The organism is Enterobacter sp. RHBSTW-01064, assembly GCF_014103035.1.
Taxonomy (GTDB): Bacteria; Pseudomonadota; Gammaproteobacteria; order Enterobacterales; family Enterobacteriaceae; genus Enterobacter; species Enterobacter mori.
Genome location: NZ_JABXOU010000010.1, coordinates 1 through 57671, shown reverse-complemented (window position 1 = coordinate 57671; position 57671 = coordinate 1). Strand labels below are relative to the sequence as shown.

Here is a 57671-nt window from a genome sequence, read left to right as displayed (position 1 = left end):
AAGAGTGGACGGTCTACCCCCTTTAGCCATAGCCAGTTAGGTGGTGTCAGCCGTAAATCATGCGCGTACAGCCAGACCAGACCACTTCTGACGTAACGGTGCTCACGCAACCACTGTTTCGCGCCTTCGCTCTGGATGACGCGCTTAAAAGCGGTTCTCGCCAGCGCATAGACCGGAACTGAGAATTTCCCCTTATCACGGCGGCTTTTTATCCGACAGGAGCGGTTCAGGGCATCCATTAATTGACGTGCGGCCGGTCGGTCGTCCAGGAAAAACTGAAGGCCGAATATTGCGAATAATGCTTTTTCATGAGGGGCGAGACTTTTCCATCCATTAAGTGGACGCCCCAGCTGGGCCATAAAAACAGCCCGGCAGCGGGCAACATCGAGCTGCATATTACTGATGAGTTCATGCTCTTCAGCGAAACCCTCAGGGCTTTGTGCCGGACGTCTTTCTGGACGACGTTTATCAAGCAACAGGCGACTGGAATCCCCCTCATTAAGAATGGGGGCAATTGCAGGAGAAATGGTTTCCATAGCGAAGGGCAGCGTGCTGATATTGAGTACCCGTCGCGTTTGCCAGTTTCGTGCAGGATGGCATAACCAGCTCCACAGCGAAGCGGTAGACAGGGGAATGAGGAATATCATCAGGATCACCGTCGTTTGCTTCATCACGTTGATCCACTGATCGTAAGAGATGTTTTCGGCATTGTTGGCGGTGACGGCCAGCAGGTTATAACGCGGTGCGGCCCAGGTGTGGAAGGGGCCAAAATCAGCCATGCCCCACAGGGTATGCAAAATGAAACATGACCAGTACACAAACTCAGGCAAGAACAGCCATGCAACAAGCAGAAGCATAATGCCCAGGATGGCGAGGGCTCCAAGAAATTCAAGCGGGTCAGTCGTTCCCGCGCGAGCGGATGTCATGGAAAAGCTCCCTAAATAAAAACGATGAAGACTAACTGAATAAAAGAGGGCAGCAGAGCCCGAGCTTACGAAAAGTTAGCAAGCGTATTTACTGGTAATAGCGGCAGGTGAAATTATATTGATTGGTCAAATATTAGATTGTTGAGGATCTGATACGGATCTCCTTTGTTTTAGTGAGGGGCATTAATAAGATGGGTTGTGGTTTTTATTATCACCATCTGTTTTAAAGTGAATTTTCAGAGCGATGATCTGCGTTAATGAAATTAATGAAAATAGCCGGCAATTAAACCGGCTATTTATTGGAGGGTATTGGATGTGTTTCAGGCAAGAACGGGAACAGGTAGCCCTGTCAGAGATTCGATCTCGGCACGTTTTTTATTCACGACATCGTTGAAGTTGAAGTTATAGGTGTATCCTTTGTTGTTCATTGCATGCAGATGGTTAGCAATACTGGATGCAGCACCGGTATCGATAGGAATCATCGGCAATGATGTGAACCTTGTAAAGAGACGCAACTTTGAATCTTCAACCTCTGTACGTGTCAGGCTGTAAGCATCGAAGCCAATGACATCCATGACATTGCCCGGGTAGATTCGGACGTACAAAAAGGTTCCTTGCTGAAAGTCAAAACCCAGGTAGGTACTTTTCCAGAAGAGCCAGCCCTCAGAAGTGCTTTCCGGGTTGAAATGCCCTGTCTCCTTGATTTTCTCAATAACAGCAAGGATCTTTTTTTTGCGTTTCTTGGTTATGCCGTAATTTATGGCGAATGGGGCGAACAGCATAAACCAAAGACTAAAGAGAAACACATAGTCACTTCCAATAACATAATCCCCATTTGCTACGTATAAAGTAAATAACGGGGCAAGTAAAACTAGTGTAATAACTCCAAAGCGCAAAAATAGAGTTCTGACTACATAATATGGAAGCCACCACTTAGGGAATCTATCTTTCACAGTCAACCCTCCTTAGATATTTCACTCAATATTATAGCACCACTGGATAGATGTCCACTTCTCAGCTTTTAATCCCATCATTATTTGTTTCACCAGGAGCATTCATTCCCTTTGTATTAACGCCAGGAGTATGGCGTATATTCCTCCCACCGGCTACAAACATATCTTTCACTGAACCAGCCATACTGCCAAGGGTGTTGGCTGCATCCCTTCCGCCCAAGAAAGAAATCACATAGTCAGGTAGATATGCCTGTAAGGCAAACATACTTGATACCAGTGCTGTGCACAGACGGGCATAGATCATTAAAAAACCAGCTAGGCTAAATACACCAGTTAAAGAGTTTGCCTGAACGTTGGCAAGAGCTGCACCGAATAGTGCATGCAAAATTGTGCCTACAGCTATAATTGCTACTGATGCAAAGAAGAATCCAAACACCATCAATGTAGGTCTGATCATTGTGTCGATTAAGTAAATGTAGCCGTATGCAGCGCGGCTACCACGATCCTGAGACGTTCCCAGATGTGTTGCTCCCCACAAAGGCCCTGCTGCACAGCCTACCAGCACACTAACTACCCAGTTGCCAATCCCCGTCATCCAGAAAATGAACGGGATAAACGGTAGATAGATTGATAAAGTGAATCCGGCAGTAAACATGAGTAATAGCAGGAAATAAACTGCTGGAGAAATCGCATCCAAACCTTTATTTATACCGCTGACAGTGCCTGTCGATAAGTCTAAAGCTTTACCAAACAGACTTCCTTCTCCCGCAGCTGCAATTATGCGTACGGCAGTATAAGTCGTGAGAGTGCCTTCTGCCGCTCCCAACGTGTAATCCCCTACATTCTTCATCTTAATGAGGGGGTTTACTTGCCCGTTTTCAGTCCCTGTACCACTTAATGATGTAGCAAAATAATTGGTTAGTCTCTGCATTGGCCCCGCAACAGATTTCATGAAAACGCTATTTGGATCGTTTCCATCGACAGCCATTTGCTCGTCACTTGAGACAATAGTGCCTAAAGCGGGGCTGAAGCTGGAATTCTGCAATTGCGTACGGTAGGCGCTCATTACCGCATTGAACAGGTCTCCGCTGCCAATTTCCCCAAGAGATGACATTCCACTGGTTGCAGGCGCGCGACTGGCAACTTCTGTCAGGCGTTGATTGGCCGTTGCAAAAGTCTGGTACCAGGCACCGAGAGCCGCCCAGCCATATGTGTCGAGGTAATTCCTGACAGCATCCTGTATGCCATTTTGTTCACTCTGCGCCGGTAATGCGCGCTGAACAGTTTGTTCGTACGTACTGGCTGCTCTCTGAATGCGGGTTTCAATATCCGGGAGTGTGCCGTTGCCGGTTGTTCGTTTATTCATAAACCCTGCCATAAACTCGCTGGCCGCGCTGTCCATATCCTGGATCATTGCTTCCATAGCTTTGTTTTGCGCATCCACCACTTCACGTGTATCGCGGTTACTGAAGGGGTTAAAGAAGCTTCCGGAACCAGACGAGGAGTCCGATTTCTGTTGTTCCGGTATCGTCGCCGTGCCGCACACACCGCTGCCATTAGTGACCCGGTAGGTATAATTCCCTCCAGAAGAACCGGATACCCCTGCCATTCTGGCTGTGGTCGAGCTTGCTGTGCTGTTGTAATCGTCCAGCGCAGTATTGATGGCATGTTTACAAAGCTGCATCTCAAAAATACCGCGTGCAGAAGTGCGGGTCGAAGCCTGTGTGGGCTGGACAGTCAGGGAGTAGCCGCTGGCAATATCACTGGCAGCTTTGGACACCATCAGGTTGGCAGAACCTATGCCCATAATCGACGCGCCCCAGAGGATGATTAGCTGGGACATGCTCCAGCCATTGGCTGTCGGGATAATCATCAAAAATCCTGACACTGTGCTCAGTGTGCTGGTGATATCGCGATCCCCACTGAATACCTTGCCCTGATGCCCCGTTTTATTAATGTGCTTCAGACCAATAAATACAAACCAGACGACGGCAAGGACGGCGATAATTCCGTTAAACAGAGCAAACAGATTCCCGATCATCGTGGTATTGCCGGCGGCGAGAGGGTCCAGCACCACATCGCCGAAGATAGTGACCAGTGCCTGTCGGGAGAGGTCCTGTGCATTGGTTGCAGCAGAGACTATGTCATCGTAAGTGACACCTGCGCGTGCCGGGGTAACAGAGATAAGCAGCCCTGCACAAAGCGCACGAATGAGATTTTTCACGGTAACTCCGGATAATGCATGAATGCCGGGATGTCGGCAGGAGGCAGAGAAGGGCAGCTATTTCCCGAGAATGGCATCTCGTACGGCATGGGTTTCCGCCATGAAATGCTGAAAGGTGCCTCTTTCAGCAAGACTTACGCGACGGTTGCGTAACTGCCACAGTCGGTAGGTTACGATTAGCGCTTTTGACCATGCCACGCCAGCACCGGAAAACAGCACCACACAGGTGCTGATCTGGTGCGCGGAGATACTCCCGCCAATAATGAATGGTGTCAGTGCTGCAAGCGGAACCGGTATGGCCATAAGCCAGAACAGCACTCGCCAGCGCTTGCGCTGGCTCACATATCCCTTATCCAGCTGTGCGGGGGTACAACCTGATTCCGCAACGGCTTTTTCCCAGTCAGGAGAAGCCGGCGGTTTGTCGTCAGTAATGAGCTCCGGAAAAGCATCACGCATTCGTTCAATATTTCGTGATGTCATGTGCCGGGCAGCCCGCAAATACCACTTCGTTTCCTGCAATGGCAGAAATATGCTCAGCAGTCCCCGGGTAATACGTCCAGGTAGTCCTTTTTTCCGTGCGACTGTTTTTTCCAGTGTCATTTGGCCGCTCCCTGGTTCATGGCTGATTCGAGTTGTTTCAGACGTGGGGCGTAGGACTGGCGGGCAAAGGCGGCGAGCAGCTGGCCGTCGATCACGTTCCCTTTGCGCAGCAACTCTTTAATGTCGTTAAGTTGCCAGTTCATCTGTGCCGTAGTTCGGATGAGTTCGCGCATAAGGTTATCCCCGTCCATTTGCTGCAGGTCGGAGAGATAGGCTGTGTTGGCATATCGACGTCCGGCCTCAAACGATTCAAATTCCCGCTGGCTCATGTAGCCCTTCGCCTTCGCCTCCGGCGAAGCCACATTGTCAAAATACTGCGCTGCGGAAGGTGACTGCAGTGCTTCTTTCAGGGCATCACGGGTAGTTTCACTGGTCTTACTGTCGGCAATCAGCGAGAGCTGAGGTTCAGACGCGGCATCGATGATACCGTTGTATTCGTTGAGCAACCCTACATACGTACGACCGGTAACAGTGTTGACTTCACCTTTGCCAGGCGTGCGGCCTGCTGAAGGGCGAGCCGTGTTTTTCATGTAGGCCATAGCGGCATCAATCTGTTCCTGTGACCAGGAAAGTGCCGGTGCCTGCCCTTCAGGTCCCGCGCCGCCATAGATGGAGCGTACCTGACTGTCTCCTCCGGGCAAATTACTGACGGCAGGGCAGATACCGGTTCCGCCAAAGCGTTCATATTCTGCTGCCGTACAGTACGCGGCATGTACGTTCGCACCGTCATAAGCGTCGCGGGCCTGTTCTTCCGATGCTGTAGAAATCCTCTTCCGCACCGCTGAACTGGAAACACCTTTGCCTGATGAGAGTTTTGACGCGGCGCTGCCTGATGCACTTTTACTTTGTGCTGCCACACCGGATGCGGAATCACTACAGATCGAATCCGGTACCGAAAAACTCTGCCGTGCCTCCTCCAGACGTTGGGTTTCATTATTGAAAATCATTTGCTGACGAGTAGCCTGCCCATCCTGATTAATCAGGGCGCCGAGCTTGTCGGCGTTCTGTGTGATGGCTGTGCCGGTGGCCTGTTGCATCTGTAGTATTTCGACCAGAGTTGCCTGGATGGTGGCCATCTCAGGCAGAACCTGAGTCGTGATCGGAACGCTGGAGTTCACGTTGACCGTTAAAGCACTGGCAACAGTGGGAAGGCTGGACGCGATGGCCAGCGCCAGCGCGGGGAGGTGACGTTGTATCATGAAATTCTCCGTTTATTTGAGCGGGGTAAACACGTCGGGAAGGCGGGGTGACTGTGTGCCGGGGGCGAGGGCGACCAGAGGGAAGGTCTGGAAGCGTCTGCTGATACGTCCTTCCCGGCTGCGGGTGTCTATGATTGTCAGCCCACGACGCGTGATTCTTGCATGAGCTGGAGGGGTGATATCCAGTACCGGCCAGTCTCCCGGGCTGAGTTGTGGGGTATCTGCCCCCTCCGGCCATAACCATATATCATCAGTTAACACCGCCCCTGTATTTTCAGGTAGCAACCACTGGACCACATGACGCGATTCCCGCACCGGTTCGCCTGGCTCATTGACCTGCCAGATGGCTGTTGTGACCAGCTGGCGTGGTCGCGCTTTGAGTGAAAGAAGCACGCCACAGGCCTCTTGCGTTGCCCGGCGATCGGTCGCGTATACCGCCCGGGAGTTCACTGCACTGTCCGTACGGAAGTGCCGGGACGGCAGGACGAACTCCACGCCGTCTGCATCGATCACCAGGCGGGAAAGACTGACCTGGCCCTTTACCGGGCGGCGACAACGTGGCGTCAGGTGGATGGAACACATCAAAGGTCATACCCCAGCTCATTTATCATTTCGTCTGCCATCAATTCGATGACGCCCTTATCACCACGGGCGCCACTGTTACGCTCCCTGTACTCAATGAGTTTTTTCGCGGATCCGCGAGGGAACTTCTCCGCCAGTAACTGACGGGCACGGGCAGTACCGATCGTATCCGAGAGATTTCTGCGTAGCGCGCCGTCTTTTTTGTCTGAGTTAAGCGACCACAGCTCCAGCGGTCCGAGCGTAAACCGGACAATCCGTGCCAGCGTCCCCTGGGTTGTGCGCATCATACATAGCATCGGTACGCCACTACCGTCTGCAGCCGGACCAGCTGGCATACGCAGGAATGCATGAAGATTGTGTTCGGGGATCTTAAAACTGTCCCGTAAAAGTGGAATATCTTCCTGGCGGAAGCGCAGCAGCCAGAGGGTGTTGGCAGAGTCGAGCAGGCTTTTCGGATAGTCGGTAAGGAACTGGGTACTTAGCACCGTGCGGATACCAAACTTACGTTGTTCACGATCCTGCGTATCCAGTGCTTCGAAGATGAAATCAATGCCTTTGACGTTGTGCAGTTCGTCATAGATTTTGGTTTTCATTTCACTATCGAGCTGGTTGATGCGTCGCATAATGCCCGGGAGGTAGGCTTCCGGCAGTATTTGCATTACCTCATCCTGATACTGCGGCAGCAAAAAATCACCCGCAGTGATGTGGCCAGCAAAGAGGAACATGATGCCGGTTTTCAGTCTGCCTGCCGGGGTCTTATCGCCGGCGACGTTGTTTAAGTCTACGGCAATAATGCGTGTGTTCGGGTTCAGCGCAAAACGAGTCCGACTGGCCATCATTGGGTAGTCCTGTCGGGCCTGAATCATGCAGCGCTCAATGTACTCCACCAGGGGCTCCTGTGAGCCGTTACGCTGTATCCGGCCAAAAGTCTCCTGAATGACCTCACTGCGTAGTAGCGCGGGCATATCAGCAAGTTCTGGTACCGCCTGGTAGTGTGCCCGCTGAGCTGCAGATAACTGTCCACGTTCATGCAGGAGGTCACGTACTTCGTACCATGGTGTCGCGGTCCACCACTCCGGATCGTGCTCACCCCACAAACCGGATAACTCCAGTGCCGCATCCACTTCTGGCTCTACGTTTGAACGGAACATGTTTGGCTCAATACCACTACGCATGTCATACGCCAGATCAATCAGGCGGTTCACTATTTGCCGGGTATCTGTAGGGTTAGGCGGGGTCCCTTTATCCGGTTCGATACAGAAGGCCGTCAACATGGACGCGATAAATTGCTTCTCTGGTGTCACTGGCTTACGAGCGCCGTACAGGATGTCGAAGACATTGCGTGACTTAGACGGGTCGTTGCTGAGTATGATGCCGACTGCTTCGTCCTTTCGCTCTTCTGGCAGACTGTCACGTATCAGCTGGATTAACCCCATCGCGCTGAATCCTTTATCAATGTGAGCCACATAAGGAAGCGAAACCTGGGCGGAAGATACCTGTATTTCCGTCAGGGTATTAATCAGTACCGATTTACCCAGACCCGAATCGCCAGGGGCAAGTTCGGTATGCTTGTTCTGGCGAGAAGACCCCAGCCCGACTTCCCAGGCGCATCCGTCTTCCGTGTGCAGCATCAGGTTGCCTTCCCCTCGCCAGACGGTACCTGGTCGGTTGAAGGGCAACATCGATAGCGCATGGGAGAGTGGCGGGTAAAGCGGAACAGGGCCGGAGCCCGCTGACGCGGCCAGCATACTGTTGACCCATCCCCTGCGAGGATCACCGAATGTGGTGGTAGTGTTACAGACTCCCCAGCCCTGCAACGCTGATTCAAGCAGCATCTGATTACGGGAGCATATTTCCCGGGTATGCCCCCAGGTGGACGCCACAATGGTCATCACGCAGACCGGATCGCGTTCATCCGTTGCAGCCAGCTGTGTGAAAGCGTCGTAAAGTGGGCGAATAGAGGGAATAAATTGTCCAAATGATGAAATAGTCTTTTTCCAGCCCAGCGCTTTCATCCCGCCAGGCATGATGTCGATTCGTATGCGCCAGGGAACGGAACGTGGAACCAATTTCACAAGCTCATTGAAGGGGCGGGGATGCTGAGGCGGAAGTGTTATGGCCACCATGCCGTGCCACAGCCCCCCTGCATGCACCAGATTACCTTCTGTTTCTGGCGTACAACCAAATACCTGAAGATTCAGGAAGGGAGCTAGCAGTGCTGTAGCGTCGCCCTCCTGAAGCGCCCCCGCTGGCGCAGCCTTCCCCGGTAATGCCGGGCGCCATGCGGCCGATGTGCTGTTGCGTGCTGTTTCACGTCTGATTTCATTACAGAACTCAGGCACATCAAGCAGGCGGACAAGCAAGCCGTCTCCACCGCGTACGAGTGCTTTTTCAAGAGTGGTGATAAAGCTGTCGTGCCGGATCTTCAGACCAGACATTTGCCAGCGCCAGGGCTCCTGACCAAAGCGCGCGACAGGTGCTTTATCCTGAATGGCCCGAACGGTGGCGTTAAAATCGGTTCGTTCCTGATGACTCACCAGTGTCGGAGAGCTCCAGACGGCAAGCCAGCAGCGCTCACGAACAAGCCACGGAGAAATGACATTGATCTTCTCATTAAGCAGGTCATCCAGCTGGACGCCGATGTGCTGAATTGAACGCATTTGCGGGGCGATCATGGCGCTGACTTCGTCACGCCCTTTTTCCGGGTCACGTTCGAAAATGAAGGCCAGTTTATGGCCGATATTTTTCCAGGTGGTGCTGAGCGTGGACGCGAGGTGCGCGATCATTCCTTCAAACGCATCCGGATGATCGTCTGAGGCTGTTTCCGACATTTCACGCAATGCCCCGGATATTTCGAATACAGAAAGGAAATAGCCATGATGGGTGACACCTATATAAGGCGCTTCCAGCCAGGGTCTGAGCTCCAGATCTTGTTTGTCCAGTCCGATCACCGTACGAATGTCGCAGTAGTCGACAAAGTCAGCAGAGACGGCGAAACGGGAACAGGTATTCATAACGTCTTCAATAGTGAAGACAAGGCGGTTGATATTCATAGCTGCGAAGACTCCACCGGAATGGCGTGTATTGATGGGCGAGGCGCTTCTGTGGGCGCATCTGCGGGATAAGGCTTGCGTTAGGTTTACGTGACAGTGGTACCAGATGACTGTGAGGATAATATTGTTGTCTGCGAGGCTCCTGACAGAACGTCACTGTCCGTCACTGAATCCGGTGTCAGGATCAACGCCACTCCGTTCATTTTTTGTCGCATTTCATCGCGCATGACTGGCGGGAAACGTTTAAGCGCATCTGCATAGTCAGCTGGTCGCCATCCCCCGAAACGTTCTTCCAGAGGAAGACGATGGCGGGTCAGTTCCGACAGTACCCGACGGCCTTCCCGAACCTCGCCTGGTCTGGTGCTGAAGACGGCCTGCAGGGCTTTTCGGTTCAGGGCAACAACATTACGTGGGTGCAGGTCCGGTAGCCAGACCATGACCCCCTGAGCAGCAGCAAATCCGTTGAGGGCATGCCAGGCATGGCAGAGGTAACAGAGGTGAAACGGTGTCGTGAGCCGTTCTAATTCAGCATGTTCGATGTCAGACAGCAGACTGGTGTCGGTCAGCAGTGTTTTGGGGATGTGTCGCAAAGCAATCCGGCGGGCGGCAAGTGATGCGTGCTGCATCCCGGTCCGGGCAGCTTTCAGAGCCCGGGCGTGTTTCTCATATTCAACCGGTACCTGCGGGGTGGGACGTGACTCCAGCTGAGCCAGCGTGTCTTTCGCTCTGACGAGTCGGGTCCTGGCATCCTGCGCGTCTTCCGCAAGTCGGGATAATGGCAGGGATTCCGGTAACACAAACAGATGTTTCATGTCAGCACTACAGCAATAACACCGCCCTCCAGAAACGCTCTCGGGGGGAGGAAGTAAAGGGGCTGTGGAATGGACAACATCAGGAACCGGAAGCGGATGTAGCCATGGACAGTCAGGTGTCTTTTTCTTTTTGCTCATCGTTTTCTCCTGAAAGGGTCGGTAAACACCGACCCTTTCCTGTGGTTAGCTGATATTGACAGAGCTGGTACCGAGCTGTTTCTGGGTTCGTCCCATAATTTCAGGGACTACGGCCAGTAGTGCGCCGATGGCCAGACCTGCACAGCAGCGGCCTACAGTGATCTGCGGATTGGTGCCCACTTTTTTGAAGGACAGCAGTGAACCGATGAAGATGAACACACCGATCGCCTGGGCAATTTCCAGACCGGAAGTTTTACCGCTTTTGGCACCAGAGGCGGCGCTACCAAACATATCGGCGAGATCGCCATCAGCGAAGGCCATGCCGGGTAACAGGAACGTGACCAGAGCACACAGCCCCTGAATCATGCGCTCGCGGCACTGCATCATGGTCAGCTGGCAGAAAATAACGACGGCATAAAGACGCGCGGAAATAGCACGGAAAAGTGACATAGTGTCTCCTTGGGTTATAAAAAAACGAAGTGTGTTAAAAAGAGAGGCCGAGAGTGGCAAGTGCGGCATCGATGAGCTGAGGTGAAAAGACCATACCGGTCCCTGCAAACAGTTTTACTGTCGCAGCGCGAATGCTTTCACTTGAACTGAGTGCGGTGTGCCCCTCAAGCTCTGATCGTCGAAACATATCGAGTGCCGCATAGACAAACCCCACTCCTGCTAGCCGGACCAGAGAAAGTACGGCGTTAGCAGCCCCGGCAGCAACGCCGTAGGTGGCGGGTTGCACATACGCGATTGCATCAAAAGATGTGGCGCCAAAGCCAAGCTGCGCACCACTGGCATTAATGATGGAGGGGAGAGATACCAGCGCGGCGCAGGAAAAAAGGCCAATAGCAAACTTGCCCGGGGACAATGGACTTCGACTGGAACGTTGCCGGGTCAGAAGTGCGATGAGGCCAAAAAAACCAATCATCTCGGACCAGCTGAATAATAAATCCAGCCCAGCGGTGAAGATGCCCGAAGCAAGATTCTCTATTAGCGTGACGGCATCCAGTGCCATTAGCGCAGGGTTCCTCCGGTTGTCACCACAGAGCGCGTGGCAGGATCAATCTGACGAATAGTGACTTTACCCAGCGTATCCCCCTCCCGGACTGACCAGGTACTGCCCTGCCATTTGATCCACGCCATTCCTGCTTCCAGCGACATGATTTTCATGCCTGCAACAGCACTGGTTGTCTGCCGTTTTTGGGGCCGGGAAGCTGTTTTTGAGGCATCAGAGGTGCTTACGCGGGTTTCCAGAACAGCCAGCTTCTGTGTCAGCTCATTAAGCTGTGCACGCGTTTCTACTGCGTAAGCCTCATCCCTTTTGATAGCATCAGACAGGCGCGTAACGCTGTCTTTCAGCGACGTCAGAGAGTCATTTATCTTGCGGTCACGATCGTTCAGCTCGTCACGGATATCCGTCATCATGCTCGCCCTGTCGTCCTGAGCCATTGGCAGGGACGTATGTGCCGCCGGTTGCGCCGCGGCTGGCGAGACAGCCTGCTGCGGAACAGACTCAACCGTACTATGCTGTGCACCGTCGAGTGTATTTTCAACTTCACTGAAGCTGGTTTCAGACGGCGTATTATTCGTCAATGACAGTGATGGACCGAACAGGTACCAGAGGCTGGCCACTGCCAGAAGCGTTATCCCGAGAAGCCACGGCAGAGAATAGCCAAACAGCAGGTCTCGCTTCCAGAAGGGCGGTTTCTCGCGAGGATCTGGCGCGCCAAAATCATCCTCGCTTTCCAGTGTTTCTTCTTCAGGCATATCAATTTTCTGGTTCATCATTGTTCCTCACGGGTACGGTATCGCCATACTGACGACGGATTTCAGCCTGGCGGCGCGCGATGGCTTCCTGCAGGCGGGTTTCGGTTTGCTGCTCTGCGGCAGCGGGTGCTGATAAGGTGCTATTGATTGCGGGGCGGGCCGCTTTATTGCTGCTGACAATGTCGTCAGAAGTAACCGAGTCAACGAAGAGAATGGAGATAACTTCTTTCTGCTTCACGGTGACCTGGCGGAACGGCTCACGGGCCATCTCCTGTTTGATGACTTCCGCCCCGGTCTGGGCTGTGCCGCCAACCATTACGCCAGCCACTGTGCTGCCATCAGGTTTACCCACTCGTCCGGTGACGGTACCGACACTGGACTGCATAACCTGAGTGTCAGCATCCTTGTACAGACCGCCAAGATCACCAAGACCTCCCAGTACAGCGGGCAGAACGATGTGTGTTCCCCATCGATGGTTAACATCGGAGGCCACAGAAGACATCAGGTTTTTCTCACTCTGTGCGCTTGCATTGACGTTCAGCTCCATGCCGTTCCAGCTCATACTGGTAAATCTGATATCCAGTCCATTGCCGGCAAGTTTTACTGACGAACTGTGAAGTCTTGCGCCAGCCAGCGGCCCGGCAGGAATAACCGCAACAACCTCTGAGTTGGGGTTATCTGAATCCACGGCAGTCTCCATATAACCGGCCGCACGCGTAAGTGCGTGGATGAAGACCTGTGCACTCTCTGTTTCAGTTTTTGTCTCTGCCAGGTTTCTTGTGCCAGTCGCTGGCGATGTCTGCGTAACACTTGCCAGGGCAGTTGCCAGCACCGGTGCATCGCCGCCAGTCTGTGCGTCACTGATCCGCTTAAGCAGTTTTTGCAGTTGAGCCTGGCGCTTTTCGTTTGCCTGCTCTTCTCCGGCCGGGTTTTCCGCATGGCGTGATGCTGCTGGCGGCGGAGGTGGCAGGTCCACCGGTTTTGTTTCTGGCACCTTATCCGGAGGGGGTTCCGTGACTTCAAGGCCGACCGGGAGACTGGCGATAAAGGATGAATCGGTCCGTGCGGCTTCCTGCGCACCTAAATCGTTTGAGGCTTTAAGCAGTTCACGGTAACGCGGGCTCTCCGTCGTGGTGGTTACGGCACTTGAGGCCGTACCGTTAAGGTTGACGGCAGAATCTGTTCCTGAAGGGTCATGTGTCAGCCACGACATGGCCAGATAACCCGCGGTCACTAAAACCAGGGCACTAAATCCAATTATTGAAAAAAGTTTTTTGCCGTTCTTACCGGCATCCTGTTCTGCGCTCATTACTGAAGCTCCGGCGTGACGTGAACGGATTTCCCGTTTACTGAGAAGGTCAGTAACGGGGTGACGGGGAGTTTCCAGAGATGCGTACCATCCGCTGAAGAGAGTGTCTGTTCAAACTCGTCGCGCAGCATTGCGCGGGAACGGACCATCAGATCATCACCGCTTTGCCAGATCGCAGTGTCAGGGGCGTTGCCCTGGAATTTAAGGCGACGGGCATCTTCTGGTGGTGTGCCATCCAGAAAAGCCTGCAACGTGGCGCTGTGGAGTGCGATTTTATCGACGGGTACGCCCGGGGCTGCTGAGCCAGGACCCAGACGCGGGACGCGTAAATCCAGCCGACTGTCGATCTCCTGACTGGCAGTACGGGTGTCTGTCTCACCACTTGTCACATTGATCATGATTGGAACATCAAGCCCTTTCAGATATACGGAAATATTCCCTGCAGCCCACGGGCGCAGTGGTGTTATGGCCAGCATGTTGGTTCCAGCATTGAACTTCACATCAAAACTCTTCGGGCTGGCATTAATTGGCGGATCTGACTGTGGCCACGGTGCGCCACTGATGTCCGTCAGGGTGACGACGCTCTGGTTATTCATGGCCGTGCGTACCAGCGGGATACTGGCGCCTGGAGAAAGATTGAGGGTTAATGAACTGATACGCGGAACCACGCTTATCATTGGGGCATTTACAGAACGCTCGTTGTCGGTCAGTCGAAGCCTCAATTCGCGTATCTCATCCGCTGACAGAGGCGAGTCTAAACCTGCTGCCTCATCTACCAGCGGCGAGCTTTGTTCCGGGGGCGGGAGCTCTCCACTAATCCGGGTTGCCGGTACACCTGTTGTTTGCGCTTCTGCCCCCTGAGGAGCGGCGGCAGTTGTTGCACCAGGCGTCCTGGCATCCTGCCAGCCAGTATTGTCAGCGGCGGCCACGAGGGCCGGACCACACAGTAGTAGTGTGGTCATGAGATAACGAAGTTTCATGGCGGGAGCCTCAGAGGTTGCGGGGAGCGTTGCGTGAGATCATCTGGCGGATTTCCATCCCGACGGGTTTCTGTCGTGGATCTACGCGCTGGATGGTAATTTCGAAAACAAACGGTTGTTCAGGCTTGCTGGTCGTCTGCCCAACCAGGCGCAAACGTACCGGATACTGCATTGTCCAGAACCAGGTTCCGTCAGACAGACGCCCACGCCTGATGACGACACCAGCCCCTACGGAGCCGGTAAGATTCATACGCTCGCGTTTCAGGGCATCGTAGATATTGGAGTTGGTTAGCGCCTGGATGTAACTGGCGTGTCCTGCTTCAGAGAACAGCGATGCTGTAGAGGATACCTGTTCACGATAATGAACGAAGTCCAGGTTAAAGGCCCGCATCAGAGCCTTGCTGCCAAAGGCGATGGCATCGTCCTGGCTCCATGCTGGTTCGGAAGTGGGAGCCAGGCGAACCAGGCGCCCACTGTCGGTGGCAAAGTAATCCCGTGGCTGTTGTATCAGAGCCCAGGTCAGGCCAGCATTGAGGATGATGCTGATAAGCAGGCCACTCCCCAGCAGGAGGTTACTCTTCATCAGCTCTGGTGCCATTTTCTGGCGTTTTTCTGCCGTTTTCATCATGTTCACGGCGTTTTTCAGCGGATCCTCCGCAGGGGAGGGGGCCCGCCCCTTTGCAGGGGGGGCTGATTGTGTCTGTTTTGTCATAGGTTTCAGGAGTTGAAGTTTTTCCAGGGATCGATGTTGTCTGGGATCTGTTCGTTGACTTTATCCAGGGCCGCTTCGCAGACCTTATTTTCCAGTTGCGAAATGATTTCATCGAGCCCGGGGAATTGCGGCAGGGTCACCTTGACGTTCTTGATACGGGACAGACAGGACTGCAGGGAGGATGAGACATTGCTTTCGCGCTGTTCCCAGGCTGTTGCGGCCGCCCTGGCTCGCTCATAACCAGCCTGGCTACCCGCTTCAGCAGCACTTCCTGCTCGGCAGGTTGCCGCCGCAGCGGCGGCAGAAAAAAGCATGAAGCCGGACAAAAGTCCGGCTTTAAGCATGTGATATCGCATTCTCTCTCCTTATCGGCTTAGCGGCCGGGGCTGTGGGAGTGTTCCTGATGAAGCGCTTTTTCCTGTCTGCCCTCCGGCTTTCGGGCGTCATCCCATTGTTTCCAGGTCTGTTCAAAACCGAGGCGCTGGAACAAGGTATCTGCCTGTTTTTCCGGTGTGTAGAGCCGGGCGGGAAGCGGTGTATCCTCTTCCCGACCTTTCAGGTGGAACGTCATCAGCTGAGGTGCGGCACGTGTGGTGCCGTCGGGTTCGAAATTCACCGCCTGTCCGTAGCCTACAAAGCGGGGACCGTCATCGGTGATGGCATTAATAACCAGCTGACTGTTGTCTGTGGTTGGCGTGGCCAGTGCCGGATACAGCGTTCCATCCAGACGAACCATCCCCTGCAGGTGTTCCCCCGCAGACTGGACAAGCAGAAGATCTAACTGGTTTGACTGTGTGTCCATAGAGGCCATGACGGGTACCAGCCTGTCTGGTGCTTCCGTGGACGGTGGCGAAATGCTGGCCGCGGCTACCGGTGACTTTACAGGATGCCTGTCTTCGCCCAGATAAAACTGACGCTCTTCCAGGCGAGGTGGCAGCTTCAGGTCTGTGGTGTACTCAGGCCAGGCCTGTCGGATTTGCTGTGTGAGGCGGCCAAACGTATCGACCGGGAAAGCCTGAAGAGGCTGTCCCTGCTCCGGTCGATCATGTGCCACGGCAAGACCTGTTGAGGCGGACGTCAATGACCAGTTATTTTTTACGCGCTCTTTTTCCTCACCAGGTACCTGCCAGCTGTCACGGGAATTGAGCGTCAGCGTGACCACATCGCCGGTTTTGTGGTGCGCGATCAGCTCCCGTAAATCCTGCCCCCAGTAGGTATGACTTCCACCGCGGTTCTGTAGCTCGATAAAGAAGCTCTTGCCCTTTTGCTCTTTATTTTCGTACATCGCTTCACCAAAGTTCTTGAGGACCGCCGTGACGCTCTGGCCTGGTTTCAGTGCAGAGGGGGCGGGCTCAGCGGGCATATCAGGGACCCGGATGCTGTCGGCCTGCTTAGGCGCTACAGGCTCTGTTGAGGGTGAAACGGCAGGCTGCTTTGCGGCAGTTGCCTGTGCTGACGGCGTCGGTGATACGGGGGGCACGGGTATGCCCGGAGCGTCAGGGGTAACAGCTTCGGGGGCGGCTGTTGCCGGTGACACTGGCGATGCGGCATCAGGTGATGGAGTCTGTCGGTTCAGGTCCGGCGTAGGAATATGCGTTGTGACTGAATCCCTGGTTGCCCCAAACTGTTGCCGCATATCCTCAAGCTGCGCGCGCTGCGCAGGCAGCTTCATTCGGATATCGAGGTCATATTCAATAATGAGCCGCATGGCCTGCTCTTTAAACTGCGTACTGCCGGTGAGCTCCACCACGCCGCCGTAATAGCGTGATGCCACGGCCAGCGCGGCGAGCACCTTGCGCTTGTCCTCACTCGCACCGTTACACATTTCGAGACGGTTGCCGAGATCGTGAAACGCATCTTCCCCGTCGAGACGGTAAAGCACCTTATTGTCACGCTGTTCTTCCGTTGACAGGGCTTTAATGATTTCATCGAGATCTTCTCGCTGAAGCGGTTCCGGTCTTCGCGGTCCGTAGACAAGCCCATCCGCTTCATGCACCTCACTCTTTGCCGTTTCCTTCCTGCCCGGGGAGGACTCTGACGTGTTTTGATCCACATCGGCAGTCTGCGTCTGCTCCTGTTTTTGCCCGGTTGATGTTGCTCCGGGGGGCTGTGGAGGGATTGGTAATTCAGGAACGATCGGCTCCGGAGACTCAGCGTCTGTTTCATGTGACGCAGCCTCAGGCTTCAGGGTTTGTTTACCCGTTTCTGGTAGTTCATGGTCTGTCTGTCGTTCCTGAGCAGGCATATGGGGAATGTCATCAGACTGACTGTTCACCCATTCAGCAAATTGTGGGTCGTCCATCTGCGCACGTATGTCTGCATAATCATCGAGGTCAGGAACCGGTATATTCGATCCTGATTCGACGGCACTATGACTACGCTGACCGGCATCCGCAGAAGACGTCACGATCGTCCCGTCCGTGGTGCTCTGCGTATCAGGAAGTAAAACATCAGCGTCTCGCAGGGACGTGGGGGCGGGTTCATCGTGTTCAGCCTTATTCTCAACCGGTGCCGCACTGATACTGGCTTCATCGGGCGGCATCACCGCTGCCGGAGAGATTATTTCAGGTTCAGGCGGGGCGGGAGGCGCTGGGTTTACTGACTCATCCAGCCTGTGGCTTTCAGACGGAATAACGACAGGTTCATCCGGGGCAATCGAAGACTGGCCGGATTCCTGGCTTTCCAGATTTTCCATTTTTGGGTCCTGTTGTGAGAGAAATTGTGCATCGTTGGGTGCGTAGTCTGTCCGGATATCGATGCCGGCAGACCTGAGGCGGTCGCTGATGTGCTCACAGAAGGCTTCTCTGCCCCGGCTGATATCGAGATCGTTGAAGTCCGTCAGCAAGCGTGCTTTTTCTTCTTCGGTGAAATCAGGGACGATGACTCTGCCGCCCGTGAGTTCTGCCGCTTTCTCAGCGCTCAGGATGCCCTTGTTTTCAGGTTGTCCTGTCTGCGCATTCTTCAGCTGATGATCATTGTCTGCACAGAAAATAAAAGGACTGTCAGGCCAGACGGCACGAGCATTCTGGCCAACGGCAATCATGTTTCCCGCATCAACCGTCATCAGTACCGGCAGACCTGATGCCTCATGCAGAGAGGCTGCTGTGGCATACCCTTCAGCAAACAGCAAAGGCAGGCCATTCTGTGGCGTCCCCAGTGCAAACCAGTTACCTGTTTTTTCACTGTCTTTAAGGATGCGGGCGTCTTTTCCGCCGGTGAGCGGAATACGCTGGTAAGAGCGTATGTCGCCATGCGCATTGCTGAAGGGGATCACAAGTTCTTGCTTATCGTTGATTCTTATACCCGGCGCAGCCTCCACACCCTTACGGGTCAGATAGGCGTTCGTTGTAGCCTGCGGGTAACGTTCAACATACCGGGCGGCGTACTCCGCCTGCCGGTTGTACTGTTGCTTCAGAGCACGGGCATTGTCTTCACGCGTTTGCTGGGCGTGTGCACGGAGATGAAGACGCGCAAGCGGATCCATCTCGCCACCACCTGAAAACACCCACTGCGTCGGTTTAGCGTCGGCGCTGCGATAATCGCGGTACCATCCGGCAGGGCGCCCGTCCAGGTAAGCCTTGTAAGCTCCGCTTTTCGAACCTTTCTTGTCCTGTTTCGTCGGTACGCGCTGAAGGCTTCCATCCATCACGGGGAGCCCCTTAACCAGCAGTCCTGCTTCTTCAAGTTTTTGAGCAAACTCTGTTACCGGATCGTCCGCATTCATCGACAGTTCATGGGGGCGGGGCATCCATCGCTCGAACCTGGTCAGGTCGGCTCCTGGTCGGGCATACCAGAGGCGGTGCTCATCGTCCCATTTAAGGGCTTTCTGCCCATCGCTGAGACGCGGGTGGGCGTTGATGGCGTCGTCCTTCTCTTCGTGAGGTACGGCAAGCCATACGCGGTGACTTTTTTGCATGGTCACATTCCTGGAAGATATTGAGGGAGTAGCGCGGGAGCGCTTTGGGGAACGAACGGGTTACATCGGGTTCAGAGACCAGTCCAGTCTCGTGGTTTTTCAACAAAATGCCGGTACCACCAGGGGCGACCGGAGGCAATCTTTCCCCTGAAGGTACTTATCACGCGCAGGCAGATAGCCCGTACACTCCAGCCAAAGAAATTCAGGGCAACAAAGAATCCCAGAATGGCGGAACAGATATACAGCGTCTTCATGGACGGCCAGCGAAACCAGACCAGATACAGCAACAGGAACGGCAGCGGGATACCAAAAAAGGTGACAGGCGGTGTGGCATAGCGCCAGAATCCTTCTCGTTTCAATGTCTAAGCTCCTGTGTCGGTAGGTAGAGTGCCGCTTCGTGTCTGTCTATATCACCCGTTACGTAACCTTCACGCACTTGATCGACAATGCGCCTTTTCTCCAGTCTCAGGATGTTATCGATGTGGGCCGGCCACTTCTCTGACGGGAGATTCTGTAGTGCATCGCGTAGCTCATCGTCGAAGACGATGTATTCCCGGAGAGCCCGGCGTTTGCCGTCTGTCGTTCTGACAAGTACCTGGACTACGATAAACCGTAACATCCCAAGCATCTCCCAGGCGCGTGCATCACGAATCTGAGGCGGGAACAGACCAAGCAGTCGGTTCAGGGTTTCACCTGGTGATTTAGAGTGCAGTGTACCGATGGTTAAATGTCCGCTTTCACCGGCCTGGACAGAAGCCTCTGCTGTTTCCGTGTCACGAATTTCCCCGATACCGATGACCTCCGGGTTTCGGCGCATTGCGGAGCGAAGCCCATCTGCAAAACTTGCGACGTCACGTCTTACCTGAGCCTGATGCGGCGGCAGAAGGTCGTCGGGGCGGCCGAGAATGTACTCTACTGGATCTTCGTAGGTCACAATTTTGCGATCGGGCTGTGTGTCCTGGCAGTGGCGATACAACGACGCCTGCAACGTTGATTTACCCGAACCCGTTTCACCGCAAATAAGACCCAGCCCGGTTTTTGGCAGCATTGCCGCCGCCAGATCGGGCTCGATACCCAGCTTCAGAAAATCGGGAATGATGTGGGGGATCACACGCAGAGTGACGGAGAGCGCCTTCTCTTCCCGGGCAGATGTCCCCTGGATGATGTGCGCACGTAGCCGCACGCGTTCCCCCCTTTCCAGGCCATATCGCCCATGCATGTCGCCGTCGATTTGAATGGCTCTGTCCAGCGGTCTTCCACCCTGCACTCGGGGGCGCACCTCTGGCCCCAGCAGGTCGTCAAGCATATTTCCCAGCATGATATTCGGCAGTACGGTGTCTGAGACTCTCTCACGTCGGCCATAACGACTCACTGAAACTGGTGAGCCGCCAACCAGATCCACGTCACTGACCCCCTGTGCCGAACACCAGGCAAAAAATGTCCTGAACTCGTCGGCGGTATAGGCACCGCTGAACGGGAAAAGCCCGAACGAGTCAGGGCTAGCAGATATGTTCACGAAAAAACTCCTTACTGGATGGTAACGGACGGGCGCCAGCGGGACTTCTGTAGCTCAAACGATGCGTGTGATTTGAGTCGGCGAACACGATCGCCGGTAACGAGTTTTTGACCGCTGCCAGTAACAGTCTGCTGCTGTTCGGTCACTTCCGGTCGGGAAATCATGCCCCGTCGCCAGAGCAGGGAGTAAAGCATCATGCCGCGATAGTCCCGGGTAAGTTGATTCATGCTGGCCTCAAAGGTCAGATCGGCATTTTCGCGACCTTCCTGCCAGCCTTTTTTCAGTGCGTCTTCCCAGACCTTTCTCTGGGCGCTGTCTTCCGGCACAACCAGACCTTCTGTGCCAGGGGTTGCCGTGGTGGCCAGACCGCGTAGTAGCCAGCTGCGCCAGCTGGGCGGGTTACTGACGAATCGCTCCGGTCGGATGATGGTCCAGACTTTTGAGGCTGTGCGAATTTGATCAGGAGTGATGTGTGCTACGTCCTGCGCTTCATCAATAACCGGAGGAAGCCAGCCTTCAGGGCTGATAAGTGGACGGAAATCGTAAAGGGCATTGAGGGTGGATTCGCGGGCGTTGAGTGCCTGGGTTAACTCCCATGCCCGCTGGGATTTTCCTCCCCGGAATCCCAGTGTTCTGCCCGCATCAGTAAGCATCTGCCAGCGCGTTTCGGACAGACCTTCTGGTCTTTGTCGCTCCGGGTTGAGCCAGGCCTGCATATCCGGAGGTGGTGCCCCTGTATCTGTCGGTGAAGCCGGCCGCTCTCCTGCACACCCAGTCAGGAGCAGAGCAGGGAATAGTAACAAGAGAAAGCATTTCATTTCTTTCTGGTCTCCGGTTGCATGAAGTTGAGCTGGAGCAGCCCAGGGTACTGATTCAGGGTTGCGCGCCATGCGGTCTGCGCTTCGATAACGCGCAACACATTGCTGAACGTCATGCCACGAACGTGCAATGTTACGGGCAAGGGCAGGCGAACGCCGCTGTAGTTGAACTGCAGGCCACGTGCCCGCGCCAGTTCATCCAGTAGCTCCACAGCATCACCTTCCCAGTCGAAAGAGACGTCAGCGCTGTTGGAGCGAATGATCTCCATGGATGATGGCGCGGTTTTCGAACCGGACCAGACACCGTTATTCCACATCTGATACTGCGTGTGACGGGTAACGGCGACGGATGAGGCCGCGCCGTAACGGTCGGGGGAAGGAGAAACTGGAGGCGTTGATGGCGTAGTCCAGGACTGGCAGCCGGCGAGCAGGGAGATGGCCAACACGCCGGGAAGCATTAAATAATTCATGGTAGTTACCTTGCCGGAGGCGACGGAGATTAAAGCCAGAAGATTCAGTGGGCGAGGCTTATGATGCCGTTAATTTTGTTGTTTACATTTCCTGCGTATCCAGCCAATTAATTCAGATGGTTGATTATTTGCGGTCATCAAGAATAAAAGTCCGAATACAGAGAAAGTGAGATAAAACTGCCTGATGGTATCGTCAACACGCTCTTTCCAGTCATCCTCATCAATTAATACCGTTTTGCATACCTGAGGCATTACAAGAGGAGATGGCGGGCCGCTATCGTTTGATTGTTTACATTCTCTTACCATGCCTGGTGGTGCATCACCGGTAAGTGATCGGGCCTGTTCGAGGAAGGTGTCGGCGAGCGAGTGATTGAATCCAAATAACATGAACAGAATAAAAAAACCGGTGGCTGGCGCAGTTATCAGGCTGCTGAAAGCAACACTGCTGATCTGATGCAATACATGTACATATCGGAAAGATTTCATCTTCAACGGTCTCAGCGGGAGAAAGTTCGGGGGGATTACAGCCAGTGCACAGGGGGATAACTCACAAAGAAACGGCAGAGGAAGCCCATTGCGGGCTTCCCCTAAACTATCAGAACGTGAACTGCAACTGTGCGACCGCACCGTAGGTCCGATCGGTTCCTGCAATACCGGTCAGGTCCAGATGTACTACGTCGAAAGGAGAGAAGCCCAGACCCGCAGTGAAAGCGTTGCCCTCGCTGGAGACCATGTTCTGACGATAACCCGCGCGTACCTGCATCCAGTTCCAGGCATTCAGCTCGGCACCCACACTGGCGAACTGGCGTTTGTCATCCCGCTCAAAGCGGCTGGCTTCGGTCAGATCCACATCGAGAGCGGTGGTCAGGATACTGTTACTCCATGCCACGCCTGCAGTGGCCTGTGGTTTTACTTTGAATGTTTCTTTCTCACCATTCACTGCTTTAGTGTCAACGGTGCGGGCGATGATGTTCTGTACCGCGAGACCCAGCATCCAGTTGTCGCCGAGGTTTGTTGCCAGACCGATGTCGGCGTTAAATCCGGTTCTAGTATTGCGGTAGTCATCCGAATTCAGGTCATTTTTGTCGAAGTCGTTTACCTTTGCGCTGTAGTTGAAAAGATCGATGCGTTGATACTTGGGCGTGATCCCCAGTGACCAGCTATGTCCCGCAGTTTCAAATTCGTGCGCCATAGCCACACCGACATCGGAGATAACGGCGGCCCGACCATAAGCGCGGGACGTTAGTGCATCCTTGTCTACCATATCTGACGGGATGGCGCCGCTGGCGATATTATCGAGATACTGTAGATCGTGATCACTGACCTTGCCGTTTACGGAAACGGTGCCCCAGGACTTCACGACAACCGCAAATGGCAGCACCTTATTAGGAGTGGTAGCAATGACAGATGCCCCGACCTGTCCGTTTGCTTTTACGTCCTTCAGGTCTTCCAGCTTGTTGCGTAATGCGGCTGCACTTTCGCTGACACCGCTCTGGCGGTCAACTGCATTGTCAAAATTGTTCCACAGATCCTTTACGTCATCGGTATTATCGATGGCATTATCTGGGTCTGCTACCTGGACACCTACGGACGGCAGCACCAGGCTGAAGTCATCGTTCGCGCCAAATTTCGTCAGGAGTGCCGGGTTGGATAAGGCAGCTGTACCGTAATGTGCGGAAGCTACGCCAGTCCCGCCCATCGCATCGCTGCGGGCTTCCATATAAGAGGTTGCAGCTCCTGCATGAAATGCCATCATGACGGCGGAAGATATCAGTGTTTTTGCAATGTGAGTCTTTTTCATAAGTAAATTTCCTGTAGTCCTGTCTGGATTTAGGGCAAAAGAAGGTCCTGATGCGGCAGCATCAAAATTTTCTTTTTCTTTTTTAATTCAGATTTTCAGCGTGGTTTAAAGCTGTCTGAATATAAGTACGGGTAACGTTGTTCCGTGTTCAAGTGCTGTTGCCAGCCCTGCACCTAAGGTGACGGGGCGGATAGTACCTGTTGCTGCGTGTTCCCTGAGGAGTCGCTCTTTCCAGCATTCCTGCTCTGTACTCAGGGTGCGCGTAATAATGGATAGCACCGGAAAATACGTCAGCTGAGATGAAGATATTTTCTTCTTAATTAATATGCCGTTTCGTTCCTGCTCTTTATCCTCAGTTGTATTTTCAGTCTTCCAGAAAATAATACTGTCATTTTTATTTTCGGCTGAAGGAATAATTACCTCCCGGAAAGTTTCTTCCGTTTGTGGCCATTGATGACTCGCGCTGCCTGTGTCGACAGGGGGAACGTTGCTTCCAAACAACCAGCCAGGCGAAACGAAAAACCAATCAGCGAGCGCCTGGAGAAGTGGGGTGGACAGATAGTCCATTGTACGTTCCCTGTCCTGTAGCACACTAACCCGAACATTCCATGACGACAGCAGTTCTGCGATGTCCGTCGGGCTAAGCTCGTGTGACTGCATCAGTAGCTCAAAGCGGTCTATAACGCTGATTGCAGTATTACTGAATGGCAGGAAGATATCGCGAAAAGAGCCTTCAATTACCATATTCAGCAACTCTGACTGAGAAACTCCAATTTTGCCTGACAGCTCATCAATCAGTTGACGGGTACCAGGTCGCAACCGAAGTGATGTGGTCTGCATGGGCTTCTTATCATTGCGCTGAAGCAGTTCTGCAATCCTGTTCCGATCAAGGTCGGGGAGCGCCAGAAGCGAGGTGAAAATTGCTGTAAGACTGTTTGCCACATGGCCCCCTTAAGTGAAATTATACTTTGTTACTCAGTGGGTTAAAGAATAATTAATCGTGACGCGTATGTATAACGAGTTAATTCGATCGTGTAGATCGACTGCGTTTGCGTGTTCGTTTTAATTACGTTTGTGTATTTGCTTTTTTAGCGCGCTTTCCGGCGCGGCCGAATAAGTACAAGCACGCCGGTTTCAGGTACGGTTATCCAGCGCCATTCCTGTAAAAATGTTTGCAGCCGTATCCCGTTTCTGATGGCTGGAGGTATCGTGACTGTGGTGCAGCGCCAGCGGTGCGTTTCCCCCATTTTTGACATCAGGATAGTCATGCTTTTCAGGTGTGCCGGTCGCATCAGATGGGATGTGAAGTACACCGGCGTGCTGTCTCTTTGTAGCGCCAGATGCAACGTGGCCAGAAAGCTGCGGTGAAAGCGTGCCGCGCGTCGGAGATTAAGATGGCCAACCCGGTCAAATGTCGACAGATGCAGGGTTGTGTAATGCTTCTTACGATGTCGAACCAAGGCCGTTCGGAACCCTTTCCAGGGCGTCACGGCACTGACGATTGTCATTATCGGGCAATACAGCAGTAGCGTTAGTGGTACTGCTGAAAGGAAAATCAGAAACACAGCCCCTCCAGAAGAAAAGTTATACCAGGGCCGACAGTGCCAGGTCGGGGTTAAGCGGACATATCATGATGTGATTGTTTGTCCTGACAGGAAGCTCTCCCGGCGCGGGGACTCGTTCGCCGCGCTGGGCTGCAAGAGCCAGTGTCCGCAGTAGCAGTTCGCTGGCGCGGGCCAAAGCAAGTTCGCGAGTCGGCGCTGATACTGTCAGATTTTCGAAATCGCATAGCATTACCTTGATGTCACCTGATTCTTCGCTCTCCTGCTCGACCTGGGCAGGATAGGGCACGAAGTAGGGGGCGATCTTTTGAGTCTGCCGCCGTCGCGCGTCCAGCTTGCTGACCAGCTGGTAAGCTCTCAGATGGGTGTAGCGTTTTAGCATATTCATCGAGCGATGGCCTGATATAGCTGCGACCTCCATAACGTTCAGCGTACCGAGTTCGAAGAAACGGCTGATGGCCTCGTGCCGTAGATCATGAAAATGCAGATTCTCGATAGAGAGTTCCTTGAGGGCATTCCGCCAGGCGCTTTTGAAACCGGATGACGTATAGGAAAACAACTTACCTTTTAGCTGGGCCGGCATCATCTGAAGCAGGTTACGAGCCTTACGTGAGAGAGGAACATCTCGTGATGAGCCATTCTTGGTATCGGGCAGATGTGCTACGCCGTGCTGCAGGTCGATGTATTCCCATTGCAGGTTAAGGATTTCACCCTGCCGCATGGCAGTCTCAAGCGCGAGATGAAAAATTATATACAGCATTAAGTTTCGTTCCCGGAAATAACGGGACAGTCTGCGCTCTTCACTGGATGTCAGGCGGCGATCACGACCTTTGGATACTTTAGGTTTACGTACCAGTTCGACTGGGTTGCTTCGACAGGTTCCCCATTCCACGCGAGCGATCCCGAATAGAGATGATAAAAGCGCCAGTTCAAGCCTTACTGTATTGCCAGTGATAGGGTTCCCAGTCCTTGGGTTGAACTGCATCAGCCTTTCATCACGGTAGGCTGCAATATCAACTGTGGTGATCTCATCCATGTTCCGGTTAGCCAGTGGGTGACGCTTAATGACGTTGACCCGGTAAAATTCCTGAAGATGTCCCTTTTTGTGAACTGATACCGACTCGTAATACTTATCGAGGCCCCGACTGAGAGACATTTTTCTAATACGCGCAACAGAAGACATCATTACTCCCAAAAGGCGAAGAAAATAAAGCCTTGTGCGAAAAATGCAATAACACTGTCAATCCGGTTCGTGGAAAGGCATTTATATCAAATCCATTACAAGGATTAATTCAGGGTATGAATCAATAACAGTTAGCTGTGCTAGTGACGAGATACTGACCGGTGGAGGTGCACAATGTAACCCCGGAAGTTCAGAAAGGCTGAAATGGTCTAATCCAAATGGAAATGGTTGGGCCGCTGCCTGTCCAAGAGAGAACCTTACTGTGTTTGCAATATGTGCCACAAACTAAGGGGTCAATCTGACTGTCAATCCGGTGTGTGGATTTCCGGCTCAATTTATAACGGTAGTTACTCTTCGCTAGGTGCATTTGTTTCCACTTACACATCGGTTAACGATACTGGCCGCCCGATGACGGTTTACGCTTCCGGCGGCGTTTCCACTATAGATAGAGGAATTAAAGACGGTGACAATTGCCGTAATACATGGGATCTTAAAGGTATGGTTGACGGACGTATCATTACATCGGCTGGTACCGCTAACTCAGATTGGAGTAAATCCGGAACTATAAACTTCATTATCCCAGCGGGATCGACGTTTAGTGTAACGTCAAACCCCTTACCCTCTTACGGATGCTCACCTGGGAGTTTCAATCTCGTCACCTACCACTAATCAAAAGGCTGCTTAACTGCCGTTATTTATCGCTAAATCCCACTAACATTCAGAGTTGTGGAATTTGACTGTTGGTAAGCTAAGACGACAGAGTACAGGTAAATAATCTGCAACATGTTACACAACCAGCACATTTCTCATATCAGACTGTCAAGGTTATTGGAAACGAAAGACAGTGAACGATCCGTAGTCACAGCCGTAAGACATCATTCCATTTGAGACAATAGAGAATGAAGACCCATCTGGGACTTCAAAGTTCACTGTCCCTGATTTTTGCCACTGAGAGTTGCCATTTAAATCTCTTGCAACGTACAGCCCCCCAACTTCAGCGACGAGCGAGTATGTATTAACGCAGTTATCAGCATCTCCATAGTTGATTTTTTTGCTAGGTGGATTGCCGCCTGTTACGTACAGGCGATATTGCTTTCCTGTATTATTCGTACCGGAGTAAGAACCTTTAAACGTCCCGAGAACAGTGTAATTACCCTCGGTTATGCCTGTACCCTTCCACACACCGGATTGACAGGAAAGTACGCCACCACTGGCATCACGGCTTATCAGCCCATTCGGATAACAGGCTATACCTGCAACGTTTACCTGACCCAGTTGCAAAACACCGCCAGCTGAAAGGTTGCCTGTTGCTTTCACTGTGGCACCAGAGACCTCGTTTGTTGCCGTAATATTGCGTCCGGCGCTGATGTCACTGTCAGCACGGACTGTAGATCCTTTTACCTGTGCTCCCGCGGTAATATTCTGGGAAAAAATACCGTTTAAACCACTCACATTTCCGCTGAATGTTCCTGTCTTACCATTAATGGTACCGACGCTGTTCAGATTATTTCCCCCCATGTCTATTGCTGTGTGCATTTTATTCAGGTCGGGGCGGCCATTAACCTGAAAACGGTACAACCTGTCGTTATCCTCCTGTGCACCAGATAACTCATCTGTTGAGAGGAGCACGACGATATGCCCATTTCCGGAAGTAGCTCCGTAGCTACTCAGCGGGATTTTCCAAGTCCGCAAGGCACCGGTGGCAGTTTTACCGTCATCGATGTATCCTCCGAATCCGGTTTTGATGTCCCTCGATATCAGCCTCAATGCTTTGGCCGGATATACACTTCCACCGCTTGATACCACCATTCCCTGCAACAATTCCGTGTTTTGCCCGTTTCTGACCAGGTACGTGTTCATACGCTGACCCTGACTGTTTGTTTCGGTAAAACCGGACGGCAGAAAACCGGTATTTTTAAGCATGGCTGTGGTGATCACTGTCGGCGCGGTAGTGCTGGTTGCACTTAACAGCGTGGCATAGTTTCGCCCGACGTAGCCACGCGCAGCTGCTGCGTAGGTACTGATATGGGCTGCTTCAACCTGCCAGTTTTTCTCCTGTTGCCAGTCCTTGTATTTAGTGAGTCCAAAGACGGCCATTGCCATCACAACCAGGAGCGACAGAGCGACATCAAGATTTGCCCAGCCACGATCATGCTTTTTCATAGAATCGATATCCATACAGGTTGATACAGAAGAGTGAGCTGGAAAATACTCCCGCTAAGACAAAGCCAGGGTCCCAGCGGTCCCTCTTTCTTCCCCGATACATGCCAGGTTAGCAGCCAGAGAACAAAGGCTGCTGCTCCAAACAGAGTGACCAGTGCAGCATCTTTCCCACCCATCCAGGCAGTCAGGCCAGTTATCAGCCATAAATCCCCCTGACCCAGACGCTGAGTGCCCCGGTTTACCAGGACACTCAGTAGTGCCATCAGACTGACTGTTGCTGCGATCTCCGCCAGTTGTGTAGATATACTTTCAACTGAAACGTCTGATGCTGCTCCCCAGAGCAATCCCCCAAGTAACAGCCGTACTGTGAAGGTTCGTGGCAGATATCCGCTGACTGCGTCTGTGCTCCCGGCCTGAAGAAGGAAGGCCATCATCACTATGGCAGCTGCCCGATCAGCAACAGGAACCGGTGCAAGGGCAGCGATCATACTGAAAGTAGCGAAGAGCCAAATCCCTGCCGTCAAGGTTGTTTTCTGTTCCTTAACGTTTATCGGGTGCTCCTCCAGAAATTCGAGCACGCGGCACATCAGGACTCTGCCAATGAGTGCGAACCCCAGTAGTAACGGCAGACTCCATGCTGTCGTCAGACTCGTAACTATGATGGTTCGCATATTCGCTTTCCTTTCACCTGTCGACAGACTCGAAGACCTTTCAGCTCCAGATAGAACCCCCAGATACGGTTGGCATATTGCTCACGGGTTTCGTGCCGATCCTTACGGAATCCAGCGTTGTAAGACCCGAGGCAATTCCAGGTCACACCACATACCTGAAAGTGGCTGGCCAGGATCCACGCCCCTATCTGAATGTTCAGACAGGGGCGCTTCAGCAGGTCTTCTGCCCCCTGGATGACACCCATCCGGACGAGCTTAGGAACATGGGTTGAGTTAATCTGCATCAACCCATAGTCCGTGCTGACCGGATTACCCTTTTTATCCCGGTTGGTGTTTGTGACCCATGGACGGAACGAAGACTCCCCTTTGGCCACTGCCTTAAGCAGCAGTGGCTCGATCTGGTATCGGGCACCGGCATTGTTAAAGCAGGCATCAAAAGTCGCAGGCGGGGAGTTCGTGCTGGCCATCAATGGGCCGGAGGAAAAGGACAGAATGAGCAGCGTCATTACCAGGCGGCAGGAGAGAATGCGTTCTCTCCGCATGTTGTCTCCTTAGCTGTTCATCGTGAAGATCAGCTTGTTGGTACCTGTGCTGCCATTGTCAGCTGTGCATTGCGCGCTGGCTTCTTCAGTTGTCACAACCCCATCACTGTGCGCCGTGGAGTTGACGGTGATCGCATCAGCAATTTTAGCGCGACTGAGTTGTGTGACGAGCGAGACGCAGGCACCCTGAGGAACCATTTCGTAGGTCAAAGAGAATCCATTTGAGAATCCGGATACAGTTACAGGTGACAGTGTCACGGCCCCACCCCATCCATTATAAAGCGTGGCAGTCCCGGAAGAGGGTGTACCACGTACAGTCATGCCTTTAGGCTGGACTTTCATCTGGATAAGCGCGCCCATCATTTTGGCACCGGAAGTGAATGTATACCCGTCGCCTCCTTTCATTAGGTTTTGTGTGGTTGTTATGAGCGACTGAATATTCGACGACTCCTTACCCACGTTAACGTTATTTTTGAGCGCGAAGTAGCCCGCAAGCACGAGCCCGATGACGACCAGTACGATTAGAGCAATACTGCCCTGTTCCAGGTAGCCCCAGCCGCGGTGGTGCGTAACCGTATTAGTTGGTTTGTATGGCTGAGAAGTTGGTTCAGAATTAAATTGCATGGTTTTTCCTCATTTAAAAAGCGCCCGACGAGTTGTTAAGGGCATTGATATCCATAACGACAAAGACCAGAAGCAGAAGCATCATGATCATTGACAGGAACATGAATCCGCGGACAACGACAGCACGTTTTGCTACGCGCTCCAGGGTTTGCTCAAGCCAGCGTTGACCGTAGTTAATGATGATTTCATCGTCTCCATCACCCTGAAGAAGGGAGAGGAAGTTGGCCGCTTCCTGCGACGGAAAATCGTAACCACAGTCCTTCAGGGCCAGTCCGAAATGTTTACCTTCACGTACGTGTTCGGTAATTGCGTCGATACGGACTGCAAGCCAGGGGGATGCGGTTTCCAGCAGGATCTCCAGCGCGTCTTTGGTTCTTACGCCGGACTGTAGCAGTGCACCGATGTTCAACAGGAAGGTCGCGCCCTGAATATCCTTATAAACCGACCATGGCATCAGCCCGTCGAATGCACGACGAAGCCTGTCAGGGCGATGCCATCGTGGGAGTGACCAGACCGTCCAGATAATTAACGCTGTGGCCGCGATGCCGGTTATCACTCCGTACTCACTGAAATACACTGAAATCCCGTAAAGAAATCCTAGCGCCCCGGTCCAGTTCTCTGGCGGGCTGATTTCTGTCAGCGTGGGAAGTAGCTCTGTATTCAGTACATAGATGGAGCTGGACAACATGATGGCAAAGCCAATCGGATAGATGGCCATCTGCCATACAGCTGCACGAATACGTTTACCCGCGAGGGTCAGGGCACAGGCGTATCTTAGTGAGCGTGGAAGTGACTCACTTCGTATGCCGGCGCTTATAACGGATGCTTCTGCGGCAGGTAGCCATCGGGTGAGTGTACGCTCAAGCGTTTTTTCACCGCTGTTTTCCCTTAACGCATCAATACAGTCGTCTGTCAGCTCAACGTAGGGATGCCAGTTCTGGCCGAAGTTCGTCCAGGCGTTGCGCATTTTTTCCAGTGAAGGCTTTAGTTTCTGCCGGTTTTCAATCAGAAACCGCAGCGCATCATAGAACTGAACACGATACTGACCGCTGAACGTCTTACGAACCAGGGTATATCTGAGTCTTTTCAGGAAGTGCATTTCACGCATCATCCACCTCCAGACGTTCATCTTCATCGAGTGGAATGATCCGGTTGGCCATCAGCGGGTCGACCAGTCCGTCGTTGATTTTATGAAGGACGTGCCGGACACGGCTGATCCCCTGCATGTTGTTTATCCAGAACTGGCGGGCAGCGACCTTGCCGTCAGTTTTCAGCAGCTTAAAAAGACGGTTATTGGTCTCGATAACCTCGGCAATGACAGTACGTCCCCTGATACCCTGACCGACTTTGCCACGCACCTGGCCGTTGATCTCCACCACCTGTGTGCACGCTTCACACCCGACCGGGTTATGAAAATAGAGCCTGTCGGTCGAACAGATGCCTTCAATATTGCAGTATTTCTCCAGCCAGTCCTTTTCCTCCTCACTTAAGGTGTTGACCTTATCCTGCCAGGATATACGACATTCTGGACATAGCGTGGGAACCAGGCGCTGACTTATAAGCCCGATTAAAAGCTGGGCATCACACAGCAGATTTTCGTTAACGCCGAGCGTAACCATACGCTCCGGAATTCCGAGTGCTGAGTTTGTGTGCAGGGTGGTCATCACCAGGTGTCCGGTCTGAGCGGCATATATGGTGGCCAGCATCGAGACAAGGTCACGCATTTCACCCTCCATAATGGCGTCCGGATCCAGTCGAAGCGCTGACGAGATAGCTTTTCCCCAGGCGATACGTACTGCTTCCTCATCTGATTTGTCGCAGATGATTGGCGTCTGAACAGCTCCTACGACCTGCCCCTCAAGTGGGTCTTCGATGGTCAGAAGGTGTTGCCCGGGGTTGGTATCCAGATATACACGGCAGGCGGTACGGAGCGTGGTGGATTTACCGGAACCAGTTGGCCCCGAGAGGATGATCTTCCCTTCTGGTCGGTCAATCATGCGTTTAAGCAGCTTGATTTGTTCGGGTAGATAACCCAGTTGCAGGAAGTCAGGTACGTTGTTACCGTCATCCGGAATAAGTCGCATAACCGCAATCAGCCCATCGCCAGTTGGACGGTGACTGTAGCGGGCACCAAACAGACCTATTTTCCGCATCATGGCCGGGGAGAGTCGTGCATCCTGTTCCCGGTGTGGGTAGAAACTGGTTTCTGACACATCCGACATCGAGAGAATACAGGTAGCACAGAGGGATATACCTTCCTCTGGCCGACGTTCATCCACCACATGTAAATAGCCGTGGACACGCATTTTGACCTGGAAGAGTGAATCTGAAATCAGAAAGTGAATATCTGAGGAACCGAGCTTTTTGGCCACTGAAAAATAGTTCAGGATCCGTTGCTCACTTTGGCTGCTGTCTCCATCCAGGTCTGCCAGAGTTAATCCTGTCTTATCGCTGGCCTGAGGTTGAGCTTCCTGCTTTTTCCTCGCCTCTCGTAAGTCTGAGAGAGTGACAAACCGATGTTTGATCCCCGGATGTTTGTTCATCAAGTCCATCAGCGCGGCCTGTACAGCTGGGTCGCCTCGCTGGTTGGTATCAATGAGGATTTCTTTCCTGTCACCGTCATCAATCAGCAGAAGAGATTCTTCAGTAATAGCGCTCATGGTTAGTCCCCAAAGGCAAGCAGTGTGCCATCGCTGAGTGTGACGCCGGCTAGCGTAATGCTCTTGACTGTGCTCTCCATCCCAGGAATACGGCTTCCCGGCGATACAACCAATGACTGTCCTGATTGAAGTTGCAGTGTGGCGCGGAGGTTTTTATCGCGGCCGTTAATCTCTAGAACGACAGGGCGATTATTCACGGTAACCGGGCGTGCAGGCTGACCGGGTAGGGAAGTATCGCCGAAGGGGGCACCGGGAAGAGCGGCGGCAGGAGTGCCGACGCTGGATTGATTTTCCTCAAGCTGGCGCTGCAGTTGCGCGCCCTGAACTTCTGCCTGGAGAATGACGTTTCGGATATGCAGCTGTTCAAGCTGTCCCTTTGTCACACCAGGTGTCAGGTTCCCTGCTGGCTGTGATACCTGCTGGTTCGTGGACTGAGAGGCCTGAACGGGTAAAGACCCGAATATTGGCAGCAGGAGCCAGAATGTCGCCTGCCGAAGATGTTTACTTTGCTGACGCATAAATTTTACCTTCTGTGGTATAGCTGAACGCACTACCGTTTAGCTCGAATGTTAAACGGGTAAGTCGGATACCTGTTTCATCCAGACCGTCGAATAAGATGATGGCGGGGAGGGGCGCGGAAAAACTAAACGCGTATTCCTGCCAGTCCTGCACTGGAGGCGGTTCTCCGTTCGACCCCGGTAGGACTGGAGGCATTGCTACATCGGTGATGTTGAGTGTGATTTGCTGACGCTGGAACCAGGAGAGGATGCGGATGAGCTGCAATGAACTGTCAGGCACTGCTTCATCTCTGAGTGGTTTGTCCGGGGGCGGTAATGAAATTCGGGCTTCCCGTCCCCCCTCCTTAAGATTGAATACTGGCGTGACGCCGAAGACCTCCTGACTGCGAGCGAGAAACCCCTCGACTGTGCCACCGGGCATAATCTGGTACAAAAGGGTTATCCCGTCAGGAGAGCAGGTCCCGGATGCCAGTTTCCAGCTCCCCAGTACATGTAGCGCCGGATCGGTCTTTCTCTGACAATCCTCGATCAGAGCCTGGGCTGTTACCTCGCGTGCCCAGGGATGAGGCAAAACCTTAGGTTTTGCCTCACTGGCGAACATTGCGCGCGCCCTGGCCTGTATTTCTTCAGCGGTGAGTACCGGTTCCTCCGGTGGTGTGGCCGTCTGCCACCAGGCAATGGCGCCTGAGCCGAGCAGCAGTATCGTGCAAGCCAGTAACCAGCGCTGTCTCCGGAGCCCATCTACATGCACACGGCATTGCTGTCGCCTGCGTGCAGATAGTCCGGCAAAGAGACTGTTAGCATCAAGGGGGGTTTCCACTGATGCCAGACAGTCCCAGCCTTCTGGGGGCGGTTCGTTCATGCTCAGGAACAGTGTCAGCAGCCCCTGCATTTTGTCCGCACTCCCTGTTTTATCGGCAGTGACGGCAGGCACACCATTAATACTGGCCAGAAACACGAAGTCGGTACTACTCAACCGATAAATGCCGTATCCATTTCGTGTTCTGGCACAGAACGCGAGCGCCAGCGAAAAGAGCTGGTGACGGCGATGACGGACGGGCAATCTGCCACTCCCTGCGACTGATTGCCCTCTGTCCCGTTTATTGAACTGTCCTGTTGAGGTGTGGACGCCGATGCCGTCTGTTCTTCCGGAACGTGATTTTATTAGTTGAAATGGCGGCAGCCGAAATTTCTGTCTTTCCGTTGGCGCCCAGTCCATCCCCGCCAGCCAGTAACGACTGCGGGATTTTCCATCCCGGATTGTAAACAGGTAATCCTCATCCTTCATTTCAGCCTCCGGAACTTTGCGGGAATGTCGGTGTGATCACGATGACCAGGGTGGTCCGTTCGTTTTTACCTGACTGACTTCCGCCCAGGAGCGGGTTCCCTGGCGTGAAGGTACCGGATTTATTGACGGAGGTATTGTTCTGATCAAAACCAGTGAGGATCAGCGATTGCCCGGCCCGGAGATTTGCCTTCTGGCTCAGAGAGCGCAGTTTGGTATATGGCATCTCGATGTAAGAGTTCCCGTCTTTTGACGTGAAGTTACGGATGGTCGGTGGATCTGACAGGTTGAAGTTTACCTGTAGCTGAACGTTGCCTGTTTCCTGAATCAACGGTAACAGGGTCATGTTGAAACCGGTGGTGATCATCCCAGGCGTCAGCGTTGTGGTGGCGCCGACATCGGTGGTTGTTGTTGTAGCCGACTGCGCTACATAGACCGTCTGATCTGCCATCTGAATAGGCACGGGCGTCAGGTTAGTCACGGTACTGGACTGAGAAGTGACGACGCTGACATCGCCCTGTTCTGACAATGCTTTCAGCAGAAGGCTGGAGCCAGCAAACTTCGCGGCATTGCCAGTAGCGGTATCAAGAATGGACGCGCCGGCAGAAATACCACCAGTGAGATCCCCTGTCGCGTTGTTAAGCGTGGCGCCAGCAGAGTGCAGTGACTTGTACACCAGGTTCCAGTCAATCCGGAAATCTTCGTTTCGTGAGTTGCCGACGCTCAGGACTTCAACATTCAGTGCTACCTGCCTGTTCATGATGAGATTTTGCTCCTTCACATAACGGGCCACAGCGGCCTGTACTGACGGCGTGTCTGTCACAATCAGTGATGAGCTGGAGGAGGACAGCCAGTAGCGACCTTTGTTCGGGGTTAGCATCGACTCCACAGCTTTTCGCAGATCAGCATACAAATCATATTCCTGCCCCGTGGTTGTACTCTGGGAGGTTGTGGATTCGCCGGAGGCGGAGTTATCTGTGCCACTGGTGGCTCCCATACTGCTGGTCGTCCCTGAGCTGACGCTCGACGTGCTGGACGTTTTAGTGTTCAGCATGGCCAGTGAATAGGTCCGGGTTTCCATCAGATAGAACACGATAGTTCCATTATCCATTCGCCAGTAGAGACCGCTACGGCTGGCCATCAGATCCAGAAGCCCGCCCAGGTCTCCCTGCCACATCAGTCCGGTAAGGTTCAGGGGCTGGCTGGTTCCTCCAGTCGGCAAAGAATTTACGCCTCCCAGACTGGCCAATGGCGTCCGACCGCTGTCATCAGGTGGTGGTAGTGTGCCACTCATCTGGCGTGTGACGCCGGTACTGACGCTGCTCTGGCTGATATCAAGGGCGTCAGGAGTAAAAATAACGGGGGTTCCACACAGCGCGGTGATGCGTTGTGCCAGTTCCTGTAGCGTAATTGTATTTTTTGCCTGGGTGATATTACATGACGGAGCCTGGTGGTTCCGTTCACGAACGGCGACCGGGATAGGACTCGGATTAATCCACTGACGCTCCGTCCAGGTCAGTGGTTGTTGATGTTGTGTTCGCGGGAGCTGTGCCTGTGCGCGGGCTACCGTGGCGTCAGATTGTGCCTTAGTCTGCATTTTGTTGATTTCAGAGAAGGTACAACCTGCGAGCATGGCAAAGCAGGACGCCATCAGCAGGCGCCGCAAAAGGGTTTTCTTCATGGGGGAAATCCGGATTAGTTGAGGTAAACCACAGCGCCTTCAGGAACGCCCTGTGGAGCCGTGAGCCCGGTGGCCAGACCGGAAAGCCAGATCAACTGGCCGCTTCTCATGGTGCCGATGAGTGCCGAACCGCGACTCTGTGCCCGTAAGGCATCAACGAGTCCAGCTTGTTCCGGCATCCAGATCCACAATCTACTCTGAAGTAACCGGTACTGGATTCGAGCGTCAGGAGTAAAGGGAAGACCCAGTTGGTCAACTGGAACTGTGCCGTTCGTTTGGCCAGTTTTGTAACGCCAGTCGTTAACGCGGTTGGAGATGGTCAGGATCTGGGAGGCATAAAGCTGGCCGCTCTGCGTCTGTATTGCAGTCCGGCTGGTCTGATTTTGTTGCGAATCTATATCACCGACAATCAGGAAAAATATCATGCTGATTGCCAGTATGACCCAGCCCATCACCGACCTGCCGGAGTGTCTGTGACAGATACCACGCACTGCATGCGGGAAGCTTCAGCATAAAGCGGTTTCTGTGCTGAACGGTAAAGGTCGAACATCTGACCGAGCATGGTTTCAAATGAGCCGCGGAAGGTCAGTGGTGCGTCAAGCCGATAATCCGTCACGGATACTGGCCAGATAACCGTCCAGTGCGATGATGCGCCTGATTCACAGCGGGTATCCTGCGCCCATTTCATCAACATTTCCCGAAGAGTCGTTCCCGATGGCGCCAGCCAGGATTTACCCTGAACCACAGGTGCGACTGGTTCCCCGGTGGCTGGTTGTGCTTTAACTACCGCTGTTGGTGCCTTCACCGATTTTGTTGTTACAGAGGATGTGCTGGTTTTAACCGCTGCCGGCGGTATGGGTTGGGTCACATCAGGTCCGCTGAACGGATTTCTCGGCGCGCCAGAAGCCTGTGGCGGAGCAGGGAGGTTTCCAGTGGACAGTGCAGGGACGGTCATCTGAGCGGTTTGCCCCTTTCGCTGCAATGTGACGGCATGACGATCCCAGTCCAGCTGACCCTGGATGGATTGCTCTGTCAGCAGACGGTTGAGCACCCTGGTCCACTGGTCATTGGTATCGACCGAGACGATACGAGTATTCAGTACAGGTCGCAGGGCATTCTCATAGTTTAGTGTCCAGCCAGTCGGAATGATGCGCCTGACCCACTGTTCGAAAGTGAGGTTACGCACAGGTGATAATGACAGAACGGCAACGGGACCTGGTGTGCCTGTAAACGTGAGTGCCGGCAGCGCCGGATTCATGATGGGGTTCACTGAGCTGGCTTGTTTTGCAGAGGAGGCCATCATTGTTGGTTGCGGCAGCGGGGTGGTCTGAGATGTTACCGCTACGGGTGTCGGCTGGCGTACGGGAACGAGAGTGGCCGCCGGAGGCGCAATTCGCCGCTGTGTCTGTGTAATGATATCGGCACTATCGCTGATCTGGCCGTCGACAAACACGAGCGCAGGTGTGTCAGGAGCAATGTTACTGTTATTAAATCCCGCGCAACTGCTTAACAGCGACGGTATTAACAGGGGCAGGGCAAGTTTTTTCATGATGATCCCCGGGGGTTATTCGGTGGGGTGAACGGTAATACGTGGAAAAGCACAGTTCGCGTCAAAACCGGTACCGCTGATCAGAACATCGTCTCCGCGCGCTATCAGAATTTTTTGCTGTTGAGTTATGTAATTTTGCGAGGGCAGGGATATACCTTCCTCGGCTGAGCCAGCTGGGAGTTTTGATAATTCGGGATGGCAGGCGTGTCGTACCGCCAGTGAAACGAGTTGTTTGTCATCCCCTGCATCGCTGACGACAGCCCTGACCGTGGTCCCATAAGAGAGAGTGCGGTACTCCTTACTGACGATTTTCCCATCTTCAGTAGTGACCGAATTTACATAGCGGACACTGTCTGAGTTGTCGAAAGTAACAGGTTGGCTGAGCGGCGCATCCATCCTGAGAGAAACCACTTTTTGTACAGAGGCTGATTTGCCGTGAGTTATGTCAATACGCTGATCGGGCTGTGAGGACGAGCAGGCGCTCAGAATAAGCGGCAATACGGCAAGGGTAATACGTTTCATGTTTTTACTCCGGAGTTAGTTGTTAGTGAAATACAGATATGAAAGAGAGCTGGATGTGACGAATCGGGACGCCCAATTTATGCGTTTTCATGATTAAGCCTCGGCAAAAAGATTAATGAAGGTCAGGGCGCCATACATCCCCGTAGCGGACACCTTCACGGGCACCCCATGCTGACTCCGGCAGTGTGTGATGTCCGATATAGAGTGTTCGAAGAGTGGCTTTGGGTAGTGAGATATCGCGGCCACGGACAACAGAGAAACGATCGAGATAGAAAGACTTTTCTACCTCATCATCTTCATTTTTTTTCAGGAGGAGTTGAAGCGTGACGGGGGAAGTCATTGAGCCTGTCGCGGTAAATGCTTCTTCCATACGGGTGAACTGTAGGATGTGGTTCTTACGATTTCGCTGGCGTTCCATGATTTCAGTTACAACCTGCTCAGGCCAGGGGCAAAGGCAGTGCTTCCAGCCAAGGCCGAGAAGTGAATTAAGGACTGCCCGAAAACGAAACAGATCACAGTTCCCGGTTGAAACAGCGTTGGTCCAGAGCGCAGTCAGGACGTCATCAATGGGACGATTTCGTTCGGTTTCGAGCAACTGCCGGATAGTCATAAACTCGCTACCCATCCCTTTGAATGTTGGTATTCTTCGTGCTCCGCTTAGCCATTCTGTGATGAATCTACGTTTGCCACGCTCTGAGGTTATGTGATGGTTTTCGACTGCCGTACGTAAGGCTACGAGAATGCACCACAAGAGATGGCTGACCTGTTCCTGGGTGGATTGCATGGTTTGTCTCTCTCTGGTTCCGGTTTCTGGCAATGACGTCTGTACCTTCATTCCGCCAGAATGAAAGAAGCCTGAAAGCAGGCTGGCTACAGGAACAGAGGGTGTTCATTGGGCAGGGCCAGCCCAGACGTCATTGCCAGAAAAACGGTGAAAAAAAGCCCCCGTGAACGGGGGAAACTAAAGGGATGGTGTAAAACTGGTTTGAACCAGCTTAAGAGGCTCGGTTAAGTACATTTTAAAATCCCCACGCATCAGCATGGGTGATCATATCGAACAGCATTGCAGTCCGGGATATGGGATGATCCGTTTTATCTAACTGCGTAAGGCGTTTGTATTGGCTTTTTGTCAGCCAGATATCTGATGCCGCTTCGAGTTCAGCTCTTGCAGCAGGGTGATGAGTCGGGTCGGGGTATTTCTTCATTAACGCTTCGACTACCCTTGTATTCACAGGGGCAATTTTACTGCCGAATTTCACAAAGTCGCAGAATGCAGAGTGCGCCCGAATCATATCTATTTTCTGTGATTCGAAATCTGCCTTAAGGAAGAAATATCCTGGGAAAACGGCCGAGATCCTTTTTCTGAAAACATGCGGGGCATCCGCACGCCGTATTTGCGTTAAGGATAAAGGTGTCCAGGGAGTTATTCTCCTGTCGTGTAGCCAGTCGAATAAGTTCTCGCGGTTTTTGCCCCCGGTAATATAGAGAGCAAGATACCATTGTTGGTTACATACAGTCTCAATATTCATTTTGAACGCTTCGCGCAGAATTGATCCATGAAAGGATAATTCAAGTTCAATGGGGTCGAACATACTCAACCATGAAGGCGAAACAGTCTTACTAACAAACACTTAAGTTTGCATGCTGTAGTTCGAGCGCCTTCATGGCTCAGGATGCTCTTGTAGGTTAGTCCCTTAAGTAAAATTGGCGGCAATACTTAAGGAACTGTGCGTATTTTTGTTTCTCTGTATAATGAAGTAAAGTGTAAATAGGCTTAATCCTAAAAATGCACCCTCAAGGGTGCATTTTTTGATTAATTTGTGATCATCAATGAAATCATGAAAAAGTATGAGCGTGACAATATAACTGCACGCATTGCATCGTTACTTTTTAAGTTCAGAGCTTTAGTACTTCGCTTCAGATGCGAGCGGACTGTCTCAACAGAAATATTGCAAATGTCAGCGATTGTTTCATATGCATTACCGTGAGCATACAGAGTAACGATTTCTAACTGTTTTCTGGAAAGCTCAGGAAATACGCTATGCAGGGCGTTAATAGTGTTTTCATTAATCATCGTTAAATCCCTAGCAAATCTATACGTAGTAAATTTACGCGCAATATGCATCCCCTTTAATGGGGAGAAACCCCATGGACCTTGTCGCGACATGTGGTATGGGCGAAGGATTTCTGATGAGGGTGAGCTTTAGCAGCTAGGCCTATAAAGGCATGTTCATTTGCTAAGGGGGATATAGAAATTTTTGATAGGTTCTTGCACATCATAGATGAAGCTCCCGTGTAGATACTATGTCGGCTACCAAGGAGTTCTCACGCTCTGGTGGCAGCCCAGGCAGGGGTGAGAAACCGGCCTACACGGTACCGGCCAACCTTACGGTTGCCCTACCTGAACCGCCATTACAAAGATGTGCTGGTTCAGTACACAAAAAAACACGCTTGTGCGTGTCTATGTGCACGTGTAGATACGGGTTCTCACGCCCGATCACAGGATTTACTGTGACCTTTGAAGACTACTGTCTGCTTAGTGATGAGTCAACTAGATACGCATCAGGAGCAGCTCTGAATAGTCGAAACCGAGGCTTTAAAAAACGAGGGGGAACATATGCATCCCAGTTATTCTTTTTGCAAAAGTCTAATAGTTCGGCTCCAGACGAGGTCCCGGTTTTCTGCAGGCATCGGCTGATTCTGTGTTCTACCGCTTTAAGAGAGGTTCCTAATATTCGAGACATCATTTTCCTGCTGTATTTTAGAGAGATTAAGAAGATAGCCTCCCATTCAGCATTAGTGAATATCTCGGACGGTACCCTGTATACCAATGATTTGGGAACGTCTCCCGATAGCAAGCTGTCTGGCCCAAAAATATCAACAGGCCTAACTTGAAGCATCGTTCCTGAGCAGATCCCGTCATCGTCGTAATAGGGTCTAGATTCGAAGCACAGGGCATGTATAGAGTTGCTCTCACCTATTGGATGCGTAACGATTGAAGAAAACTTATCTTCATGTTCCATAACGAGTTCCTCCTGCTTATGTATTCGTTGTGAGAGGTAAGCTAAGGAGGTAGGGAGCTGGTCCAACGTTTTTCCTACAATCGGATAATCGTTGGGGAGTTTTAATAATCGAAGAAAAGCTTGGTTTACCGCTACATACTGCAGATTGCCGTTCTTGATTGTCATCGGTTCTCTGCTGTTGGATATCAGGTTTAAAACCTGGGGAGCGAGTTGGAATTTTTTTTTGAAGAAACGAGTTTAGACATCATCCACTAAGAGCCGTATGTGTTTGAAATTTAGAGGTATATTCTGTGTGTTGATGTACTATATCATGTAAGGCGACACTTAACTGGATTTGATCTGCGATCATAATATTAGTTAATGATGCTTTTAAGTGTCTGATTGTATGCTACGATACAATAATTCGTAGGTGCTATCTGTAAATCAGGAGGAGTTATGGCACATCCGATACATTGCACGAAAGTCGCTGGTATCACGGAGTTCAAAAGGGATCCGTTAGGGACTGTCGAGTCAGCAGAGGGTGATGCTATTGCTATTCTGAACCGTAGCGCGCCGGCATTTTATCTTGTACCACTTGAGCTGTTCGAAAGCTTAAAACGAGACGCAGAAGCGCATCGCTCCAGAGGTGATGTTTGATCCTGCTGCCGGATAGATCCTAAAAATTGATCCTGCATTGTTGTGGTGATAAAGTCGGAGAACTTATTGTTCTAAATGAATTTATTAGGTTGTCACGCCGAAGAAGGTGGCAGGTTCTGGGTGGTTAGTTAGCAAAGCCCAGAAAAGCAAAAACCCCGATAATCTTAGATACTTGGCGGCATCGCGAGATTAACGGGGTCCTTAACAAATCATGCAGAAGTTGTTGCTTCTGTATGGGAGTATAACCCGTGCGCGAAAAAAGACAAGAGATTCCGTACTTACTCCTTCTGTGCAACATAAGCGCAGGAAGTGGTGAGTAAGCAGAATTCCGAAACCACTACACTTTACCGTCAGGTAAAAAATCCGAATCCAGTTTTCATTCCTGAAAAGGGAAAGAAAACCCTTCCGTTCTGTGAAAAAATTCGCGAGAAAGCTGTTGGCTTCACTGAGCGTGCAGAGTTCCAGGCACTGGTTGCTATGCTGATCGCCCGTGGTGAGCGCAAAAAGCGCCCGCCAGTGTTACGCATACGGGCACTGGAAGCATCCGTACAGGCAATGTGTCACTATTTTAATCCCCTTGCTAATCGCGTTGGTTCATCGCTCACTACCATGAGCATTCGCTGCGGACTGGCCACAGAAAAAAAACGTCTGTCGATCACCCGTCTGACGGGTGCCCTGAAGTTTCTCGCTCAGCTGAACCTCATTACCTATAACACCGAATACGATAAAGAAATTGGCTGTAATATCCCCACAGACATCACTTTCACACCCTTGATGTGGCAGGTGCTTGGGGTGTCTGAAGAAGCCGTTGCTGCTGCGCGCCGCAGCCGTATTGAGTGGGAAAATAAGCAGCGTGAGAAGAAAGGGCTTCCTCGCGCCGGTGCTGATGAACTTATCAGTGCGGCCTGGTCATTCGTTCGTGAACGCTTCCGTCAGTACCACAAGTCACGCTATGAACACGGCATGAAACGTCACAGGGCGCGTAAGGATGCTCCGCGAACACGCAAAGAGATCGAGCTGCTGGTTCGCCAGCAAATCCAAAAAGAAATCAGGAAAGGCCGCTTCTTCGGTAATCTTGATGCGGTTCGGTCAGAGATAGAACGCCGTGTCTCGGAGCGAATGAAGCTTTCGCGTGGCCATTACGCACGACTTGGTGATGCATTGCTGGTCACAACCTGACGCCAGCTAATATGCTGCCTTTTTGAATCTGGTGCCCTGGCATCGGTTTACGCCTGCCCACTTTTCGGCTTTTATTGCCGTGTTCACCTTCTTCAGCCCCTGTTTCAGGCCCCCGTCGGGGACCTGAATGACAAACATGTCCTGCTGATGCCGGGTTTAATAAACTTAACCAAAATTCCTCTTTTGTTGCCCACATATTTCTGTGACCGAACGCCCAATATTTCACCGCTTTTAGGTTCTCATTCAGTTATCCACATAAACCACAAGAGGCTAAAGTGATAAACTACTGGATGGATACTTTTTAAACCACAATAAGGAATTTCTACAAACCGCGATGATTCTTTTAAACTTCTGATCTCCTATCTTTTAAACTTCAGTCATTACTTACATTTAAAAATAAAACCTATTCGCCACCTGTCCTGTGGACATGTGTATAACGCCCGCCCTTGCAGCGGACAAAGTCCGCGCCGGTTCGGTTCAGGCGCTTTGAGCCTAAAGTTAGCACCCGCCAAAAATGGCGGGCACGGTGCAGAACGTTACAACAGCAACAATCGACCACTTACTCCTAGGATCCTCAGCTCCCCACAAAATCCCACCACTGAAAAGCGCCGCCGCCCGGGCCGAAGGCCCGGAACAACATCGCTTTTAATGATGGATGTTGTAACTAGCTTCCGAGTCGCTTTAATTCATACTCCCGGCAGGTTCTGTGTGACACGCCCGTAAGCGGTCCTGACGGCCCGCTAACGCGGAGATACGCCCCGACTGCGGCTACGCCTTGTCGTGACCACTCCGACGGCGCACATCACTTCCTGTGCCGCCTGTCAGCGGGTTATGGCTTAACAGGGCGAAGGTATGGATTGGTGGGACCTATCAATAATGTAACCGGCTTCGCCGGGCTACGGCGCCATTTACGAAAGTGCAATATTTTGTTCATGAGGGCGCCTTCATGCGCCTGCGGCGCATTTTCTGAATGCCTGCGCGCTGCTCGGCCTTCTAACATCAGAATCTGCCAGCTGCGTTACCGGCTTTGCCGGGTGACGGCGCCACTGACCTTCATTTTCATAGTTAACATCCGCTGGCGCCTCCATGTCGCCAGGCGGCATAATTATTCTACGTTTATGATCAATGAGATCCTCATCCTCAATACTGTCTGACTGGAGGTACCAGTAATGCAGCTTTTCCACGGAACAAGACAGCGGTTTGATGAGTTTGATGTGGCATACAAGGGAACTGGTGAGTCCGGAAACATCGATGCCTGCTGGTTTACAGATAATTTTAAAGGAGCCAGCAATCATGCGTTATTCAAAAACAGAAATTCCGGACAGCCACTGGTTTGCCGGTGTGAACTGAACTCTGGGGCGATTATCGCTAATCACCGGCTGCCGCTCGCAGAGCAGCCCGATATCGCGGCACGTCTGAGAGATGGACTTCCTATCAGCATCAGTAGCCAACTCAGTAAAGGCTGGGACTGGCATGCCCTGCGCGAGCCTCATTACAGCACTTACAAAGGGCGTATGTTTTATGTGGGTAACAGGCATGTGGATTCAGATGAAATGATCCGCCTGTACCTGAATTGTGGTATCCAGGGCGTTTATGACTGGGAAGGTATATTTACGGACAGCTATCTTCACGGTACAACTACCGTGATATTTGATACCAGTGCAGTGGGGATTATTGACAAAATCGAATACGGATCTGACGACTGGCATAGCTGGCTGAGTGAACACCGGGAGAAGAATTGTGTTCTGGAAAGGGAACAGGAAGTGCAGCAGGCTCACCACGGCTAAGAATAATTTTGAACATCTGCTGTCGGTTGCGTCTTCGCTTCCGGTCCAGGCTTTGCCGGATTTGATTCGCGCTATGGTCCGCCCTTTGCAGAGTGATTTCCTGCTCGCGGTGGCAGAAGAAGGAACCGATGCCCGTCCGGATTTGACTCCCGGGGCATTTTTCTTTAATGCCATCACAGAGGTTCAGGACTATAGCCGTATGAAGGCGGGAGAAGTTAATCCAGAAGATTACCCGCTTTCTCTGGCCAGTGATATGGTTCTTCCCTGGCCGTGGAGTCTTTCCCGTTATATCGATAATGTGTCCCGGATTGGTACGGCAAAAGGAAGAGTATGGCAGCAGGATCGTACTAATCATTATGTTGAACTCTGGCTGCCCTGGCGCATTGGTTTTGTTCGGGGAGGTAATCACTCCATCACGGCCGGTATTCTTGCGGGGGAAGGAACGTTAATCCCTGAACACGTGTGGGATATGTCTTTTCTTTTTGAGCGAATAAATACCGACGGGCTCCACTGGTATGTTGACGGTAAGAAAACTGAAGACGTGAAGTCCTGGCGCGCAGCTGCAATATTTGAGACAGGCAGGCTAATGGCTTCTTGTCCTGACGACAGATAAGGAATATGTAATGGATATCGCGCTTTTTCCCGGGCAGAGCCGGCGTCAGTGGGCTGATACAATGATCAATCTGGAAGCCCGAAAGCTTGTGAATACCGCAAATACCGTCGCGGCCATGCACCTCAGTCATTCACTGACTCGTCTGAAATTCGTGGATGAAATAAGACAGGTTGTCATGCAACAGTTTGACGCGGCGAGAAGAGCAAGGAGCGATGAAGAATGCATTGCCTGCCTGAAGAACCTCAGGGCTGAGAATGAGTTCCTGCTTGAACAGTCGCGCATGCTGAAAACCGGTTATGCCCGAATCTACGCTGAAATTCAGTATGTAACAGAGCAGAATAAAATTGTCGGATACTTCATATCCGGGATTAAGGTCGTTCTCGCCGGCGTTCAGGCCGTGTTTGGCGGTGTTATGATCGCAACGATGACGCCTGCTGGTATGCTTGCCGGTGCCGTTCTGGTCGGTGATGCCCTTAATACGGTATCACGGGAGGCAGCCCGTCAGTTCCTGAATGAACCTGCTTCAGAGGGGATCCTTGCGGACGGCGCCATGTCCATAGCGGAGTTTATGGGCTTCAGCCGCGATGTCGGCCTGGGGATCTTTAATGCAACCACGCTTGCAGCCAGCGTTTATGGTGTGTTTGGTCTGACCGGGAAAGCTGAGGCCTGGCGTCTTTTCCGTTATCTTCCCGGAGACTATTACCGCAAGGTGGAAACCATGTCTCCGGGCAAGCTGACGATGAAGGTTCTGGGATGGGGGGTCGGTGCAAAGGTAGTACTTGAACTCCTTACCCGTGATGACCGGAGTCGCTGATATGAGATCTCATCAGCTTCCATGATTTATAGCCAAGTCTGACCGGCATCACCAGAAGCAGCACAATCAGGAGAAAGACGACGGCAACCACGCAGGAGATAAAATGGCTGGCGTTGCCAAAGAGCGCGGTGAGCAGGGTGATGATGGCCATCCCGCCGGTGATCCAGGCTACCGACAGGAAATAGCCGGCCAGATCTTTCAGAACCTTATCCAGCGAGTCCCCCGTCGCCTGGTGACGTTTGATTCGCTCGATATCCTTACTGGTGAATCCTGCCGCGATAAGTTCCTGGTTTTTCACTGTCATTCACGTCTCCTTTAACCTGATAAAAAGAATACACTATTTAGACGTCCCGCACCTTCCTGCTTTTGTCTCCCCTGTCCGGATCGTTGTCCGTTGCCGTTAAACAATCCATGCTTCTCATTTTTCTTATACTTACCCTTTAACGGCAGGAAACGCTTATGTGTGGACGTTTTTCTCAGTCACAGACCCGCGCTGAATACCTGGCTTATCTGGCCGGTGAGGTTGATGCCAGGTTTTCCGCAGTGACGGAGCCGATCGGACGCTACAACGTGGCGCCGGGGACCCGGGTGCTGTTGCTCAGTGAAAGCAATGATCAGCTGCAGCTCGATCCCGTTCTGTGGGGATATTCCCCGGAGTGGTGGCATAAAGCGCCCCTGATTAATGCCCGTGTTGAAACTGCAGCTGAGGGACGTATGTTTCGTCCGCTGTGGGAACGCGGCCGCGCCATAGTGTTTGCTGACGGGTGGTATGAATGGGTACACCAGGGGAACCAAAAACAGCCGTATTTCATTTACCGCAGGGACGGTCAGCCCGTGCTCATGGCTGCCATTGGTGCACGGCCATTTGGTCTGAGGGATGACGGGGAAGGGTTTGTTATTGTCACGGCAGCTGCGGACAAGGGACTTATCGATATCCACGATCGTCGTCCTCTGGTGCTGACGCCGGATGCTGCCCGGGACTGGCTGCGCGAGAGTCTCAGTGGTGACGAGGCGGGCAGGACAGCCAAACAGGGGGCGGTACCTGCTGAGGCATTCACCTGGTATCCGGTTTCCCCAGCGGTCGGCAACGTGCGGAATCAGGGAGCGTCTCTGATTGAACCTCTCTCCTGATGCTGGCTACGCCAGCGCCAGGGTTCAGTCTGACCCGGAACTGACCAGAGCCCGATACCCTGTCGGCGGGCTTCGGCTTCCAGCTGTGCATAGTCAGTCCGGGCCGGTTTTCCGTGGTACCGGTATACCCAAGCCAGCCCTTTGCGGATCTGCGCGGCATTCACATCCGTCGCGCCAAGCCACACGGTGCCCAGCCGCCGCCCGTAGCGATCCGTTTCTTCACCCGTGATGGTTACGTTACGCTGCGCCACCATTGATGTGAGTTCCTGCCTGGAGCGCTGGCCAAAGGGCTGGTTCTTTTCCGGCGCATCGATACCGGCAAGACGAACACGCGTCAGCTGGTTCCCTCCACCGAGAATCTCAACGGTATCCCCATCGAGCACACGAACAATCCTGCCGTTGATATCCGCACTGGCCTGATACGTCACGATGAGCAAAGTAATTAAGTACAGTTTCCGGAACATGGCTATATCTCTGATGTTTTCGTTATATGAATGTCTCATTTATAGAAGCCAGAGTATATCGCGATGTTGTGGGTAGTTGATGTATCGTATAGATAAAAGTGTATTAAAAAGGGCACAATGTGCCCTTTAAGTTACCGTCAGATTTTATAAGTACACCAGATTCACTTTAATGGATTACCAAATTCATTTAGGTACAGCTGACCGAATTTATAGGAAGCATAATCGGTAAGATGTCCCACATCACGGTAAACAGTTACGCCATCAATATTTGTAATGCATTTACCACTAATGCACTGTATTGATTTAGGGTCAATAAAGGTCAGCGTTGGGAATTCAGACTTCATTTTAATCATCAGTTGCGTGACTTTTTCCCCGTTGGTATTTGCCGGGTTTTGCATATCACATTCATTGATGTCAAACGGGCGCCGATGAATGACGTGCTGATTTATACAGTTTTGATAGTTGCGTGGCATGGTCGCAATGGTGAACATGATAATTGGTTTTGAACCCGCATCTATGATCGTACGTATGGCTGTACGTAACGCCATTTCGTATCGACTGCCTGAAAGTGCCTCACTTCGCTCATCTCCATCCTTAGTGATTAACTGAGCGCCAAAATAATTCGACCACACATGGCCTATAATGACGTAATCAAAGTGATTTGATTTTATATAATCATAATACTTCTCAGTATTATCATGACATTCCTGATATTTGACGCCTTTATATTTCCACCAGTCAAACTGATAGATTCCAGGTAAGGTCAGGCACGAAGAGGTGGTGAGGGAATACATTTTTATGCCAGCATCCTTAGCCAGCACATCATAAAACCCCCAGAACTGGTTAGCGTTTGAATCGCCAATCAGAAAGGCTTTCTTCGACCCTTCATGATCGCCGAACTGACAGTCCGTAAGGACCAAGCTTCCACTGAGACAGCCATCCCTCGATGCGGCATTCCCGGAAGCGTTGTTCAACAACTGTAACGAGTGATTGTATTCATCGCTGAAGCGCTGCGGCAACCCCTTGGTTTTCTCGGTTAATGAGTAAAGGGCCGTGCAGACCGTGAGCGGGATAATTACAAGCAGGATTATACTCTTTGTAAAAGACAGCTTAACCCGACGGAAGCGCTCTTCTATGCCGTGATAGGTGATTACCGCCAGTCCTGCAGTCATCGCCAGTGCAATACACAGTGTCTTGCCGGACAGGGTGAACTCAAGATAATTGAACGCTGCAAATACGGGCCAGTGCCACAGGTACAGAGAATAGGATATTTTCCCCGTGTAGTTTATCGGCGTCAGTTGTAAGGTACGATTTACGAATGTATTTGGATTTAACAGTAATACTGCAGAGGCAAGGCAAACAAGCAGTGTCCAGCTGTTTGGATATGTCTCGACGCGAATGCTTAAACCTGAAGTGCAGATAAGTACAGCGATAGCTGCTACTGTCAGAGAATTACTCAGCCATTTATGATTTAGCTGAACCCTGTCCTTCAGGAGAGCGGCGCTTCCACCAATCAGAAACTCAAAAGCGCGCATATTTAAGGAATAGTAATGCTGACTGGAAGAGTACAGGCTGACAATAATAACAATCATTGTTGCAGTTAAGGTCAGTAACAACCAGCCATAAAGGAACGGCTTATACGCAAACTTTCTTTTAAATTTACGGAGCAGTAGTGTCAAAATGCCCGCGAAAAGCGCAAAGAAAAAATACCACTGCCATTCAATTGCCAGCGACCATGTATGCAAGAGGAGGAAGTAATCAGAGTCAGGAGATGCATATGCTGCACTAAGCTTATCAAAATACTGGTTTGATAAGAACAGAGTGGTGTATTTGGCACTTTTCGTGAACGCTGTGTAATCGTCAGGAATGTAGCAGTATGTCGCTACAATGATAGCGCCGAGAATTGTCACCAGCAGTGCTGGCTGCAATCGCCATAATCTGCCTTTTATAAAATTAGTTAGGGAGAAGGTTCCTCTTTCAATTTCACTGATGACTTTTCCGGTAATCAGAAATCCTGATATGGTAAAAAATATATCAACACCAATAAAACCTGAAGGGAAGTATGACAATCCTGCATGGAATAATATAACAAGCAGGACAGCGACAGCGCGAAGACCGTCTATATCTTGCCTGTAATTCTGTACTGCATAACTTTTCGTTTGATTATCTAAAACTAAATCCATTTTATAATGGCACCTTACATATACATATTTTATGGCTGTTTTGATTGTTCTCAGCCTTTCGGAAAGCAGAGCACGTAATATTTTCCTGAAATCCTATGATATCGTTTCTGTGTAACGAATATCAAAAAAGAAGTCGCGTGTTTTAGTTTTACGTCCTGTCAGGGTGCTTGCTCTTATGTCATTTACTTACGTCGTTAACAAGTAACTGAGATGCATAGCTGATATTGAGCCCTGTCATATTGGTGTTCAGTGCCTTCATCATACCCGCACTGGTGTATCTGACGTTGTCTTTCAGCTTCCCCTGGTAACCTTTTGAGGTGACAACCTGCAGCTGTTCAGATGTACGTAGCGCTCCCCTCCCCGCGAGCAGGTCTGATTCAACGGCGCGCAGGTACACCGGGGAGGCGGCGACCACAAACCGATCGTCAGGCCTTGCCTGCATCAGCGTCCTCAGGGAGGTGCTGCGTCGTTCAGCAGGCGGACGTGCCGTCAGTCGTTCCCAGTGAGTGCGATGGCAGAACGGCATCGAGGAGAACGTGGCCTCATATGGGACCACGGGATCTGAGACATGCAGTAGCCCCAGGCCCGCAGATATAATCCACATCTCAGCACCGTTACGCGCCGCAGCTGCAGCAGCCCTGCTCCAGTGCTGACCCGTATACAGTTCGCCGGCGGTCAGGGGGGGCGATCCGCAACGGGCCTGCGCCAGCCTTTCCAGCCACAGCCCGTATGCTCTCTCCACGTCTCGTTCATCCGGAAAGACCGCATCACCTGCAGGCACGGTTTTACGGCACGTGCAGGTCACAATGAGATGGACGTTGCCTGTACTCATGACGGCGTCCCCGCGCTGTCGTCGTTCCAGACGATCACCGTGGCCAGATGGTCCGCCACCTCCTGCCCCGTGTAACCGGCCAGGATCGCCAGCGCCCGGGCGCCTGCGTCACGGGAGAGCGGACTCCGGAACCCGAATCCGTCCGTCATCAGGAGCCACTGCAAACGGTCTGTCCAGCGCTCGCCGGGTTTGCGGACCGGTGAAAACATAATCTCCATCAGCTGCCCGCGGTTGCAGTACAGCTGTCGCTGTTCCAGTTCATCCAGCAGGCTGTTCAGCTCGCGCCGGTCAGCTTCTTCCTGATCCATCAGAGGCCAGCGAATGCGATGCCACTGCAGCTCCTGCGCCTGGTCGCCCGTGAACCCCGCGCGGGTGAGCAGGCCGGCCAACGCGGCCTCCGTGTCTTCCTCGTATGTGGCAGCCGTAAGCGGGTCCGCGTCGCGCAGAACGTGCAGCAGGCGCGCCGGTGCCGGCCGCATCCGCAGGGACGCTTCAGGGCTGACCACGGCCAGGCGAATATCCTCAGTCAGCCCGGTGATCCCCAGCGCCTGCAGCGCGGTGTCCAGCTGGCGGTACCAGGTGCCGGTCAGGTCCGCCGGCGCGGTACCGTCCGGTGTACCCTCCTCCGGCGCGGCGCTCTCATTGATCTGCACCCGGACCGCAATCCCCGCCTCTTGGCAGGCCTGCAGCCAGGCGGCGACCTGCAGGGGATCGCCTTCCAGGCGCGTCAGCTGGCCGGCCGTGTTCCACAGCTGCAGGCAGGTGCTGCCGTCAAGACGGATAACGTAGTCGCCCCGGCACGCCAGGTGCCAGCGGTCGTCCAGCGCCACCGGCCGGTCGTCAGCTTCCTCTGCCGGGCTGCGCGGGACCAGGGGCAGAACCCGGACCGCCGTCGCGCGCTGCTCCGCCAGGACGCGCGCCTGTTCATCAGCGAGAAGCGGGGCGGCCAGCGCACGGCCGGCGTCCGTCAGCTCAACGGCCAGCTGCATGTTCGGGGCGCGCAGGGTGCGCAGCCAGCCCGCGGCTTCCATGCGCCGGCAGGAGGCGCGGAGGTTCGGCCCGTACACCGGGGCATCCCCGCCCTGCTCCAGCACCCGCTCAATATCCCGTGTCGCCACCGGTCCCGGACGTTTTGCATCAAGGGCAGCCAGCACAATCAGCACCCGCCGCTGCAGCGGCGACGGGCGGCGCGATTTCTCAGCGGTCACCGGCAGGAGGCTCCTGATCATCGCCGTTCAGAAGGCGGCGAAGCCTGTGGTAAACGTCCCGGTCTGCGTCCCCCGTTTCGTCCGTGAGTGCGAGATCTTCACTGGTAGGCCGCTTAGCCCTGTCGGCAGAGGCATCATCCGCCCCGTCCGCATTTTTCCTGATGGTTTCCGACAGGGTGCGTAACATTTCCCGGCCGATCTGGCGGGCGTTATCGCCGGTGGGTTCTTTCTCAGTTTCTGTCATTTTACACTCCATGAATCATTTATTGTGATTTGTAGAATATCATATCAGATATGATGATAATGAGTATCGATGAATATCATACTAGATATGATTTTATTGTCTTTTCTTGATAATCATATCAATCGCCCGTTTTCCGCCGCGCAGATCCGAAAACTCCCGAGATCGGAATTACTGGCCTTAAGCACCTCACTGACCTGACGGTATTGTGGGTTTTGGACCGAAGCGGGACGTTTGAAGGGGGAATTATTCAGATTTTGAGACAGAATTTGTTCAGCGAACGCTGGCGCTTATCGGCCTGCATAAGGGACTCAGTCGCCGTAAAACTCTCTCTGCGCAACGAGCTCATATATTAAGGGCGCACATTGCGCCCTTCTGTTATTAACTGAGTGTCGCTTCAACGAGGTAGGTCGTAATTTCTTTTTCTGGATTCCCGTAAACAGGGTATTTGAAATTCATAGCGGTTCTGTTGGTAACCGTTATCGTGGCCCCGGCCGCAAAAAGAACTTCAAGCTCATTTCCCTTTTCTGGCTCATCCATGTCGAACACGAAGGCTTTAACCTGGGGATCGATAACCGTAATGACCATCAAATCAATGTAGCCTGCCTTGTACGCTTTACCTGAGTGTTCAGCTTCACGCATGGCAACCTGTGGACAGAAGGTCGTGGCAAAGGGGTCACTGAGTTTTGTAACAATGTTCTTTCCCATCCACTGACCACCGTGGAACAGAATCTGATCATGGGGGATCATCACCCCATGGTTATTTATCTCTTTGTTCGCCTGCGCCATCTGCGCCTGAGAAAGGGGGTACAGCTGCTGATAATCCAGTAAGATTTGCGGTGTAACTGACGGCATGTTTGCTCTCCAGTTCGCGTATTCACCGCCATTCTCCAGTTCATTTTCAATATGCCACGCAATATCGCCATTAGCCCCTGCGAAAGCCAGAACTTGCGCCGCATCAAGCTGGGATGTTATGGGGGAGCGCGGCACATGGTCGGGGTAACTATCGTGTATTCTGGCAGTGCAGTCTGTGTGGAAAGGGTTGATAATCTTCATAGTTGGAGCAATCATCCTTTAAAAATTATTGTCATTATTTCATCACCTTTCTAATCCGATACTTAAAAGAACACCATCATTTTCGCTAAAGAATGCACATAGCCTTCAGTAATAAATCGCATATTGCTGGTTTTTTGCGCACAACCTTTCCGCAGATCCGAAAAAAGTGTTAACTGGTGCTCTTGCACCCACTGACAGGAAGGTTTTACAGTCGCATCAACAATATCGTTTCGCCTGCGCCTGCCTGATAAAGGAACCCTGCATGCATTTTTATGTGGATGAAACCGGTCATACCGGTCCGAATCTTTTTGACCGTACCCAGCCTGTACTTTCCTACGGTGTGCTTTCCTCACCGGATGACCTGGACAAGGTTGCCGAAGCAGATCTTGCTGCCTTGCGTAAGAAACTGGGAGTACAGCGTCTGCACGCCGCAGAGCTTGGCATGCACCGCCTTGATGAGGTGGTTGATACGCTGCTTGTCCTGCAGAAGAAGCACCGGATACGGTTTGATGTCTGGCAGGTCGTTAAACGGGATCACGCCATTATTTCGTTCTTCGACCAGGTGTTTGATCAGGGACTGAATCCGGTGGTGCCCTGGTCTGCTTACTGGACCCCCCTGCGGTACCCGCTACTGCTTAATCTGGCAAACCTGTTTGACGATGAATTGGCTGCAAAAGCGTGGCATGCCCGTCTTGAAGCCCATGATGGGCGAGCCTCATCCCTGTTCAGTGAGGTCTGCATGGCTTTGCTTGCGCGCCTGCATACTCTGGGCGAGCCCCGTTCTGCTGAACTGATTACCGATGCGTTGTCATGGGCGATGGTCCACTTTGATGAACTTGGATATAACTGCAAAACCGGTAAGGAGAAGCTGCAGATAATGCCCAACATGATCGGGTTCCAGTCAGTGTTGCATGGTATCTGTTCCCGACTGGGGTCACCGAATAAAAAAGCTGACATCATTGTGGACCAGCAGTCGCAGTTCAACACCACCCAGCGGGAGCTGAGTCAGTTCTATTACCAGATCCGTGAACAGCCCTGGATACTCGGACCTGGTTTACCGGTTATGGATATGAAGAACATGCCGGCCAAACCGCTGGTCTTCCAGTCGGGTACAAAAAGTGCAGGGCTGGAGCTGGTTGATATTTATCTCTGGATCTTCAAACGCTTCATGGAAGGGAAGGAGCTGACCAGACCGCTTGCCCGCCTGGTTTACACGAATCAGAATACCGCCCGCACTGACAGTGTTTCCCTGCAGTCGGTCGCTAAACGGTTTAAGGAATTCTTTGAAAAACTGCCGGAGCCAACGGCAGAAATGATGAAAAAGGCGAATGAATACCGGGATCAGGAAGAGGCGAGGCGACTGTCACATCGGGTGCAAATACTGCCGCCATCCTGATCTGGCAGGTTATGTACGTACGAAAGTGGAAGCGGCCGCAATGGGATGATGCGTCCGTCATCTTCGGGAGGGACCCCGGACCGTTAATCTTCAGACTGGATTTCCCGGATACTCTTCAAATCAAGGCGGTTTGCACTCCATACGCCGCTTCCGGTCGCCGCTCCGGTGTCCTTTCTGAAGCGCAGGCCGCACTCACTGACCCACTGGGTGTCCGTTTCCCGCAGCCTGACCTCGCGGGGCCGGTAGCATTCTGTAATGATCCCCACGTGCGTCATTGACCGCCGTTTTTTCTGCCCGGTGACCTGAGTGGCCGTATCTGACGCACCGGCAACCGCTCCGTCGCGGTACTGAGGAGGGATCTCCGTGGAGACCAGCAGAGGCATACTGTCAGGTGCCCTGCCCTGTCCTGACGCAGCGAGCAGATCGTCCGCCACCTCCTTCAGCCAGGCATACAATTTCCACGCCTGGTCCGGAATGCCGTCGAACGTCAGTTCACGCGTGCTGAGTGTCCCACCGTGGGCCCGGACCTTCTGAATAAAGCCCGCGATCTGCCCGCCGTACTCGACGGGCTCCACCACAATCCGGTCGTGATACCCGTCAAACTGGTCCAGCGTCAGGTCGATGTACTCCCCGTCCAAAGCAACGATCACGTGTCCGTGATTACCGGCGTTTTCTGTCCACTTCATAGCGATGATATAGGGGTGCAGGTTGCTGCCGTCTTCCGTCAGATATTCCGCCAGCGTCTGGCTGGCCAGCTCGCAGCAGCCGCGTGGAAATGCCCTTAAAAAGTCACGCCAGACAAACGGTACCGGCTCACCGGACCGTTCGCCGGCTGCCAGCTCCAGCGCGCGGCGGAAGGCCTCCACGCGGGCCCGGGTGTCCGCATTCATTTCTTCACCTTCCCGTCCTGGCGGGCCAGGGTCAGCAGTTCGGCCTGAAGCTGACGGCCGTCCTCCCGGGACTCCTTCAGCTCCGCCTTCGTGTCCTGCAGCTGCGCCGCCAGGTGTTCGCCGGTGGCGGTCAGGCGGGCCACCTGCTCACGCAGCGGCAGCGCCTCCGCGCGCAGCTCGCGCACCTCCTGCAGCAGGCGGTCACGCTCGGCCACCACCTCGCGCAGCACCGCCAGCTCGCTTTCCAGGGTCGCCACGCTCGCCAGCGCCTCATCCCGCTCCCGGTCGGCCTGTTCAATATCCGCGTCGGCCTGCTCGCGCGCCGCCAGGGTCCCGGCTTCAGCCTGCCTGACGGCCGCCTGCCACAGCAGCCCCAGCTGGCCGGTCAGGAGCTCTGCCAGCTCCGGCGGCAGGGGCGTGGTCTGTTCCGCGGCCTGCTCGCGCCGGCGGGCGCGGAACGCGCGCATCACCGGGGAGATGTGGGACAGGGAGCCGCCGCCGAGGTGCTGACGGACCTGCTCGTTGGTCGGGTTCGGGTTGCCGGCGGCGATGAGGGCGGCCGCGGCGTCTTCAATGCGGCGGACGGTGTCCGGGGAAAGGGTGGTCATGGTCTGGCTCCGGTTTTTCAGGGAATGACGTCATCGTACGCCCGGTGTAAAAAATACACATTACACAAAATACAGATAATACATACAATACAGATGGTACATACAGTACATAAAATACAGTATATACATACACGCCTTCCCTTTTCCCGGTCAGATCCGAAAACTCCTGAAGTCGGATCCCTTGAGTTGGGGATAGCCTAGTATCAGAACGGCGAGATGGAAGCAGGAATGAGAAGGGGATATACTGATGTAAGAACAAATCTTACATTAAGAAACGGAGGGGTTATGGCCCGTACGATGACGGTGGACGTGGGAGATGAGCTGCGTGAATTTATCGATTCCCTGGTTAAAGCCGGTGATTATCGTACTCAGAGCGAGGTCATGCGTGACGCGCTGCGTCTGCTGCGAGAGAAGCAGGCTGAATCACGCCTTCAGGAACTGCGCGATTTGCTGGCCGAAGGGATCGGCAGCGGCGATGCGAAACCATGGAACAAAGATGCCTTCCTGAAAAATGTCAGGGCCAGGGTAGCAAATGAAAGAGATTGAGCTCACGCCGAAAGCCGAAGAAGATCTGGAAGCAATCTGGGACTACAGCTTCCGACAGTTCGGGATTGTTCAGGCGGATGCGTATATCGGCCGAATAGCGGCGGTGTTTGACGTTCTGGCCATGCAATCGGCACACATCACCCGGAGTTGGGAGACAATATCAGCTCGCTGCCGGTGGAACAGCACATGATCTATTTTGTGTCATCACAGTCGGAGGTCACGGTCATACGTATTCTCAGCCAGTCTCAGGATACGGCGCGCCATGAACCCTGGATATAAACGGAAAAAACTTAATATATCAATAAATTCAATCTGTTAGTGCGTGCAATCTATC

56 protein-coding genes and 1 pseudogene (1 of these 57 running past the window's edge) are annotated in these 57671 nt (G+C 52.7%); 8 read left to right on the top strand and 49 right to left on the bottom strand.

Annotated elements, in window-relative coordinates; translation table 11 throughout:
* The 40 genes from HV355_RS22465 to HV355_RS22270 form a co-directional block, all read right to left on the bottom strand.
* On the bottom strand, nucleotides 1-926 hold the 5' portion of the coding sequence (locus HV355_RS22465) for a conjugal transfer protein TrbA (RefSeq protein ID WP_182403533.1). It extends 283 nt beyond the left edge of the window; 926 of the gene's 1209 nt are visible here — the first part of the coding sequence; it begins with the start codon at nucleotides 924-926; its stop codon lies beyond the left edge, outside the window.
* A 320-nt stretch (nucleotides 927-1246) separates the two neighbouring features.
* Complete coding sequence (gene excA, locus HV355_RS22460; protein WP_182403531.1) at nucleotides 1247-1879, bottom strand: plasmid IncI1-type surface exclusion protein ExcA; 633 nt, start codon at nucleotides 1877-1879, stop codon at nucleotides 1247-1249.
* A gap of 61 nt (nucleotides 1880-1940) precedes the next feature.
* Nucleotides 1941-4103, bottom strand: a complete 2163-nt coding sequence (locus HV355_RS22455) for a DotA/TraY family protein (RefSeq protein WP_182403529.1) — start codon at nucleotides 4101-4103, stop codon at nucleotides 1941-1943.
* A gap of 57 nt (nucleotides 4104-4160) precedes the next feature.
* On the bottom strand, nucleotides 4161-4703 hold the full coding sequence (traX, locus tag HV355_RS22450) for a conjugal transfer protein TraX (RefSeq protein WP_131657229.1): 543 nt from the start codon (nucleotides 4701-4703) through the stop codon (nucleotides 4161-4163).
* Entirely contained in the window at nucleotides 4700-5902 is a 1203-nt protein-coding gene (traW, locus tag HV355_RS22445; protein WP_032650382.1) for a conjugal transfer protein TraW, read from the bottom strand. The genes traX and traW overlap by 4 nt, the downstream gene beginning before the upstream one ends.
* A 12-nt stretch (nucleotides 5903-5914) precedes the next feature.
* On the bottom strand, nucleotides 5915-6487 hold the full coding sequence (locus tag HV355_RS22440; protein WP_165593113.1) for a conjugal transfer protein TraV: 573 nt from the start codon (nucleotides 6485-6487) through the stop codon (nucleotides 5915-5917).
* Complete coding sequence (locus tag HV355_RS22435) at nucleotides 6484-9537, bottom strand: conjugal transfer protein (protein ID WP_049222022.1); 3054 nt, start codon at nucleotides 9535-9537, stop codon at nucleotides 6484-6486. Before HV355_RS22435 ends, HV355_RS22440 begins: the two co-directional genes overlap by 4 nt.
* 86 nt (nucleotides 9538-9623) lie before the next feature.
* Nucleotides 9624-10349, bottom strand: coding sequence for a hypothetical protein (locus HV355_RS22430; protein ID WP_063864836.1), 726 nt, complete (start codon nucleotides 10347-10349; stop codon nucleotides 9624-9626).
* A gap of 183 nt (nucleotides 10350-10532) precedes the next feature.
* Nucleotides 10533-10937 (bottom strand): DUF6750 family protein, encoded by a 405-nt coding sequence (locus HV355_RS22425; protein WP_022649996.1) that lies wholly within the window; start codon nucleotides 10935-10937, stop codon nucleotides 10533-10535.
* A 34-nt stretch (nucleotides 10938-10971) separates the two neighbouring features.
* The gene (traQ, locus tag HV355_RS22420; protein ID WP_022649995.1) at nucleotides 10972-11496 is read right to left on the bottom strand and encodes a conjugal transfer protein TraQ; all 525 of its coding nucleotides are present in this window, start codon (nucleotides 11494-11496) and stop codon (nucleotides 10972-10974) included.
* The gene (gene traP / locus HV355_RS22415; RefSeq protein WP_123839398.1) at nucleotides 11496-12269 is read right to left on the bottom strand and encodes a conjugal transfer protein TraP; all 774 of its coding nucleotides are present in this window, start codon (nucleotides 12267-12269) and stop codon (nucleotides 11496-11498) included. Before traP ends, traQ begins: the two co-directional genes overlap by 1 nt.
* Nucleotides 12250-13557, bottom strand: a complete 1308-nt coding sequence (gene traO / locus HV355_RS22410; RefSeq protein WP_182403527.1) for a conjugal transfer protein TraO — start codon at nucleotides 13555-13557, stop codon at nucleotides 12250-12252. Before traO ends, traP begins: the two co-directional genes overlap by 20 nt.
* Nucleotides 13557-14537, bottom strand: a complete 981-nt coding sequence (locus tag HV355_RS22405; protein ID WP_182403525.1) for a DotH/IcmK family type IV secretion protein — start codon at nucleotides 14535-14537, stop codon at nucleotides 13557-13559. Before HV355_RS22405 ends, traO begins: the two co-directional genes overlap by 1 nt.
* Before the next feature lie 10 nt (nucleotides 14538-14547).
* Nucleotides 14548-15165, bottom strand: a complete 618-nt coding sequence (locus HV355_RS22400) for a DotI/IcmL family type IV secretion protein (RefSeq protein WP_179297403.1) — start codon at nucleotides 15163-15165, stop codon at nucleotides 14548-14550.
* An 89-nt stretch (nucleotides 15166-15254) separates the two neighbouring features.
* A complete protein-coding gene (locus HV355_RS22395; RefSeq protein ID WP_022649990.1) occupies nucleotides 15255-15605 on the bottom strand; it encodes a hypothetical protein in 351 nt (116 codons plus the stop codon).
* 17 nt (nucleotides 15606-15622) lie between these two features.
* Nucleotides 15623-19165 carry an LPD7 domain-containing protein gene (locus tag HV355_RS22390; RefSeq protein ID WP_182403523.1) on the bottom strand — a complete coding sequence of 1181 codons (3543 nt, stop codon included), beginning with the start codon at nucleotides 19163-19165 and terminating at the stop codon, nucleotides 15623-15625.
* Nucleotides 19166-19236: 71 nt separating this feature from the next.
* Nucleotides 19237-19524: a hypothetical protein gene (locus HV355_RS22385; RefSeq protein ID WP_022649988.1), complete on the bottom strand. Its 288-nt coding sequence runs from the start codon at nucleotides 19522-19524 to the stop codon at nucleotides 19237-19239.
* A complete protein-coding gene (gene traJ, locus HV355_RS22380) occupies nucleotides 19521-20681 on the bottom strand; it encodes a plasmid transfer ATPase TraJ (protein WP_059291090.1) in 1161 nt (386 codons plus the stop codon). Before traJ ends, HV355_RS22385 begins: the two co-directional genes overlap by 4 nt.
* An 11-nt stretch (nucleotides 20682-20692) precedes the next feature.
* Nucleotides 20693-21499 (bottom strand): type IV secretory system conjugative DNA transfer family protein, encoded by an 807-nt coding sequence (locus HV355_RS22375; RefSeq protein ID WP_022649986.1) that lies wholly within the window; start codon nucleotides 21497-21499, stop codon nucleotides 20693-20695.
* Complete coding sequence (locus HV355_RS22370; RefSeq protein WP_045891802.1) at nucleotides 21496-21969, bottom strand: DotD/TraH family lipoprotein; 474 nt, start codon at nucleotides 21967-21969, stop codon at nucleotides 21496-21498. The genes HV355_RS22375 and HV355_RS22370 overlap by 4 nt, the downstream gene beginning before the upstream one ends.
* A 69-nt stretch (nucleotides 21970-22038) precedes the next feature.
* Complete coding sequence (locus tag HV355_RS22365; RefSeq protein WP_182403521.1) at nucleotides 22039-22455, bottom strand: hypothetical protein; 417 nt, start codon at nucleotides 22453-22455, stop codon at nucleotides 22039-22041.
* A 109-nt stretch (nucleotides 22456-22564) separates the two neighbouring features.
* Nucleotides 22565-23770: a conjugal transfer protein TraF gene (locus tag HV355_RS22360; RefSeq protein WP_182403518.1), complete on the bottom strand. Its 1206-nt coding sequence runs from the start codon at nucleotides 23768-23770 to the stop codon at nucleotides 22565-22567.
* A gap of 105 nt (nucleotides 23771-23875) precedes the next feature.
* A complete protein-coding gene (locus tag HV355_RS22355) occupies nucleotides 23876-24712 on the bottom strand; it encodes a hypothetical protein (protein WP_182403516.1) in 837 nt (278 codons plus the stop codon).
* Nucleotides 24713-24858: 146 nt separating this feature from the next.
* On the bottom strand, nucleotides 24859-25335 hold the full coding sequence (locus tag HV355_RS22350; protein ID WP_133147681.1) for a hypothetical protein: 477 nt from the start codon (nucleotides 25333-25335) through the stop codon (nucleotides 24859-24861).
* 19 nt (nucleotides 25336-25354) lie between these two features.
* On the bottom strand, nucleotides 25355-26515 hold the full coding sequence (locus HV355_RS22345; RefSeq protein ID WP_059291130.1) for a site-specific integrase: 1161 nt from the start codon (nucleotides 26513-26515) through the stop codon (nucleotides 25355-25357).
* Nucleotides 26516-27340: 825 nt separating this feature from the next.
* Nucleotides 27341-28678: a shufflon system plasmid conjugative transfer pilus tip adhesin PilV gene (gene pilV, locus HV355_RS22340; RefSeq protein ID WP_182403514.1), complete on the bottom strand. Its 1338-nt coding sequence runs from the start codon at nucleotides 28676-28678 to the stop codon at nucleotides 27341-27343.
* Nucleotides 28675-29349, bottom strand: a complete 675-nt coding sequence (locus tag HV355_RS22335; protein WP_049222124.1) for a prepilin peptidase — start codon at nucleotides 29347-29349, stop codon at nucleotides 28675-28677. The genes pilV and HV355_RS22335 overlap by 4 nt, the downstream gene beginning before the upstream one ends.
* Nucleotides 29334-29816: a lytic transglycosylase domain-containing protein gene (locus HV355_RS22330; protein ID WP_045261878.1), complete on the bottom strand. Its 483-nt coding sequence runs from the start codon at nucleotides 29814-29816 to the stop codon at nucleotides 29334-29336. The genes HV355_RS22335 and HV355_RS22330 overlap by 16 nt, the downstream gene beginning before the upstream one ends.
* Before the next feature lie 84 nt (nucleotides 29817-29900).
* The gene (locus HV355_RS22325; RefSeq protein ID WP_052696083.1) at nucleotides 29901-30515 is read right to left on the bottom strand and encodes a type 4 pilus major pilin; all 615 of its coding nucleotides are present in this window, start codon (nucleotides 30513-30515) and stop codon (nucleotides 29901-29903) included.
* 13 nt (nucleotides 30516-30528) lie between these two features.
* Nucleotides 30529-31623 carry a type II secretion system F family protein gene (locus tag HV355_RS22320; RefSeq protein WP_059291127.1) on the bottom strand — a complete coding sequence of 365 codons (1095 nt, stop codon included), beginning with the start codon at nucleotides 31621-31623 and terminating at the stop codon, nucleotides 30529-30531.
* Nucleotides 31616-33175 (bottom strand): ATPase, T2SS/T4P/T4SS family, encoded by a 1560-nt coding sequence (locus tag HV355_RS22315; RefSeq protein ID WP_059291126.1) that lies wholly within the window; start codon nucleotides 33173-33175, stop codon nucleotides 31616-31618. The genes HV355_RS22320 and HV355_RS22315 overlap by 8 nt, the downstream gene beginning before the upstream one ends.
* 2 nt (nucleotides 33176-33177) lie before the next feature.
* On the bottom strand, nucleotides 33178-33693 hold the full coding sequence (gene pilP, locus HV355_RS22310) for a type IV pilus biogenesis protein PilP (RefSeq protein WP_080340793.1): 516 nt from the start codon (nucleotides 33691-33693) through the stop codon (nucleotides 33178-33180).
* Nucleotides 33677-34981 (bottom strand): type 4b pilus protein PilO2, encoded by a 1305-nt coding sequence (gene pilO2, locus HV355_RS22305; protein WP_182403512.1) that lies wholly within the window; start codon nucleotides 34979-34981, stop codon nucleotides 33677-33679. The genes pilP and pilO2 overlap by 17 nt, the downstream gene beginning before the upstream one ends.
* A 1-nt stretch (nucleotide 34982) precedes the next feature.
* Nucleotides 34983-36659: a PilN family type IVB pilus formation outer membrane protein gene (locus HV355_RS22300; protein ID WP_182403510.1), complete on the bottom strand. Its 1677-nt coding sequence runs from the start codon at nucleotides 36657-36659 to the stop codon at nucleotides 34983-34985.
* A gap of 14 nt (nucleotides 36660-36673) precedes the next feature.
* On the bottom strand, nucleotides 36674-37111 hold the full coding sequence (gene pilM, locus HV355_RS22295; protein ID WP_059291123.1) for a type IV pilus biogenesis protein PilM: 438 nt from the start codon (nucleotides 37109-37111) through the stop codon (nucleotides 36674-36676).
* Nucleotides 37111-38208, bottom strand: coding sequence for a toxin co-regulated pilus biosynthesis Q family protein (locus HV355_RS22290; protein WP_059291122.1), 1098 nt, complete (start codon nucleotides 38206-38208; stop codon nucleotides 37111-37113). The genes pilM and HV355_RS22290 overlap by 1 nt, the downstream gene beginning before the upstream one ends.
* A 15-nt stretch (nucleotides 38209-38223) precedes the next feature.
* Nucleotides 38224-38730 carry a hypothetical protein gene (locus tag HV355_RS22285; RefSeq protein WP_059291121.1) on the bottom strand — a complete coding sequence of 169 codons (507 nt, stop codon included), beginning with the start codon at nucleotides 38728-38730 and terminating at the stop codon, nucleotides 38224-38226.
* Between the two features lie 112 nt (nucleotides 38731-38842).
* Entirely contained in the window at nucleotides 38843-39514 is a 672-nt protein-coding gene (locus HV355_RS22280) for a hypothetical protein (RefSeq protein ID WP_045347674.1), read from the bottom strand.
* A 235-nt stretch (nucleotides 39515-39749) separates the two neighbouring features.
* Entirely contained in the window at nucleotides 39750-40322 is a 573-nt protein-coding gene (locus HV355_RS22275; RefSeq protein WP_346010242.1) for a transcription termination/antitermination NusG family protein, read from the bottom strand.
* Nucleotides 40323-40543: 221 nt separating this feature from the next.
* Nucleotides 40544-40804, bottom strand: coding sequence for a LuxR C-terminal-related transcriptional regulator (locus tag HV355_RS22270; RefSeq protein ID WP_022650064.1), 261 nt, complete (start codon nucleotides 40802-40804; stop codon nucleotides 40544-40546).
* Nucleotides 40805-42701: 1897 nt separating this feature from the next.
* On the opposite strand from HV355_RS22270, the gene repA reads away from it, so the two are divergent.
* The 4 genes from repA (at nucleotide 42702) to HV355_RS22245 (ending at nucleotide 46782) form a co-directional block, all read left to right on the top strand.
* The gene (gene repA, locus HV355_RS22260; RefSeq protein ID WP_049222109.1) at nucleotides 42702-43568 is read left to right on the top strand and encodes a plasmid replication initiator RepA; all 867 of its coding nucleotides are present in this window, start codon (nucleotides 42702-42704) and stop codon (nucleotides 43566-43568) included.
* A 1169-nt stretch (nucleotides 43569-44737) separates the two neighbouring features.
* Entirely contained in the window at nucleotides 44738-45355 is a 618-nt protein-coding gene (locus tag HV355_RS22255) for a hypothetical protein (RefSeq protein WP_182403508.1), read from the top strand.
* Nucleotides 45309-45968, top strand: coding sequence for a DUF6710 family protein (locus HV355_RS22250; protein WP_284950953.1), 660 nt, complete (start codon nucleotides 45309-45311; stop codon nucleotides 45966-45968). Before HV355_RS22255 ends, HV355_RS22250 begins: the two co-directional genes overlap by 47 nt.
* A 10-nt stretch (nucleotides 45969-45978) precedes the next feature.
* A complete protein-coding gene (locus HV355_RS22245) occupies nucleotides 45979-46782 on the top strand; it encodes a DUF4225 domain-containing protein (RefSeq protein WP_182403506.1) in 804 nt (267 codons plus the stop codon).
* Here HV355_RS22245 and HV355_RS22240 read toward each other — a convergent pair.
* Complete coding sequence (locus HV355_RS22240) at nucleotides 46757-47086, bottom strand: hypothetical protein (RefSeq protein WP_182403504.1); 330 nt, start codon at nucleotides 47084-47086, stop codon at nucleotides 46757-46759. The two genes, HV355_RS22245 and HV355_RS22240, sit on opposite strands and share 26 nt — an antisense overlap.
* Before the next feature lie 155 nt (nucleotides 47087-47241).
* On the opposite strand from HV355_RS22240, the gene HV355_RS22235 reads away from it, so the two are divergent.
* Nucleotides 47242-47913, top strand: coding sequence for an SOS response-associated peptidase family protein (locus HV355_RS22235; protein ID WP_182403502.1), 672 nt, complete (start codon nucleotides 47242-47244; stop codon nucleotides 47911-47913).
* On the opposite strand, the gene HV355_RS22230 is transcribed toward HV355_RS22235, so the two are convergent.
* The 6 genes from HV355_RS22230 to HV355_RS22205 form a co-directional block, all read right to left on the bottom strand.
* On the bottom strand, nucleotides 47880-48377 hold the full coding sequence (locus HV355_RS22230) for a thermonuclease family protein (RefSeq protein ID WP_182403500.1): 498 nt from the start codon (nucleotides 48375-48377) through the stop codon (nucleotides 47880-47882). The genes HV355_RS22235 and HV355_RS22230 overlap by 34 nt on opposite strands.
* 161 nt (nucleotides 48378-48538) lie before the next feature.
* Nucleotides 48539-50560, bottom strand: coding sequence for an acyltransferase family protein (locus tag HV355_RS22225; RefSeq protein WP_182403498.1), 2022 nt, complete (start codon nucleotides 50558-50560; stop codon nucleotides 48539-48541).
* Nucleotides 50561-50738: 178 nt separating this feature from the next.
* Entirely contained in the window at nucleotides 50739-51392 is a 654-nt protein-coding gene (locus HV355_RS22220; RefSeq protein ID WP_182403496.1) for a DUF6884 domain-containing protein, read from the bottom strand.
* Nucleotides 51389-52600, bottom strand: coding sequence for a hypothetical protein (locus HV355_RS22215; protein ID WP_182403494.1), 1212 nt, complete (start codon nucleotides 52598-52600; stop codon nucleotides 51389-51391). The genes HV355_RS22220 and HV355_RS22215 overlap by 4 nt, the downstream gene beginning before the upstream one ends.
* Nucleotides 52590-52844 (bottom strand): hypothetical protein, encoded by a 255-nt coding sequence (locus HV355_RS22210; RefSeq protein ID WP_182403492.1) that lies wholly within the window; start codon nucleotides 52842-52844, stop codon nucleotides 52590-52592. Before HV355_RS22210 ends, HV355_RS22215 begins: the two co-directional genes overlap by 11 nt.
* Before the next feature lie 378 nt (nucleotides 52845-53222).
* Nucleotides 53223-53897, bottom strand: coding sequence for a hypothetical protein (locus HV355_RS22205; protein ID WP_182403490.1), 675 nt, complete (start codon nucleotides 53895-53897; stop codon nucleotides 53223-53225).
* Between the two features lie 262 nt (nucleotides 53898-54159).
* Between HV355_RS22205 and HV355_RS22200 the strand changes: the two genes are divergently transcribed.
* A complete protein-coding gene (locus tag HV355_RS22200) occupies nucleotides 54160-55293 on the top strand; it encodes a DUF3800 domain-containing protein (RefSeq protein ID WP_182403488.1) in 1134 nt (377 codons plus the stop codon).
* 83 nt (nucleotides 55294-55376) lie between these two features.
* Here the strand turns inward: HV355_RS22200 and HV355_RS22195 are convergent, their stop codons facing one another.
* Entirely contained in the window at nucleotides 55377-56183 is an 807-nt protein-coding gene (locus HV355_RS22195; RefSeq protein ID WP_249420889.1) for a hypothetical protein, read from the bottom strand.
* Complete coding sequence (locus HV355_RS22190) at nucleotides 56180-56791, bottom strand: DNA-binding protein (RefSeq protein ID WP_182403486.1); 612 nt, start codon at nucleotides 56789-56791, stop codon at nucleotides 56180-56182. Before HV355_RS22190 ends, HV355_RS22195 begins: the two co-directional genes overlap by 4 nt.
* Nucleotides 56792-57076: 285 nt before the next feature.
* Here HV355_RS22190 and HV355_RS22185 point away from each other — a divergent pair, with 285 nt between their 5' ends.
* Both HV355_RS22185 and HV355_RS22180 read left to right on the top strand, forming a co-directional pair.
* Nucleotides 57077-57337, top strand: coding sequence for a type II toxin-antitoxin system ParD family antitoxin (locus HV355_RS22185; protein ID WP_182403484.1), 261 nt, complete (start codon nucleotides 57077-57079; stop codon nucleotides 57335-57337).
* Nucleotides 57324-57616 (top strand): annotated as a pseudogene (locus HV355_RS22180) (type II toxin-antitoxin system RelE/ParE family toxin). The gene HV355_RS22185 and the pseudogene HV355_RS22180 overlap by 14 nt, the downstream one beginning before the upstream one ends.
* Nucleotides 57617-57671: the final 55 nt, after the last annotated feature.

Coding starts and splice junctions, on each gene's coding strand:
- HV355_RS22300 (WP_182403510.1), bottom strand. CDS start 36,659: ATGAAGAAAACCCTTTTGCGGCGCCTGCTGATGGCGTCCTGCTTTGCC.
- HV355_RS22320 (WP_059291127.1), bottom strand. CDS start 31,623: ATGCGTGAAATGCACTTCCTGAAAAGACTCAGATATACCCTGGTTCGT.
- HV355_RS22235 (WP_182403502.1), top strand. CDS start 47,242: ATGTGTGGACGTTTTTCTCAGTCACAGACCCGCGCTGAATACCTGGCT.
- HV355_RS22230 (WP_182403500.1), bottom strand. CDS start 48,377: ATGTTCCGGAAACTGTACTTAATTACTTTGCTCATCGTGACGTATCAG.
- HV355_RS22405 (WP_182403525.1), bottom strand. CDS start 14,537: ATGAAACTTCGTTATCTCATGACCACACTACTACTGTGTGGTCCGGCC.
- pilM (WP_059291123.1), bottom strand. CDS start 37,111: ATGGGCTGGGTCATACTGGCAATCAGCATGATATTTTTCCTGATTGTC.
- HV355_RS22285 (WP_059291121.1), bottom strand. CDS start 38,730: ATGAAACGTATTACCCTTGCCGTATTGCCGCTTATTCTGAGCGCCTGC.
- HV355_RS22240 (WP_182403504.1), bottom strand. CDS start 47,086: ATGACAGTGAAAAACCAGGAACTTATCGCGGCAGGATTCACCAGTAAG.
- HV355_RS22200 (WP_182403488.1), top strand. CDS start 54,160: ATGCATTTTTATGTGGATGAAACCGGTCATACCGGTCCGAATCTTTTT.
- HV355_RS22435 (WP_049222022.1), bottom strand. CDS start 9,537: ATGAATATCAACCGCCTTGTCTTCACTATTGAAGACGTTATGAATACC.
- traO (WP_182403527.1), bottom strand. CDS start 13,557: ATGAGCGCAGAACAGGATGCCGGTAAGAACGGCAAAAAACTTTTTTCA.
- HV355_RS22270 (WP_022650064.1), bottom strand. CDS start 40,804: ATGATTAATGAAAACACTATTAACGCCCTGCATAGCGTATTTCCTGAG.
- HV355_RS22360 (WP_182403518.1), bottom strand. CDS start 23,770: ATGAAAAAGACTCACATTGCAAAAACACTGATATCTTCCGCCGTCATG.
- HV355_RS22390 (WP_182403523.1), bottom strand. CDS start 19,165: ATGCAAAAAAGTCACCGCGTATGGCTTGCCGTACCTCACGAAGAGAAG.
- HV355_RS22185 (WP_182403484.1), top strand. CDS start 57,077: ATGGCCCGTACGATGACGGTGGACGTGGGAGATGAGCTGCGTGAATTT.
- HV355_RS22325 (WP_052696083.1), bottom strand. CDS start 30,515: ATGCAATTTAATTCTGAACCAACTTCTCAGCCATACAAACCAACTAAT.
- HV355_RS22395 (WP_022649990.1), bottom strand. CDS start 15,605: ATGCGATATCACATGCTTAAAGCCGGACTTTTGTCCGGCTTCATGCTT.
- HV355_RS22290 (WP_059291122.1), bottom strand. CDS start 38,208: ATGAAAAAACTTGCCCTGCCCCTGTTAATACCGTCGCTGTTAAGCAGT.
- traQ (WP_022649995.1), bottom strand. CDS start 11,496: ATGGCACTGGATGCCGTCACGCTAATAGAGAATCTTGCTTCGGGCATC.
- HV355_RS22425 (WP_022649996.1), bottom strand. CDS start 10,937: ATGTCACTTTTCCGTGCTATTTCCGCGCGTCTTTATGCCGTCGTTATT.
- HV355_RS22280 (WP_045347674.1), bottom strand. CDS start 39,514: ATGCAATCCACCCAGGAACAGGTCAGCCATCTCTTGTGGTGCATTCTC.
- HV355_RS22275 (WP_346010242.1), bottom strand. CDS start 40,322: ATGTTCGACCCCATTGAACTTGAATTATCCTTTCATGGATCAATTCTG.
- traP (WP_123839398.1), bottom strand. CDS start 12,269: ATGATGAACCAGAAAATTGATATGCCTGAAGAAGAAACACTGGAAAGC.
- HV355_RS22400 (WP_179297403.1), bottom strand. CDS start 15,165: ATGATGAAAACGGCAGAAAAACGCCAGAAAATGGCACCAGAGCTGATG.
- traX (WP_131657229.1), bottom strand. CDS start 4,703: ATGACACTGGAAAAAACAGTCGCACGGAAAAAAGGACTACCTGGACGT.
- HV355_RS22245 (WP_182403506.1), top strand. CDS start 45,979: ATGGATATCGCGCTTTTTCCCGGGCAGAGCCGGCGTCAGTGGGCTGAT.
- HV355_RS22255 (WP_182403508.1), top strand. CDS start 44,738: ATGCAGCTTTTCCACGGAACAAGACAGCGGTTTGATGAGTTTGATGTG.
- traW (WP_032650382.1), bottom strand. CDS start 5,902: ATGATACAACGTCACCTCCCCGCGCTGGCGCTGGCCATCGCGTCCAGC.
- HV355_RS22375 (WP_022649986.1), bottom strand. CDS start 21,499: ATGAAATGCTTTCTCTTGTTACTATTCCCTGCTCTGCTCCTGACTGGG.
- HV355_RS22205 (WP_182403490.1), bottom strand. CDS start 53,897: ATGAAGATTATCAACCCTTTCCACACAGACTGCACTGCCAGAATACAC.
- HV355_RS22190 (WP_182403486.1), bottom strand. CDS start 56,791: ATGACCACCCTTTCCCCGGACACCGTCCGCCGCATTGAAGACGCCGCG.
- pilV (WP_182403514.1), bottom strand. CDS start 28,678: ATGAAAAAGCATGATCGTGGCTGGGCAAATCTTGATGTCGCTCTGTCG.
- HV355_RS22430 (WP_063864836.1), bottom strand. CDS start 10,349: ATGAAACATCTGTTTGTGTTACCGGAATCCCTGCCATTATCCCGACTT.
- HV355_RS22210 (WP_182403492.1), bottom strand. CDS start 52,844: ATGACAGAAACTGAGAAAGAACCCACCGGCGATAACGCCCGCCAGATC.
- HV355_RS22195 (WP_249420889.1), bottom strand. CDS start 56,183: ATGAATGCGGACACCCGGGCCCGCGTGGAGGCCTTCCGCCGCGCGCTG.
- HV355_RS22225 (WP_182403498.1), bottom strand. CDS start 50,560: ATGGATTTAGTTTTAGATAATCAAACGAAAAGTTATGCAGTACAGAAT.
- pilO2 (WP_182403512.1), bottom strand. CDS start 34,981: ATGAAGGATGAGGATTACCTGTTTACAATCCGGGATGGAAAATCCCGC.
- HV355_RS22315 (WP_059291126.1), bottom strand. CDS start 33,175: ATGAGCGCTATTACTGAAGAATCTCTTCTGCTGATTGATGACGGTGAC.
- HV355_RS22370 (WP_045891802.1), bottom strand. CDS start 21,969: ATGAATTATTTAATGCTTCCCGGCGTGTTGGCCATCTCCCTGCTCGCC.
- HV355_RS22345 (WP_059291130.1), bottom strand. CDS start 26,515: ATGTCTTCTGTTGCGCGTATTAGAAAAATGTCTCTCAGTCGGGGCCTC.
- HV355_RS22330 (WP_045261878.1), bottom strand. CDS start 29,816: ATGGCCAGCACGAACTCCCCGCCTGCGACTTTTGATGCCTGCTTTAAC.
- HV355_RS22335 (WP_049222124.1), bottom strand. CDS start 29,349: ATGCGAACCATCATAGTTACGAGTCTGACGACAGCATGGAGTCTGCCG.
- HV355_RS22220 (WP_182403496.1), bottom strand. CDS start 51,392: ATGAGTACAGGCAACGTCCATCTCATTGTGACCTGCACGTGCCGTAAA.
- pilP (WP_080340793.1), bottom strand. CDS start 33,693: ATGCGTCAGCAAAGTAAACATCTTCGGCAGGCGACATTCTGGCTCCTG.
- HV355_RS22365 (WP_182403521.1), bottom strand. CDS start 22,455: ATGAAATCTTTCCGATATGTACATGTATTGCATCAGATCAGCAGTGTT.